Genomic DNA, 54,270 nt, shown 5'->3' with positions numbered 1-54,270 from the left:
GGCAACTATCGGTCTGTCCTCTTAGGCCTGCGAGCATCGATGAAGGGAGGTGAAATCTCGCTTTCACGCTCGGCGAGGAGGTTGGCATCGGCGATCGGCTGGCGCCCTAACGTCTTGTCCACCGCCTTGCGTCGCCATTCGTTCATGTCGAGAACATAGGTGGCCCACATGCCATAGCGGGCCGCCATTGCGTGCCGCTGATAGGCTAGGTACTGGCTGTTGTAGGAGTAAGGGGACGCGACACGCGCCCAGCCGACGCGAAGCATTTCCACCGCAATGTCGCGCCCGGCTGATGTGCAACGCGCCTGCGGGATTCCGTCATTGCCGTAGGCTACGACGCTGCATTCGACAGGCTTGTTACCTACCGTCCTTTTGAGCCAGGCTTTGGCGAGTGGGCCGCAAGGGACGGGGGAAGGTGCCCTCTGCCGTTGGCGGTTTCCCCATTTCGGATCAAGAGCCCATTGCGGGAGTTCGCACGCGTCGACGTCGACGAGGCGAACGCGCTGCCCATATTGAGGATACCATAGGGTTCGGCCATCCATGACCGCAACCCGCCCTTTGTAGATCGGATATACAGGAGCTCCGGACCAATCCTGCTGCTGCCCGATCGTCGCGGGCGTATTCTTGACCAGATCGGCGGCCGTAGCCGGTTGGACGATCGCAGCAAGAACCGCGGCTGCGGACAGGTATCGCTTCATTGGTTTGCCTTCTTGTTTCGTGCATTCACCTCGCGACTCAGGAGAATGGCCGGGTGCTGCACGTCTTCGAACTGCCAGAGGCCGGCCCGCTTATCGCGAGCAAGTTGTTCGGCCACGGCATAGGGGACGTGATATGGCATGCCCTCCCCGTTGAGGGCTGCGAAGGCGTATCCGCTGGTGATCAGGACGTTCGCCAGGTCCAGCCGTTGTTTTCCGATGGTGGCGTAGCAGACGACGTAGGCGGTATCATCCTTCTTCGCCACAGGCGCGCAAACGGGTTTGGTGTCCTTGATATAGGCCGCGAGCACGGCAAGGGACGCCTCGCCGCAATCGCGTTTCTGCCCGTGCTTGTCGGTATAAGAGGTGCCCCGCAAACACGACTGAACGCCGTAGAGCCGGAAGTGCTTGCCCTCCGAAATCCAAGTATCGCCGGTTTCCAGTGTGACGCCAGGCTGTAGATCGAAATATCCGGCTGGCGCGGCTGCTACGGCCGATGGCAGAAGAGCCGAAAGAAGGAGAAGAGCCTTTCTCATTGGCCCTTAACCCTCGGATCAGCCCACATTCCGAAAGAGCCCTTCTGGCCAATCTCCTCGGCCTTGGCGAGGTCCGGGCGGACAGGGGTGCCGTCTGGCTTCTTGGCAAGGCGGAGTGCGCCGAGCGATAGAAGCTGCTCTTCAAACATATCGACGGAATCGAGACTGCCGGGAAAATTGTAGTAGCCGTAACAAGTCGCGTTCTGAACCGGCGCACCCTGCTCGCTCACGAAGGCACGGCAAAAGACGACCTTCGGGTTCTGCAGCATGATTTGAAGCTGCTGCTGCGCAAAGTCGGTGCAGGTCCCGGCGAAGTCCTCGCTGCGATTGACCATCTCGCCTTTGCAAGGCTCGAGCCCGTAAAGGTGCAGCGTCGTTTTCTCGTCAACGCGGAAGTCGGTCGGCGACACGGCCTTGAAGCCGGCCGTTGTTGCATAGCCTTTGCGGTCGGCGACTTTTCCGCCCCCGTCATAATACTCGATCACCAGCACGGTCTTGCCCGGTGCTGCCAGGGATTTGATGAAGTCCTTGTTGATGTCCGTAGCGGACAAGGCGGGTGTTGCCATAACGCAACCTGTGAGTGCAGCAGTGATGATCCGTTTCATTTTCTAGCCCTTACCCATATTGCTTCCGTCGGCTCCCCCGCGAAAAGGGGTTTAAGTGTGCAGCAAAAAAGTGTATCGCTGAACCAAATCGATGTCACGCGTTCACCAACTTAATCAGTTTTCGTGTCAATCACAACACCGCAAGTTTGGCGGGGACCGATGGAAAAAAGGGCTAGAATTGCAGGCAGTTCGGGCAAGACCGCGTTGGCGGGGATGGCCCTTTTGACCGTGATCCTGGGCGGGATTTGCCGCGCCCAAGACGGTCATAAAGATGGAAATATCATAGACAATAAAAGCACTTGGCAGGCACGCGGCAATTCTGATCTTGCAACGAACTTTGAGGAACGGTGGCATGGCTCCGAAAAGGAGTTCGTCCTTGGCACCGATGGCGTCGTAAAGCCGACGGACAGCGCGGACGAAAACCTCCAAGAATTTGGGGGTTCGAATCAAATTGATGCGGATATTGGCTATTCCGCGGCTACCATTGATGCCGCGCACGGTACTGAAAAAGTGCAACTTCCGACGGGATCAATAACGCAAATTGGTGCAAATCGACAGGTTAAAAGCAGCACCAATGAAGTGCAGGAATGTGGTCCGTCTCCGCTCAACGCCGAAGAAATTAAGTCTATGGTTGTGCAGACGGCGCGGAAGCACAGCGTCGATGAAGTCTTCGCGACGGCCATCGCCTGGGCCGAAAGCGGCTTTGATCAAAGCCGCAACTCTCCCAAGGGTGCGCGCGGGCCGATGCAGCTCATGCCGGCTACGGCCGCACGTTTTGGCGTCAAGGATGTCTGTGATCCGTCGCAGAACATTGAGGGCGGCATGAAGTACCTGCGGGTGCTTCTGGACGAGTTTCAAAACCCCCTCCTTGTCGCGGCCGCCTACAACAGCGGCGAACAGCGGATCTACGAACACGGCGGCATCCCGCCTTTCCAGGAAACACTCGGATACGTCGCCAAGGTCGTGAACTATCAGCTCGGCCTGCCTATGCCGGCGGCACGAAGCAAATCGAGAAAGGCCGCTGACCAAGCGGTCTCGGATGCGAGTGACGGCGGGGACGCTGGTGTCATCGCTGTGAAAAAGACCGGCGCGTTTGTCGGCGGTGTGATGCACTTTTGAAGGAGAGAAGTATGCAGATTTCGATGCAAACGGGGAAGTCTCAGGCTGTAAAGCTTGCGGCCCTGTTCGGTCTCGTGGCCGCTATCCAGGTTGTTGGCGCGGACGTCGCCTTTGCGCAGGCTACCGGAGGAGGCGCCTTTGCGCCGCTTCAAACCGCCGTCCAAATGATCGTCGATTTCATCACCGGCCCCTTCGGCCGCCTGATGGCAATCATTGCCGTCATCGGCCTTGGCTTTCTCGCCTTCGCCGGCCGCCTTTCGTGGTTCACGGCGGGCGCGGTGGTGATCGGCATTGGCCTTGTCTTCGGTGCGCCGGCGATCGTTGACCAGATGATTTCGTCTGTCGGCGGCGGCAATTGATCATGAGCGAGTATCAGGACGAAAGACCGGCCCTAACGCCGTTGGTGATCGGGTTAACTCGGTCGCCGACGCTTTGGGGTGTGCCTTACATGGCGGTGGTGCTGATTGTCGGCATCACCATCATCGGCTGGCTGGCAACGAACCATCTTCTGGCGTTGCTCATCGCGCCGGTCGCCTACCTTGTCCTGTTCTCGCTCTGCGCCTGGGACAACAAGATCCTCGACGTGCTGCAGGTGACGTCTCGCAAGACGCCCCGCACGCCCAACAAGCGCTTTTGGGGCACCAACTCTTACGGACCATAACCATGCTGAAAGTCGTCAAAGAAGAGCTTGGATTTGGCCGGGTCGCTGGAAACGAGCGGCCCATGTCGACTCATATCCCGTATCTGCGCCATGTCTCTGATACGGTGATCGGGCTGGAAAACGGCTCACTCTTGAGCGTCATCAAACTGGATGGCCTGTTCTTCCAGACGGAAGATCAGGCTGAGCTCAACATGCGCTCGGTCGTGCAAAACACGATGATACGGGCCCTTGGGTCCAGCCGCTATTCACTTTGGTCGACGGTGATCCGCCGCGAGGTCGAGACGGAAATCGGCGGCGCGTATGATGAATCGTTCTGCGACATTTTGAACAAGCGCTACATGGAGCAACTGCGCCATAAGCGCATGTTCACGAACGAAATTTACCTGACTATCATGCGCTCCGGCATGCGGGGCGCACTTGGCGTCGGCGACACGCTGAAGAGGATCTTCGACAAGGCAAACAAGGACGCTCGGGTCCAGCAAACGCGCGAAGATGTCACGGAGCTCGAAGAGCTGATCGGCAACATAGTGCGTGATCTGCACAAGTATGGAGCCCGGGCGCTCGGCATTACCTATCGTCGCAGGAACGACGACGAGGCCAAGATTGAAGGGCAGGAGGAAAAGGAAAGGGGCGACCCCTATTCCGAGCCCTGCGAATTCTTCAATACGATTCTGACATGCGGCGTGCCGCGCAAAATGCGTCTGCCACGCATGGGAATCCGCAATTACGTCGGCACGTCGCGACTGCATTTCAGCAAGCGGACCATGCAGGCTCAAGCGGCGGTCGACGAAGACAGCCGTTTTGGGGCGCTGTTATCGATCAAGGAATATCCGCCCTTTACCGGCCCGGGCATGCTCGATGGCCTGTTGCAGGTGAACCACGAATTCATCCTGACGCAATCGTTCACGATCGCCGACAAGCCAATTGCGCAAGAGCGCATCAGCCGTCTCCAGCGACAAATCCGAGCATCGGACGAATCCGGCAGTTCGGTCGAGCAGGATATCGACTTTGCGCTCAATAGCCTGATGAACCAGGAAGCCGTGTTCGGCTTCCACCATCTTTCGATTTTGTGCCTCTCTCGCGATCTGCAGGGCACAAGCCGCACGGTTTCCGAACTCGGCGCCTGCCTCACCGACATGAACATCAACTGGCTTCGCGAGGATCTGAACCTCGAAGCCGCGTTTTGGGCGCAGCTCCCCGGCAACCACAGCTACATTGCTCGCAAGGCGATGCTTTCGAGCGCGAATTTCTCCGGCCTCTCCTCGATGCACAATTTCGCGACAGGACAGGCGGATCGCACCCATTGGGGACTTCCGATCACGATTCTAGAAACCACGTCGCAAACGCCGTACTGGTTTAACTTCCATCGCCGCGACATCGGCCACTTCCTCGTCACCGGCCCGACGGGTTCTGGTAAGACGGTCGCATTGACGTTCCTGCTGGCGCAGGCGATGCGTGTTTCACCCACGCCGAAGGCCGTATTCTTCGACAAGGATCGCGGCGCGGAGATCTTTGTAAGGGCGATCGGCGGCTCCTATGAGGTGCTGTCGCCGGGGACGCCAACCGGCTTCAACCCGCTTCAACTCGATAACACCGGACGAAATCGCGAGTTCCTGCTGCGCCTTCTGAAGGCAATGCTGCGATCCGGCGATCGCAGCGACTTCACCCAGGAAGACGAGGACACGCTCGAAAGGGCGATCGTCCGTCTGATGCAGGAACCTGCGGCGGAGCGCAATTTGCCAAATCTCGCCGGCCTGCTGGTGGGTCGGTCACGGGCAGACGCCAATGACCTTCACGCTCGCCTTCGCCCTTGGATTGATGGCGAAAAGGCGTGGCTTTTCAATGCACAGCATGACGTCCTCTCCTTCTCAGGCCGCAGCGTCTTCGGATTCGACATGACGAGCATTCTCGGTAACGAGGATCTTCGCACGCCGGCGCTGATGTACCTCTATCACCGCCTGGACGAGCTGCTGGACGGCAACCCGGTCATGTTCTTCATGGACGAGGGCTGGCAGCTCCTAATGGACGAGACCTTTTCGGCCTTCATCGTCGACAAAATGAAGACCATCCGTAAGCTCAACGGTATTGTCGGTTTCGGCACTCAGTCCGCCGCGGATATCGCCAAGGCAAAAGCCTCGCATACGCTCATCGAGCAATCGGCGACCAATATTCATTTCCCGAACCCTCGGGCCGACGAAGACAGCTACATCAAGCGTTTCGGCCTGACGGTGAAGGAGTTCAACTTCATCAAGAACACCCCGCCCGAAAAGCGAACTTTCCTGATCAAGCACGGAAATGACTCGGTCATCGCCCGGCTCGATCTCTCCACCATGCCCGATCTCGTGAAGGTGCTTTCCGGGCGCAAGGAGACAGTCGAGGAGTGCGCGGCGCTTCGGGAAAAATATGGCGACGAGCCCGAAAATTGGCTGGCTGAATTTTGCGGATGGGAGAAAGCCGAATGAGGAAAAGTCCTACTTTAGGGGTTATCTCTGCGCTGTGGCTCGGTGTTTCCGGACCGGCACTCTCTCAGGTGCCGGTGATCGACGGGAAGGTGCTCGAGACCGACACGAAACGCGACGCGACAACCACCGAAATCGAGAAGACGGATAGCGACCGTCATACGGTCAGCAAAAGCGTCACTTGCTCGATGTATCGTCCCGGGCGAGGCGGCGATCCAGCCTCAGCAGCGACGGCCAATCCGGAAATTGTCGGCCTGGTCAAGCGCGTAGCTCAGGAGGAAGGCGTCGATGAAAAACTCTTCATGGCGCTCGTCTACCAGGAAAGCCGCTTCAATCCGTGTGCGAAGTCGCCGGTCGGTGCGATCGGGCTCTCTCAGCTCATGCCGGGTACGGCAAAAGACCTCGGCGTCGATCCCCACAATGTCGAAGACAATCTTCGGGGCGGTGCGCGTTACCTGAAACAGCAACTTCGCCGCTTCAATGGCAACACCAATCTGGCCCTGGCCGCTTATAATGCGGGGCCGGGCAATGTTCAGAAGTACGGCGGCATTCCCCCATTTAAGGAGACACAAGGGTATGTGGCGAACATCACCCAAAAGTGGCTCCCGGCCTTCGGCGGTTCCGACGTTGCAAACATCCCGGTGAATTATGGCGGTGGATCGACGGCCTTTACCGGCATGCGGGATTCCACCATCAACTCCATGGCGACGTCTCAGGCGATTGGGGAAGGAAGCGGCAACGTGGCGTCCTGGATGCAGCAGTTGGCCGCAATGTCCAGCGGCACTATCCAGGATAGTTGGGATCACAATTCCGGTGCCCGCAATGCCAATCTCGAAATGATGAACCAGGTCATCCGCCTCGGCACGACGATGGCGGACCTTATGAACTCGCGTAACGCGGTTGATCTCAGCGGCCTGTCCGGATCGTCACGCACGAGCGATTTCAAGGATGACGACGACAAAGACGATCGCGAAACGACAGGCATTTGCGATGACCGCGCAGGCTTGGAATGGAGCCCGGCTGAGAAAGCTTGCGTCCAAAAGCGGGAACGCGAGGACAACGTAGAACTGATGTTGAACGCTCAATGAGGAGAACTGCCATGAAACGTTTGATTTTGACGGCGTATTCGGTGGCCGCCCTTGCGTCTTCGGCTTTGGCGCAGGTCCCGGTGATCGACGGTGCCAATCTTGAGATTGCACAGAGAACGTCGAAGACGACCGATGATATTCTCGGCACTAACAAGGAAGTCCTGAAAACGGTCCAAGAGACCCTTCAAGCGGTCACCGGTGATCGCGGTAGCGATGCCAACCAGATGCAGAATCTTGCCGTCGGCAACGGATTCAGCGTCTCCCAAATGCCGTCGTTTGATAGCCTTATGTCCGGCGGCGTTCCGAACTTCGGCAGTATGGGCGGTGATGTCTCCAAAATCGCAACGACCTTCATCAACGGCTTGCAACTGGTGAAAAATCTGTCCGGCCAAGCGGGCAGCTCCTTTTCGGGCGACAAGTCCTACGAGGAGATGGTGAACACCGTTCTTGGTGTTGCCGCCCTGGTGACGGGCTCTCAGCAGGCCGTCCAGACCCGCCGTACCTCTTTTGAGCAAGCAGGCGCAAATATCGGCCAGGCCAAGGACATCAAGGGCTCGATCGACCAGAACACACAGCTTCAGGTGCAAGCCGGGCTGACGATCAATGAACTGATCGGCGTGATGAATGGTGCCGTGTCGTCTCTCCAGGCCGACAACCAAAGGCGCTTGACCGACATCTCCAACTCCAAGAAGGCCCTCAGCTACAGTGACCAGTAAAATCACCATACCAGCGAAGGTGCTTTTTCCTCTGCTGATCGCGGCCGGCCTCGCCGGCTGCGGTACAGCTGCGAAGGAAAAGACCGCGCCTTGCAAGAGACCTGCGAACCTGACCTCCTACGCGCCGGATCCGCGTCCCGAATGTGGACCGATGATGAGCATCAACGGCGACGCAGCAGCCGCCTTTGCGGCGATCGACGCAATGACGGCTGAATAGGACGATTGCGACGATGCAGGATTTCCTTGGGGCGCTGCTCGACAGAATTGAAGAGACCGGTGCGAATTTCTCCTCGCGAGCTTACGGGATCGTTGGCGACGAGGTGGTGCCGCTGCTCACCATCATGTTCATTGCATATGTGGCCTATTACGGGCTGCAGCTCTTCATGGGAACCGCCCGCGTCAGCGTCGCCGAGATCATCGGCCGCGTGACCCGTATGCTAATCATCCTGGCGCTGGTCAGGGAGTGGGACTACTTCAATACGCTTTTCTACTCTTGGATGAACGACACGCCGGAAGATGTCGGCCGCGCGATCCTGACCGCCACGGGAACCGGTATCACGGAACCGACGAACGGCCTGTCGATTATCTGGAGAACGGCCAACGAGGCGGCTTCTGCATTCGCTGAGCAGTCCGGCTACTTCTCGGTGCTACCGTCTATGGTCGGGTTTCTGATCATGTTTGCGGTGGCGGTTTTCATTGCCGTGGCGCTGGCGATCCTGCTGCTTGCCAAGGTGATGATGTGGGTCCTGATCGGGACCGCGCCAATTTTCATCGGCTGCATGCTGTTCGAGCAGACGCGAGGCTTGGGCGTCGCATGGTTCCAGCAGGTATTGATGTATGCGCTGATTCCGCTGTTCGTTTATGTAGTGGCGGCATTCCTGATCGCAGCGATGGATCCGGAATTGACGAAGGTCAGCAACGCCGCAAACCAAAGACGCCTTCAGCTTAGCGACATTTCCGCCTTCCTGTTGCTCTGCGCCGCCGGCGCTTTTGTCCTCTTCAACATTCAGGTTCTCGCGCAAGGCATTACCGGTGGTGTTGCCGCCGGCATTGGCAACGCTGCGCGTGCTTTCGGTCGGTTGACGGGCGTCTCCGCGCCCATATCGGCCCTGTCTGGTGGGCAACGGCTGGCGGGAGCCGTTGGCAACGCGGGCATGCAGGCAAGGGCGCGAACGCAAGAAGGCATGAAAACCAATATTCGAAACGCCGCTGCTGAGGCGATGCAGAACCGCATCAGCAACAACAGCACGCCTCGCTGAGGCGCGAAAGTAAGGGCTAGGTTTAAGGGCTAGACGAATGGCAGATACGAATGAAGCAATTCTTCGGACCTATTTTCAGGACGGCGATCGCTGGGAGCAGGAAATCGTAAAGAAGGCCAAGCGATCGCGCGCGCTCGCATGGTTCGTCACGACGATTTTCGGTGCGATAACCTTGCTGGCATTGACGGCGCTGGTCATGCTCGTGCCGCTGAAAAGTTTCGAACCGTACATCGTCGAGGTCGACAAAAACACCGGCTATATGGAGGTCAAGACCGGGCTCACGAAGTCAGCAAACCTCACGGATCAACAGGCGGTCACTCAGGCCAACGTCGTACGCTACATTCGTTCGCGTGAAGGCTATGATCCCTTTGCCATTGAGCAGAATTTCGGCATTGCCGCACTGCTCTCGACGGGAGATGCGGCCCGGGAGCTTCAGGAGCTCTATAGCGCGGCAAATCCGAACAACCCGGCCAGGGCCTTGGGAAAGAACAAGAGTGTCACCGTCGATATCAAGTCCGTGACCTTCTCCAATGCGAGCACGGCCCTGGTGCGGTTTTCGACGACGGAGAAATCCGACACCGACTCCATCACCCGACATTTTATTTCGGTCGTCCGCTATCGCTATACGGACACCCCGGCGACCAATGAATGGCGCTTCGAAAACCCGTTGGGCTTCCAGGTCTATAACTACCGGCGCGACCAAGAGACGGTGACACCCGGAGGCGAAAAATGATCACACGCCTCTTGCTTTCTGCGGCCTTCGCGGCCGCTGTGTTGACTCACGTCCACGCTGCGCAGGCACCACGGCCGGGCTCGCTCGATTCGCGTGTCACCAGCGTCGTCTACCAGTCCAACAATGTGGTGAAGGTTTCTGCCACCTACGGCATCTCCACCATGATCATCTTTGATGAGGACGAAAAATTCGAAACGATCTCGCTCGGCGACACCGATAGTTGGCAAGTTGCCCCCTCCGAGAAGGGCAATATCCTGTTCGTCAAGCCGATCGCGAAGAACGTCGCCACCAACATGAACGTCGTGACCAGCAAGAGGATCTATTTCCTCGAGCTCAACGACCATGCGCCGACCGACGGCAAACAGGTCTTCGGCATCCGGTTCGTCTACCCAGAGAAGGACCTGAACGCCTCGCTCCGCAAGGAAGCGGAGTACCGGGCGGCGAACCCGAACATGGCGAATATCGACAAGGCAAACGTCAACATCGACTATTCCTTTTCCGGCGACCCATCGCTGAAGCCTACGACGATCTTCGACGACGGGAAAAAGACCTTCTTCAAGTTCGGCAGCCGCGTGCCGGCGATTTTTGCCGTGCAGTCGGATTTTTCCGAGACGCTGCGCAATTTCCGCAAGGAGGGCGAATACATCGTCGTCGATGGTGTCGCGACACAATATACGCTCCGCGACGGCAACCAGTGGACCTGCATCTTCAACCTTCGCAAGCCTGACTTCGGCGCTCCGGATCCGGACATTCTCGGTCCGGCTCATGACACCAAGGCGACGAAACGTAGGAGGAGCGGCAACTAATGAAGCGCAGCCCCGAACTTGAGGCCATGACGACGGCCGACGAAACGGCGGTCAGCAATCGGAATGCTGGACGAAATCAAACTCTCGGCATGGCCGCCCTTCTCCTGGGTGGCGCTGTGGCCGCCTATTTTGTCCTTGCGACGGCTGGCGAAAAGCCGCGTGATGTCGCCGACAGCGACGAGGAGTTTCAGACAACGACTTTTCGGCCACCGTCCTTTGTCCGCGACGAAGAGAAGCCAGAACCGGAGCCCGAACAAGAAGTCATCAACCTGCCAACGCCTCCTGAGGTGGTAGAGGAAACCGTCGATACGACCGAGTTCAAGGTTCCAGCGCCGCCAGAGGTCGTAGAACAAACGCTCGAAGCCGCGCCGGTCGAGGAGTTTCCCGAGCGGTATAAATCGGGCCTGATTTCGCTCGACCAGAAAGGAAACGGGAGCGGGAACGGCAGCCTGACAGGCGAAGACGATACCGGATTGACGGTTGCCGGCGAGGATCGCAATAGCAAGTACCTGGCTGCAGCTGCTGGCCTAGCGGACCGAACCGCCAAGGCCCGGCAGATCGAGCGCATCGACGCGATGATACCGGAGGGAACTTTGATCCCCGGAATCCTCGAGACGGCCATCAACAGCGATCTGCCCGGCCAGATCCGCGCCATCACCTCCCAGGATGTCTATTCCTTCGACGGCCGGCGTGTTTTGATCCCGACCGGAACGCGCCTCATTGGCGAATATCAGTCGGAGGTGACCCGCGGACAAAAACGCATCTTCGTCATCTGGACCAGGCTTATTCGCGATGATGGCGTTTCCGTGCGCCTCAACTCGATCGGCACGGACAGCTTGGGTCGGTCTGGCTTGACCGGTCATGTTGACAACAAGTTCCGCGAACGGTTCGGAGCGTCGATCATGCTCTCTATCGTCGGCGGCGCTGCCAGCTATCTGACCGGATATGGCAGTCAGGAAGCCTCCAACAACAGCGACGATGCCGCACGGGGCGAAGAGATCGCGCGGGAGACCATCGCGCAGACCTTCAGCGACATGGCGAATACGGTTCTCAGTGAAAACCTCCGTATTCCTCCCACCATCAGCGTCAGCCAAGGCGAGCGAATCTTTGTCTACGTGCGCCAGGACCTCGATTTCAGCGCCATGTACGACGATCCGGTCACCGAAGCGATGAAGGAGATCCGACGTGAACGTCGCGGCAGGTAGCACGATTAAACGCGATCCGCACTACTTCCTCAATCGCGCCCTCGAACCGATCAAGCAATTCCTGGATGACCCGAAGGTGGTCGAAATAGCCGTCAATAAGCCGGGCCACGTTTATGTGGAGCGGTTTGGGGCCGATCATATGGAGCAGCATTTGATCGACGCCCTGACGGCCGATGAAATCCAGAACATCGGCGAGCGTGTTGCAGCGGCGACCAACCAGTTTATCAGCCGTTCCAAGCCGATCCTCAGCGCGGCGCTTCCAACCGGCGAACGGATTCAGATCGTCCTGCCGCCGGCGGCGCCCGACGGAGGCTCGATCTCGATCCGCAAGCAGGTGGTGAATAACTTCACGCTCGAGGAGTATCGTGACAACGGCTCGCTCGACAAAGTATCGGTGGCCGTCGGCGGCCTCAGTGACATTGACCGGGAACTGATCGGGCAACTGCGCGCCAGCCGGATCTACGATTTCATCCATATCGCTATCACCAAGCGGGTCTCTATCCTGATCAGCGGCGGCACCTCATCGGGCAAGACGACCTTCCTCAACGCCTGCCTGAAAAGTGTGGATCCACATGAGCGGATCATCACGCTCGAGGACACACGCGAGTTATTCCCGCCCCAGGCGAACACTGTTCACATGATCGCCTCGAAGGGTGATCAGGGCACCGCGGACGTGACCATTCAAAACCTGCTCGAGTCGTCGTTGCGCATGCGTCCAGATCGTCTGTTCGTCGGCGAAATTCGGGGCGCGGAGGCGTTCTCCTTCCTGCGCGCGATCAACACCGGGCATCCGGGCAGTATGTCCACAGTTCACGCCGACACGCCGATGGGTGCCTATGAACAGCTCGCCATGATGATGCAACAAGCCGGCATGTCGGCGGGTTTTTCCAAGCAGGATCTCATGTCCTATATCCAGATGGTGATCCCGATCGTCATCCAGCTCCGCCGCGACGGCGGCAAGCGCGGCGTCTCCGAAATCTTCTTTGCTCGGGATGAAGCATGACCAAGGGGCTCCAGGCCTTCTACCTGCTCTTTTGCGTCGGGATAGCATTCGTTGTCTGGATGCTCGGGTACGGCCTGGGTCTTCAGGTCTTCTATAAAGACGGGCGGGTTCTCGAAGAGACGATCACGAGCAACCCCTTTGTTCCCATTCAGCAGTTCTGGATTTATCGCACTAGCCCTGCCCTGCAGAAGGTCGCGCTTGGCTCGATGGTGCCGGCGCTGATCGTCGCCGGCCTGGCCGCCTACATCGGCCTGAAACCGACGAGCAGCCCCTTGGGAGATGCGGCGTTTCAGGACATTGCCTCGCTTCGGCGCGGCAAGTGGTTCCGTAAACAGGGCCATATCTTCGGACGCATAGGGCGCAGCATTCTACGCACCAAGGACGATCGGCATCATCTGATCATCGGCCCTACCCGCTCCGGTAAGGGCGCGGGCTATGTCATCCCGAACGCGCTGATGCACGAAGGCTCGATGATCGTCACCGACCTCAAGGGCGAGGTTTTCAAGGCGACCTCGGGCTATCGACGCCACAATGGTAGCCAAGTCTTTTTGTTCGCGCCGGGTTCGGAAAAGACCAATCGCTATAACCCGCTCGATTTTGTACGGCCTGAGCGCGGCAATCGCACCACTGACATTCAAAACATTGCCAGCATTTTGGTACCTGAAAATACGGAATCGGAAAACTCCGTCTGGCAGGCGACGGCGCAGCAAGTCCTCGCCGGCGTGATCAGCTACATCACCGAAAGCCCCTTCTATAAGGATCGGCGCAACCTCGGCGAGGTCAATTCCTTCTTCAACAGCGGTGTCGATCTGCAGGCGCTGATGAAGTACATCAAGGAAAAAGAGCCCTACCTGTCGAAGTTCACCGTCGAGAGCTTCAATTCCTATATCGCTCTATCCGAACGCGCGGCCGCGTCGGCGCTTCTGGATATCCAGAAGGCCATGCGGCCTTTCAAAAATGAGCGGATCGTCGCGGCAACTAATGTCACCGACATGGATCTGCGCGCGATGAAGCGCCGGCCGATGTCAATCTATTTGGCGCCGAACATCACCGACATAACCCTGTTGCGCCCACTCCTCACTCTGTTCGTGCAGCAAGTGATGGACATCCTCACGCTCGAGCACGATCCCAGTTCCCTTCCCGTCTATTTCCTCCTCGACGAGTTCCGGCAGTTGAAGCGGATGGACGAAATTATGACAAAGCTGCCCTATGTGGCTGGCTATAACATCAAGCTCGCCCTCATCATCCAGGACCTGAAAAACCTCGACGAGATCTATGGCGAAACCTCCCGGCATTCGCTGCTCGGCAATTGCGGCTATCAACTCGTCCTCGGCGCCAACGACCAGGCCACGGCCGAATATGCGTCGCGGGCGCTCGGAAAGCGCACGATCCGCTACCAGTCGGAGTCGCGCACGATCGAATTGTTGGGTCTGCCCCGCCGCACGAAGGTAGAGCAGATTCGCGAACGGGATCTGATGATGCCGCAGGAAGTCCGGCAAATGCCGGAGAACAAGATGATCCTGCTCATCGAAGGGCAAAGGCCGATCTTCGGGGAAAAGCTCAGGTTCTTCCAAACGCAGCCGTTCAAGTCGGCGGAGGCATTTTCTCAGGCCAACATTCCGCAGGTGCCGGAGGTCGAATATCTGCCTCCAAAACCCGTTCCGGCCACGACCCCGGAATATGCCAAGGGTGGCGAACCTTCCGTCGAAATGCCCTCGCTGGTGCCCCTGAAAGAAGAGAAGACTGCGCCACCCGCCAAGCGAACCGTCAACAAAAAGGCGCTGCGACCAAAGCCAAAACCGTCGCATGCGAAGACGGAGATGGAAGCGTCCGCAAACCTTGTCGCCATGGAGGCTCGGATAAAGGCGATTGAGGACGGCCTGACACCAAGGGCTGCGCAGCTCAAGGCAACGGTTGAAACGAAGGTCGAAAAGCTCGGCGATAAATCACCGACTACGCGCCGCAATTACATGGACATCTTCAACACGACGATTCCTGATCCCGTCGAGGTTGGGGTGGCAGCCGAATAGTGATCAGGGATTAAAAATCGGGGAACCAATGGATGAGGAATGGTGGCGAAATGGATTCTATATCTCTTTGCTCTTGCGAACGAGAGCCGCGACAGCCTTGCGTGCCTACCGGGAGGTCGAGGCGCGCTTTCATGCGCTTCAAGAAACTAAGGATGCACTGGACGCCGAGGAGCGGGTCATTCTGCATATATGGGCAGTGAAGCTGTCAAAGGCTTCAGTCAGCCCGGAAGATTGCGAAGGGTTCCGAGCCGCATATCGGTCGCTCGGCGAGCGGCGTCTAAAGCTTTTCGAGCCTTGGCAAGCCGCTAACGCGGACTTGGTATCCGCTCATGAAGACGCGAAGCGCTTGTTGCAGGAAATCGGTTCAGGTCTCCGCGAGAGGCCCGATGTGTCACGTTGCGTACACCCGCGTGACATCGTAACAGAGAAAGGACAGTAGTTTACGTTCTCACGGCGTGGCGCATTCCATTGGCCGCGGATCCATTTGAGGTCATGATGCCCCAAAAACTGCAGACCAAGACGACAAATGCCATTGATGTTCATGTCGGCAGCCGTATCCGCCTGCAGCGCACGCTCAAGGGAATGAGCCAGACGACATTGGCCGAAGGGCTCCACATCACTTTCCAGCAGGTTCAGAAGCGCCCGTGCGCGTGAACGAGGCATCGTCAATGCGAATTGCCATATGCTGGCGGCGGCGAGTGGAAATGAGGAGAAACGGAAACCTCTCACAGTTCGCGCCCTGGGTAACGAGCTGTGGCTCGTCGGGGATGGGAATTCGACCTTACCTAACGCTCGTCATTCCGGTTGGAAGGCGATACCCTGCAGCACCGGATAAGGAGAGATATGTCCCTTGCCTGCAGTTGCCATCGCGGACGTCAGCGGTCGGATCGACTACGTTCAACCCGGCGGCTCCACGCTCTCAGATCGCGGCGTATACACCCAGGAAAGTCTGCGGGCTGAGTATTTGCAGCGCACCGATCCCGCTGCGTTCCAAGACGAACGCACAGCTGGCTAAATCAAGGGAATCCTTGAAGAAACTCCCTCGTGATTACGCTGAACATGAGGGCAGCCTCCACCTTGGTGAACGAGTTCATCGCTCGCGCCTACCCTTATCGCCAGGAGCCTAACCGAAACTACGTACGCATTGCATTCAGCCTCGCAGCTTGTGACGAGGACCATCACTAGGAGGACAGCTTCGAGGGGAAGGAAAATGCACTGCTTGGTCGAGGAGCTGCCGAACCATTGTTGGGCTGCCGCTGTTCCGGAAAGCGCGAAAGGATGCGGCATGAGGATCGCTCGTTCGTTTCGACGACTGTGGGGCAAGTATGGCCCAGCCCGTCATCTGCAGATCATCGAGGGCGACACGTTGCTGTCAGACTTGCCCACTCGCGACGTTGTGCTGACGCGAGATGATGGAGACGATTGGAGTGTCGGCATAAGATGCCCGCGCGGTTGTGGTGATACGATCGAACTCATGATCCTGAGGGAAGCTCGTTCACGCTGGGATATTAGCGTCGACAAAGCCGGGCATCCTTCGCTCCATCCGTCAGTCTGGCAGAAGTCGGGGTGCAGATCCCATTTCTGGGTTCGCAAAGGGCGAATTCTTTGGTGCTAATAGGCACGCTACGCGTCTGTCAGGAGCTGGGACAAGCCGTTCATCCGACAAACAAAGCGACGAAGATGCAGTACTAGCTGGCAACTGCCACCAACATTTTGCTACACAAAATCGGAAGATTGGCTACCGCCGCCCGCACCCCGACGGGATGGCTGGCTCTTGGAATGCAACGCCCTCGTGGCTTGGCCGAATGCGGAATTTCTCCGTATTCCTCTGCGTCTTCTAAAGTTTGGTGCGCCCAGACACAAGATTCAGCACTTCGTCCCGATGCTCATCCAGATGGGGCGGCGCCCTGTGATAGCGAACGGGGGTGGCCGACAGATTCAACGGATTGCCAAGGAGGCGGACCGAACCGCCGCCTCCGTCGACGGGTACTGAGACCACCATACCGCGCGCCAAAGTGTGCGGGTCCGTCAAGACTTGATCGATGGAGGCCACGCGGCCGGCCGGGACACCGGCCGCGGTGAAGCGCTCGACCCACGAGTTCGCCGTATCCCGACTCAGCGCTGGCGCTATGATGCGCTCAAGTTCGTCCCTGCGCTCCAGCCGATCGCGATTGCGTTTGAAACGTGCGTCGCTGGCAAGCTCTGAACGTCCAATGACCGAAGCGAAGCGCTCGAACTGAGTGTCATTTCCGACGGCAATCGCTATGTCGTCATCGCGCGTCGCAAACGTCTGATAGGGTGCGATGTTCGGATGCTTGTTGCCAAGCCGCGAGGGCGTCCGCCCCGACACCAGATGGTTCGTCGCCGCGTTGATCAGCCATGCGACCTGACTGTCGTAAAGCGAAAGATCGATGAACTGTCCTTCACCGGTGCGGTCCCGGTGACGCAAGGCCGCGAGAATTCCGACGGTGGCATACATGCCGCACATCACGTCGGCTATACCCACTCCAGCCTTCGTGGGCCTTCCGCCGTCCGCGTCAGGTTCGCCAGTCACGCTCATGATGCCCCCCATCGCCTGGATCAGGAAGTCGTAGCCGATGCGGCTGGCGTATGGACCGGTCTGTCCGAAGCCGGAAATCGAGCACCAGACGATGTCTGGTTTCAGGCCCCGGATATCCCCGTATCCGAGCCCCCGCCGATCGAGATCGCCGGGCTTGAAGTTCTCGACCACGATGTCCGACATGCTGGCAAGTTTCCGGACGAGAGACGCTCCATCCTCGGTAGCGATGTCGATTGCAATCGACTTCTTGTTCCGGTTCGCGCAGAGGAAGTACGCGCTGAGATCGCTATCGCCTCCATCCGCATCTGCGACGAATGGCGGCCCCCATGTGCGTGTGTCGTCGCCGCTGCCCGGCTTCTCCACCTTGATCACCTCCGCGCCCAGATCGCCAAGCAGCTGTGTCGCCGTGGGACCGGCAAGGATGCGCGAGAGATCCAGTACTCTGATCCCTTCGAGGCTCGCGGGCTTGTCACCTGTCATGCGGGCGCTCCTTTGCGTTCCATGGTGCGGTCTTGAACCAACCAACTACGTAGGCCGTGGCGACGAGCACGGCGAAGCCGGCGAGGTTGGCCATCGAAACGGCAAGCGTGCCACGTCCGATGTGGTCGAGCAGAAAGCCGACAATCTGGGCCATCACCATGCCCGCTGCGAAGACGGCAAGCGACTGCTGCCCTACTTTCATGAGCACGGCGGTGAAAGGGCGGACGACGGGGTGATTCAACCGGCCCCCCCGGGTTCCGACTGCCTGGACTGCCAAATAGGCTAGCGCCAGGAAATGGACCAACCGGAGCAATCCGAACGCGGTCTTGTCGGTAAGTGGCATGAGCGCCCGCGCGGCTTCACGGAAGAATGGCGACCCGGCGAGAACCACGTGCCAGGAAAAAGGCACCGCGATGGCGACGACCAAGGTCGCGACCGCGACCAGCGACCAGCGGAAGCCAGGCACGGGCAATGTCCCACGCATCAGGAAGAACCCGACGAAAAAGATCAGCTGCCAACCAAGGGGGTCGAAGAACCAACGTCTTTCCGACCACGGTTCTGCCGGAAAGTGCACAAGCGGGATCTGCGCCGAGAGCCATAATGCCGCCATCAGTGCCAACGGCATAAATCGATGCGCTCGCTCCGCGAAAAGCATGGCGGGCAGCATTGCAAGGGTGACCAGGTACATCGGCAGAATGTCGAAGTAGTTGGGCACATAGGTGAGCGTGACAAGGCCGATCAGCATTGTAGCCGGATCGTTGAAGAAGGGGACCAGGTTCAAGCTCTGGACATAAGACGCGCCGTCCGGCCTGTCGCCGGCAGCCACCAACAACGACGCGACTGCAAGAAAAAGACCGATATGCACCCAGTAGATCTGCCAGATGCGGTGCATGACCCTCGCGAGAAGCATCCGGCCGCCGCCCCTGTCGAAAACGCCGCCAAAGGCGATCGCCGACGCCATCCCCGAAAGAAAAACGAACATCTCGGTCGCATCCGAGAACCCGAAACGCGCGGGTATCCAAAGTGCCCAGTGGTCGTCCGGCACGTGCGCAACCAGAATGATCAACATCCCCACGCCGCGAAACACGTCGAGGCGGGGGTCGCGCGGCCGCTTCGACCGCGTCGCCTCGGCTTGAATCATGGATTCAGAAGGCGTTTTTGTAAGCATCGGCATCAAACCGGCAGACGATGAGTGTGAACCGGTCGCGCTGAGCGGCGGCTTGGAGTTCGAGCCGTAGCGCTTTTGCGTCATCGACGTTCACGCCATGCCCGCCGAACCCGCGCGCCACCGCTGCGAGGTCGGTTTCGCCGAGAGAAACCCCAACAGGCTCCAGTCCAACGGCGGCTTGCTTCAAGGCGATAAGGGCAAGGCTGCGATCCTGGAAAACCACGACGGTTATAGGCAGGCCGAGATCGCGCAGCGTCGCCAATTCTCCGATCCCCATCTCAAGGCCTCCGTCACCGACCACGGCAAAGACGTTGCGGGCTGGGTCGGCAATCTTTGCTCCAATCGCCAAAGGCAGGGCGGTAGCCATGGTGCAGAAGCCGGCGGATTGGAGCAGCGACAACGGGCGCGACGCCCTCCATTTCTGGGAAAGCAGTATGCGATGCGCCCCGCTGTCTACGGTTACGACCCCGTCATCGCCCGCCGCCTCGTTCAAGACGTCGACGATGACATGCGGACCGAACGTCGACGGCGACGCGAAGTACGCAGCCAGCCGTGACCTGGCGTTTGCCGCCTCTCCGTCCTTCCAGGACCTGCTCGGTTTTACGGCCTCGAGCAAAGCCCAGGTGACGGCCGCCGTGTTGGCTCTAATGCGGGCCGCGGCATGGTACATGCCTTGATCCGGTGCAGCCGCCGTTATCTCCACCAACGGCGCAGCGTCCCTGGCCAGGTCCAACCAACCGATACGCATTTCGATGGGATCGAAGCCGATCATGAGAACGAGATCGGATTGACGTATCAACTCAAGCAGAACGGTATCCGCAACGGGCGAAAGTCCCGCTCCTCCCAAGGCAAGCGCATGGTGTTCCGGCATCAGCCCCTTGCCCTTGTATGTCGTAACGACCGGCGCCCCGATCTTCTCGGCCAACTGCCTTATTGCATCGGCGGCTCCTGCTCTTGCGGCTTCAAAGCCCCCGAGAATGATCGGGCGCTCGGCCCTCTCGATGCGGTCTGCAAGGGACGCGATCGCGGGGTCGTAGGCTCGGACCACAGGTGCCGCGGTGATCGTCGGGTGAACTACCGGACGACCTACACCGGTCATTGCGGCGACAGCCGGCGAGAAATCGAGATGCACCGGTCCCATCGGCTCGGTCAGCGCCGTGTCGAGTGCGCGAGCTACGGTCGATGCGGCACTTTCCGGTTCGATCTCATAGCTCGCCTTCACCAAGGGTCTCAGAAGCTGCGCATGGTCGATTACCTGATGGGTGAACCGGGCCCGGGTCGGGCGATCGACGATCCCTGAAACCACGACCAGCGGGACATGCTCCTGGGCGGCATCAGCGATCCCATTGATTGCATTCGCCAAGCCGGGGCCGATTGTTGTCACTAAAAGCCCCGGAGTGTTCGTCATCACGCTGACACCCGCTGCCATTGAAGCCGCCGCCGTTTCGTGGCGCGCCAGGTGAAAGCGGATGCCGGACCTTTGAAGTCCGTCGATCAATGTGACAACCTCGCCACCCGGCATGCCAAAGGCATGGCGGATTCCGTAGGCATGAAGAGTTGCCGCGACCGTGTCCGCTACCCTGGGGGAGTTGGAGGTTTCTGAATTACCCATGGAGGAGTGACCTTTTTGCAGAAGCCGAGACCTGCGCAAATTGGCGGGACCCCGGCAAGGCGTTAGATGTGAAAGTGGTTGGAGACAGGAGAGAGCGGAAATGCGTGTTATGCACCTCATCATCGGCATCGCCGCCCTCACGTTCGTCCAGGACGTCAGAGGGACCGATACCGATCGTGGCACAAGACACGAAGTCGGCAGTGGGTCCTATCTCATCGAGTTGCCAGAGCAGAGAGCGGCCATGGGCGCTTTCATCTTCTTTCACGGATACAAGGGGTCTGCCGACCGGCAGATCCGCGACAGAAGACTGGTCGAAACCGTTCACAAGCATGGCCTGGCATTTGTCGCGCCGGACGGTCTCCAGGGAACTTGGTCGCACCCCAACGCACCAGGTCGATATCGGGACGAGAAGCAGTACGTCGCGAGAGTCCTCGACGACCTCCGCACCCGGTTCGGCTTCAATGCGGACAACGTGCTTATCGGTGGCTTTTCGCAGGGCGCCTCGATGGCGTGGTACACGCTCTGCCAGCAAGGGCATCGTGCCGCTGGCGCGGTGACTTTTTCCGGAGTCTTCTGGGCTCCGCTGCCAGATCCCGAATCCTGCGTGAGAGACCTGCCGCCGATCGTGCATTTTCACGGCGCTGCAGACCGCACCTTCCCGCTCGCGGGTCGTGTCGTTGGCCGCTCTTTTCGCCAGGGTGATACCTTCAAGAGCGCTGAGATCCTCAGCAGGCGGGCGGGCTGCGGCTTGCAAGAGGACGTCGCGACCCAGATCGGTGGGGTCGGCTGCAAGGTTTTCCGCGGCTGCACGCGCGGTGACGTCGCCATCTGTGTTCACGACGGAGGGCACGACATTCGCTCGGAGCACCTCGACGCTGCTCTGACCGAACTCGGATTTTAAACGGGATACTTCCGCGCACGTCTTGGTCGCGCCCGATGTCGGCAGATCACCCGAGATCTTGCTGGCCTGTTCTCCTCTCATTCGCGGTACCGAATGACAAACGCGACGACGATGCCGAACAGCATGTGTCCCGCGAGCGACGCCCATGTGAGCGGGATGAAGTTCAGGAATGCGGGCAATCCGGCGACCAGGTGGGCCATCACATAGAGTGCGAACACCCAAAGCCCGATGCCGAACCCGATACCGGTCAGCAGTAAAGGCAGCTTCGGGATGAGGCGACGCTGAAGCGGCCGCGCGATGAAAAGATATCCAAGCGGATAGAACACGATGCCGACTATCGCGTGGATTACTTCGGCCAAGCCGCGATTCTGAAAGCCGAAGACGCTCTGGATAAGCCCGGCCGGCTCCAATGGCCCTCCGACGAGCGCCGGCGTGATCAAGCGCGCCCAGACTTCCCAGGTAAGATCTGCCCCTGCGCCGGCCACGACTGCGTTCAAGAGCAGGACTCCTGCAGTACTGGCGAATGTCGGCGTTCGGCGCGTGATTATCGTTGTCATAGACGGGACTCTCTAAACCTTGTTTGACGGTGCCGCCCATTCAGGCCACGGCTCTCATCTCGATGGAGGACAACAGCCGGTCTTCAGCCTTGAGGATCTGGCGCGTGCTGCGGATGCGAGAGAAGCCATCCCGATCGCCGCTGATTTCTGCCGCCTTGGCTAGGGCGAGCACGAAGAAGTCGCGCTGGGCGTTGCTGCCGCCGACCTTGGGGAGGTTGCCGACAATTCCTTCCAGCAGTCCCTTGGCAGGGCGCGGATCCAGGCCCGCAATCACCCGCGCCAGCGGCAAGCCCACGGCGGCCGCGACTTCAGCCTGTTCCCCTTGGGCGGAAGCTTTGCGCTCGAGTGCTCGCAGCAGATCGTCGACGGCTTCCCGGTCGCCGATCGCCACGAGTGCAGCAAGCGTATGAAGAGAGGCGAATACGAGCGTCGTGTCGCGCCTGCGCCGGACAGCCGTCTCGGCCAGATCCGTCCAGCGTCCGCCCACGTCGACACCCGTCTGATCGAGCCGCCACAGCAACGAAACTGCGTTGGCGACATCCCGAAAGTCATCGGTCTGTTGGGGCCGAACCTCGTCGTCGTATAGCTGCAGCACCCTGTCGTGCTCGCCACGCTCGAGGTGCAGCAGAGCGAGGTGCCAGGCCATGTGGAAGGAAAAGTTGTTGCAGCGGGACCAAGACGCGCGGCCGCTCTCCAACCAGTCAATTCCAAGGCTCGTAGCCCCGCGCATCTCATATACATGAGAGACCGCGTGCAAGCCCCAAGAGTCATCCGGCTGCAATGCCACCGCACGCCGGCCGGCGGCTTCCGCAGCATCATAGAATCCATGCTCCTCCAACGCGAACGCATGACACCCGAGTATGAAGCCGGCAGCCGGAATTTCATCGCTCCAATGCTCCATCGCGCGCCTGCTCATGGCGAGCATTCCGGCGGAATCGCCAATCATGAAGCGCAATGCATGGGCGATCTTGAAAGGCAGAAAGGTGACGGGGCGATCCGAAAATCCTGCATCCAATCGGCGGGCCGCTCCGGCGAACGAGCCTGAGCAGGCATCTTCCAGCGCGTTGACGAGAACTCGCTCGTCTTGAGTTCCGTCCTCTCGCCTTTCCAGCGCCCGTCGGGCGCGCGTCAAGGATTCGTCGGCAACGGAGACAAGTTCGGAGCGGGCTAGTATAAGATTGGCGAACCCTTTCAACGCGTGAGCTGCAACATGATCCGGATCGGAGCGGAGCGTCTCCTCCAATGCGGCTCCGGTATTGGGACGGTGGGCAGCCAACCCGTAGACCGCCGTCTCGAAGGCCGCCTGGGCGTCGCTGCTGACACTGCTGAGCGAGAGATCGTTTGCATCGCACGTCATTGTCCCGTCTCCTCTGAAGATCCTGTGAGCGTGGCGGTGGCCGGGCCGACCTCACGCAACAGGGTGAACGGGACCGAGCCACGCAGGCTCTCGCTCGTGAGACTTCTGGAGATCTTCAGGCTGCGGACATACGCTCGGCAGTCACGGCAGAGCGCAAGGTGTAGTGTTACCGAAACCCGGGTCCCTATGGGATCGTCGGCGCTGATGTGGTCGCTGGCGGCTTCCGAGACTTCTCTGCAAGTCAACATGCCCTGTGTCCTTTCGTTAAGATGTCTATGGCAATGAGACTCGGCACACGGGCCTCCGTTACACCGCATCGCCGATCACGCCTGCGTGATCGGCGATGGTTCCTCCAGGAGGGATTCGATATCGTTCCGGATGCGTGCGCGCGCGCGGTGCAGGAGCACGCGTTGATTGTCCTGGCTTAGTTCGAGCAAGCGGCAGGTTTCGGCCGAACTTCTGTCTTCGACGTCCCGCATGATCAGCACTGCCCTTTGTGCGGGCGGCAGCCGGTCGATCATCTCGCGCACATGCGTCCAGAGTTGACGACCCGCGATGATGCGCTCGGGGCTCAGCCCGTCGAATGGGATCGGCCTTTTGATCCAGTGTCCATCCGCACTGAACCTGTCTGCCCCGGAACCGCCGATGTCGCTGCCTTCTTCCCACTCGACGGCGAGTGGGGTGTAACGTCCTTCACGTTTGGCGGCGGTCTTCGCCTTGTTGATCAAAATGGCGATGATCCAGGTGGAAAGCGCTGCTTTTCTCTCGAATTTCCCGATGTTCGCGAACACGGCGAGCCACGTTTCCTGAACCACGTCTTCCGCGGCCGAACGGTTTTTGACGATCGTGTCTGCAAGCCTCACGAGAGCGCCGTGATGCTTCAGGACAAGCGCTCGGAAAGCCTCCTGATCCCCGGACTTCAGACTGTCGACAGACTGCTCGTCCGCGGTGAATCGTAGAAACAGAGCAGCGGCTGCAAACCAAAGCGAGAATGTCATGTCGGCGTTCCGATCCGAGGCTCGCGCATGCGCAGCGGCGAATGTGCGGCGTTGTTCGCTCCTATGGATTCGCGGGAACAGATCAGCATCCCATCGGCGCACCGGTCGTGTCGCACAGGAAGCAGCTGTCCCCCCTCACCGATCAGAAGCGGGTCGTCAGTTGCGTAAGCCATGCAGGCGATACCTCGACCAGCAGGGTCTCGACTTGCTTGTCGAGACCGGATGTCACGAGAAACCCGACGACCATGAGGGTGAGGCCCAGCGCGATCTTCCCCCCCTTACCGAAGCGCATCATTCGATCGCGCCAGCGGACCATCAGGTCCCGTGACAAAAGTCCGAGCAGAAGCAGGGGAAGTGCGGCGCCGATCCCAAAGGCCATCATTGTGGCCGACACCTGGACGAGGTTTTCCCCTCTGGCTGCCATCAGCGACGCCGCTCCTAGTGTCGGGCCAACGCAGGGGCTCCAGACCGCCCCCAGCAGCATTCCCATCGAGAACTGCCCCTTGAGCCCGTCGCCGCTGAACCCGCCGAAACGCTGCTCGGTCCAATTGCCGATGGGACCTGCCATCACAGCTACTCGGGCTTGCGCCACGGGTAGTGCGAGCACGATGCCCAGCGTCAGCATCAGCAGGCCGCCGATGGTGCGGAAGAAGCTCAGATCAAGTCCGATCCCGAATCCAATCAGCGCCACGAACATCCCGATGGTGACGAACGAGACTGTCAGCCCCGCAGCCAAGGCGACGGGACCGAAACGGTGCTTGCCCACCGCAGTCCCGAGAACGACCGGAACCAACGGTAGGACGCACGGCGACAATATCGAAAGCACCCCGGCAATCGCAGCCAGCGAGGTCGTGGTAAGCATTGGTCACTCTCCGATTGCGGATCGGAACAGATCGGATATGGAGTTCGGGTCCGTGTCACCCACCGACCGCGCGGTCTCGCGGTCGCCCCTGAATGCTATGAGCGTGGACTGCATGTTCGCGCCCAAGGACCGTACGACATCTCTCTGGCTGTCGAAGTCGACGTGGAACACGGTCACCTGGTCGAATTCCGGCGCCGCGGCGAGTCCCACTATGATCGGTTTTTGGGTAGCGCAGGTCGGGCACCAGTCCGCAGCTATATCGACAACAATCGGCTGCCCTGCGGACCGGGCCGCATTGAAGGTGGCCGCATCGAAGGGGAGAATTTCTCCTGCGTAGACGGGGCCGATCGTCAAGCATGCCAGCGCACCCGCGAATACGAGTGCCAGAAGTTTAAAAACGAGTTTCATTGCTTCTTCTCCAATGTCTTCACGAACAGCCGACACCGGCTGGACCGGCGTCGGAAAATCCAAGTCTCACTGGGCTATGACCACGAGATCCATCGGGCGGGACACGCCCGCAATGCGCCTCCCGATGCGAATTCCGCGTCGCAGACGCGGTCGGTAACCCTGTTTCAGTGCGAGTTTGAAAGTAGTGACGTCTGTCAGAGCTGTGACTTCCTCGACCCTTGTGTGCTTCTCGAGCTTGGCCGCGACGTTCACCGAGTCCCCGATTATCGTGTACTCGAGCCGCGACTCGTCACCGACGACGCCAAAGAGTACCTCTCCGCTCGTGACCGCGGCGCTTACCTCCGGTGCGGCGAGCCCACGGCTTCGGCGCTCCTGCGCCCACTGAGAGAGTTCCAGAACGATCTCGTCCACCGCCGCAAGTGCATCGGCGGCGAAGCTCGTCGTTGCTCGGACAGCGCCAAAGCTTGCGAAGATTCCATCTCCCAGAAACTTGTCGATCTGCCCTCGATGCCGCTGTATCAGCGGGATGACGCGCTTTTGGTATTCACCAAGAAGGTCCATCAGTTCGGCCGGACGCAGTTCATGGGCCAGGGCCGTGAACCCTCTCAGATCGAGGAACAGGGCCGCGGCGACGCGTGTCTCGGCCTGGCCAGGTTGGATCGCGCTTTCCGCCGTACTGATCGTTTCAGCGACGCCGGATGCGACAAATCGCGAGAGTTCGGCAGCGGCCGCATGGTCGATGGCCGCGCGTTCCATCAACCGCCTCGCGCGCTGCAACGCCACTGCGAGGACGACCGAGACGATCAGGATAGAGATGATCTTGTCGACTTCCGCTCCGAGCAGGACGGAGGGCGAAGTCATGTATTCAACGTAGTCGCGGGTTATGTGCCCCCCGCCTTCGGGTTCTGCTATCGCGAAGAGGAGCAGGGTCAGCCAGCCGATAGCGCCGGCAGCCCCGGCGATCAGGATCCATCGCGCCTCGAAACGCAGCGTGCGCAGCGTGATGAAGATGAACACGTACAGCAACGTAGGGGCTTTGAGATAGAACGAGGGAGGCTGCGCGTATTGGATATGGAAGCTCCAAATAAGCAGCATCAGTGTCGCGATATCCATCACGATGGAGACCGCCACAATCCAGTTCGACAGCTTCCCGCTGTGGGCGAGCCAGATTCTCAGTGTCAGGAACGCAGCGTAGACGGCCAGCGTCCAGGGCACGGGCTGGAAGCTCGCATCTTCGGGGAAGGTCTTTGGAGAGACAACGTATAGCGTTCCCCAGATCAGCAGGATGGCTGCCTGCACCCAGCCAATGAGAATTTCGCCCTTGCGCTGCTCCTGCGCCAGAGCAACCTGCACGCGATGGGGGACTGCGCCCGGCGGCGCTGCGCCGACGAGAGTTTCCCAAACCTTCGACGACAATTGTCTCGCAGCGCAGCCGAGAAAGAGCCAGACCGTCGCCGCAAGGCTCTCCAGTGTCATCGGGCCAGCGACCGGGGCGCGTGCGCCATCGTCAGGATGCACGTCCGTTTTTCGCCCGGAACACCGGGGTTCATCTCTATTGGCTCTTATTGAACCGGTCACAACGGATCCCGCTCTCATGTCCGGATAATGGGTACCCCCTGCGCAGAACCAACACTGGTAGCGTCATGCCTATTGGCCCGGCAGCGCGACAAGGCGCTGCAGTCTCTAAAGACCCGCAGGGGGAAAGCTAGAAGTTGGAGAATTTCGGCCGCCTATGATCGAGCGGCGTTCTCGTCAGAGCTCCTTCGGGGCCCTGTCCTTGATTTCAGGCCAGGTGGAAGTGGCCTGCTTGATGTTTCCGGGTACGTCTTGGAGCCAACGTGTCTGCGCCGGAGCGCCGACGTTGAGATAGAGCTTGCCGTCCACGATTCGCCAGATCATCGGATCGCCGTCCAGTTTCTTGTTGAGGGCGACGCCCATGGCGCAGAACCCACCGAATGCCGGGGCATATCGAGCGGGGTCGCTTGCGAATGCTGCCTTGTGCTCCTCGCTGGCAAAGTAGTACGTCGCCCCCTCGTAAGTGGCAGAAAACGCCTTCTGCCCCTCCTTCGGCTGGCCGCCGTCGAAGTAGGAGACCGGATCGTAGCCGCGCATGGCGACGCCGCTTCCATCGATATTGACCGAGGCTTTCGAACTCTCGTCGTATGCGTAAGCTGACTGAACGCTTAGGGGGAATGCGGCTGGCAGCGCTATCGCGAGCGCTGAAAGTCCTAGGCGCAGCGATCTGCTGAAAGTGAGTGACATTTCGGATCTCCATATGTCGGATGAACGGTACAAGGGAGAATTCGCCGCCAGCCCAAAAAACGTTACCCGATCACAGTCATGTGACCGCCACCACCCGAGCAAGCATGCAATCTGGATCGGAAGCCAGGACGTCCCGGCGGCGCATTCTCGCCCCATGTCCGGCTGCGATGGCATCCAAGCGACATCGACGCCGCCTTTCCCGTTGTGCCATGCGGTCCTCGCATCCACAGAACGGTTGCACGCGAGTCCCCTACGCGCCTCATGCGGCCGAAAGGATGCTCTCGATCCGTTTCGCCTTTTCGAAGTTTTCACGGGAGCCCGTTATTGCTGACTGGGTATCCTCCCGCACCTTGTCGAGGCGGGACGCGAGATCGCTGAACGACATGAGATTGGAGATCGCGCGGGCCGACGCCTGTTCGGCTTCGGCGACGCTCGAGCTGAGGGCAACGCAGATGTCCTGCATGTTCGACAGGCTGCTTGCGCTGCTCTGGGCGTCATGGCCGAGGCTTGCTCCAAGCTCAGTAAAATCGTCTGTCATCACAACGAGAGCCTCGTTCAGGTCTGCATGCCTGGTGGTAATCTCCCTCGCAAACGTTCCCGACGACCCCGCCAACTCCTTGAACTCCATCGCAACAGCTGAGAACGCTCGATCCTTGCCACCCGATCTCGAAGCTTCGATGAGCGCGTTCAATGAGAGCATCTGTGTCTGGCGCGCAATGTTCGTGATGTTCTCGGCCAAATCACTCGTCTGACGATATTGGTCACGGAAGCTCTCCAGCACCGCACTGAGGCGGGCGACTTCGCGGACCGCGTTGCGCAATGAAACGACCGTGTGCTCGATTTCGCGCACTATGCCCTGCGTCCCGACGACGGTGCTGTTGAGCTTTTCCGCGTTGCTATCCGAAGTTTTCTTCAGTGTAAGAAGATCGCTTTGCACGCTGGCGGACGACGATATCAGATCTTCCATGAACTTTAATCTATCCCGCGACGCTTTGTTCACTCTTTCTGCGTTTGCAGCGATCTGACGAGCAATGGAGATTACCTCTTCGTCCCTATCGACAGGTTTGACCATGGCAAGTTGTTCGATCATTTCAGCTTAACCCCATCCCCGAGTCTCACATTGAAATCAGCATTACCTATCCCAACGAAACCGACGTTGTAGACATTCGTTCAAATACTTTAACGCGATCGCATTCGCGGGCGCTAAATTTGGCTATGCGGGGACGACCACAGTCTAGCTCGTCCCGAGACAGGTTGGCCTGAACACGGCCCCGACATCCGTAACAAATCCTGTCGATCAGCCGAATTCTACCTACGCGTGGCACCACACTTAATCAGCGTGCCAGCGACCACGAGAAGCGGCGCGTTGAAGGACTGGGAGCGTGTGCCATACGCCGTTCCTAGCCTCGAGCACTCCGCATCTCAGATCCGGCACCCAGGGAGAGACGAATGGGCACCATCGCGCAAATCAGTAATCTTGTCCGAAGAGTAATAGCGGTTGCGGAAACGCACGCAGACAGGTGGCTCCTCGGTCTCCTCGCACGGCTCGTCTTCCTCGCCGTGCTCTACCTGTACTACCTGAGTTCAGCACTGACGAAGGTAGGCGAAGGGGTACTCGGATTCTTCAGCATCCAGGCGGGTGCCTACTATCAGATCGCCATGCCTGCTGTGGAAGCCGCGGGCGGCGACCCGGATGCAGTGTCCTTCCTCCCATGGGGTCTGATCGTCACGCTCGGGACCTACAGCGAGTTCTTGCTGCCTCTGCTCGTTGTGGCAGGACTTTTCACCCGAGTCGCGGCTGCCGGCATGATCGGCTTCGTGCTCGTGCAAAGCCTCGTCGACGTCACCGTGCATAATGTCGACGCCGCAACGATCGGAGCCCTCTTCGACCGCTTTCCCGACAGCGTGATCCTTGATCAACGACTGCTGTGGGTTTTCCTTCTGTCCTATCTTGCCCTGAAAGGCGGTGGGGCGTTCTCTCTCGATTACGTCCTGAGCGGACTTCGCGGGCAGGCGGCCCGCGAAGTCGGGAACGCGGTCGGCAACCGCTAGGCGCTTGCTCGTGCGCCGAGGGAAGAATGTCCTTCTGTACGTCCTTTCTGCGGGGGCTGTTGCCTTGACGGGGCTCGCTGCAGCAGCCTCCGACGACCCGCGGGTGCCTGTTCTAGCGCTTGTCGGGGTCGGGCTGGGCTTCGTGCTTTTTCGCTCGAATTTCGGCTTTGCGGGAAGCTTTCGTGCGGTCCTCGAAAGGCGGGACGCGAGCGGCTTCAAGGCCCAGGCAGTAGCGCTCGCCACAGCAAGCGTGATCTTCTTCCCTCTTCTCGCCTCAGGCAGCTTTCTGGGGCAGACGATCTCTGGCTTCGGCTCACCGATCGGAGCGGCATTACTTCTGGGCGGGGTTTTGTTCGGCGTGGGCATGCAGATTGGTGGAGGTTGCGCCTCTGGCACGCTCTTCATGCTCGGCGGTGGCGATCTTCGACTAGCGGCAACGCTTGCGTCCTTTGTGGCGGGCTCGGCCATCGGCGCGGCCCACTCCCACCTATGGTCTACACTGCCCTCATTGCCTGCGACAACCTCCCAGGACCTTCTGGGATGGCCAGCGGCTCTGTCGCTTCATCTGTTGATTTTCCTTGCCATATATCGGCTGGCACCGGGCGAGAGTCCGTCCTTCGCCCGACCCCGAACGCACAACCTCTCGTGCGGAGCGCTGGACCATTGGCCGCTTGCAAAGGGCGCGATCTGGCTGGCCGTACTGAACTCCCTGACCCTGGTTCTCGCAGGGCGGCCCTGGGGCGAGACGGCGGGGTTCACCCTCTGGGGTTCGAAAATCGCCATTCTACTCGGCTTCGATGCCGCACGATGGAGCTATTGGGCGGCCAACCCCTCGGCGTTGACGCATAGTGTGTTCTCCGACATCACGTCGGTGATGGATTTCGGCATTGTCTTGGGAGCCGCAGTTGCAGCAGCGACGAGCGGCGGTTTTTCCCTGCGATATCGAGCGCCTCCCGCAACATGGCTTGGCTCGGTCTTGGGAGGACTGCTGATGGGCTACGGAGCGCGGCTTTCCGGAGGCTGCAACATCGGGGCTTATTTTTCAGCGCTGGCGTCGGGGAGCATCTCTGCCTGGATCTGGGTCGCCGCGGCATTCGCGGGCAGCGCCGTCGGCATCAGGTTGCGGCCGATGTTTAAGCAGAGCTGACGTGGTCGCCAAATCACCATCGCAGCACGCGCTTGCCGACAAGATACCCCAGTGCTGAGACCACCAGTACGGAAGCGGTGTACCAAACGGCGAGAAACAGTGGGCTGTCGTCCGGGCAGCGCCAGGCATATAGAGAAGCCGCCGCGCAACTCGCTGCCATTCCAGCGACGGCACCCGCCATGCCTGGGTCACCCGGCGCGGCCTTCCGCAGCACAAAAACGATGCCAAGCAGTGGGGCGAACGAAAGCCCAGGAATGAAGACCAGGCAAACCAAGGCGTTTTGGCCCAACAAGCTGCCCATCCACAAAGCCGGGGGGATCGACATGAGCTCGGCTACGACAGCCGCGATCACGAGAGCGGGCGGAACAAGCAGCAACAGTTTCGACCAGTTGAGGTCTGCTCCGGGACGGCCAATTCGGAAGACCAGATTCGCTGCAAGAGCCGCGGAAAGCAGCGTAATTCCGAGCTTGAAGACCACCCGCAGCGAATTGATGGCTTCGCCAATATCGGGGCGTACTCCGATCGTCAGCAGAAGGAGTGCGGCCGAGACGCAGGCACCGCCCAGGAGCGCCATGGCCATGTAGGGGGCGAGCCGGAATGACGAGGCCGCGTCCGATGCCATAAGTTTGATCAGTTCGTCGGTTTTCATCTCACTTACTTCCATAACGAGTCGAAAGGAACTTCAAGGCGCGGTGTAGCGCCACGCGCACAGCCCCCTCGCTCATTCCAAGCTGCTCTGCAGTTTCGCGGACACCCGATCCGTCGATTGAAATCGACTGAACGATCGCGCGCTGCTGGGGTTTCAGCGAAGCCAGCGCGCGTTCGGTGTCCAGCCGATCCATTGCCGCCTCCTGTCGATCCTCCTCCGCCACCAGCGTCGTCATGAAGTCTTCGATCGGAAGCCATGCATGTCGATTTCGCCGACGCAGACTATCGATAAGCTTGTTGCGGACGATGGCCGAGAGCCAGGGGCCGATTGGACGCGTTCTGTCCCAGGTTCCCCGCTTCATATGTACGGCTAGCAGCACCTCCTGCACGATGTCTTCAACCTCAACTGCCTGCGCTCCGAACTGGTCGCAACGATGCTTCGTCATTGCACGCAGATAGGGAGCGACGGCGACGAGAAATTGATGGTAGGCCTCGCTGTCGCCGTCCAATGCGGCACGCATCCACGACGCCCACTGCTTCTCACGCGCCTCTACTCCGTCTGACATAACCTTCTACGCCCCAGCACACGATTTTGTTACCGCCTGGGCTTCTCTTTCTGAAAACCCAACAGTTCCACGGTTTCGGGAATGTACCGGGACTGGACCATCGACCTGCGGCAGAGCCATAGCCGTGTTGAAACCGGCGGTCGACTGTAACACTCCTGGCAGCGCCCTCGTAAACATGCTTGCAAGCCCGATTCCTGGCGCTTCCAACTATGGAGATATCCTATGAAGACTACTGTTGTCACGATGGCTCTCGCGACTTCCCTGGCGGCTGCATTGGCGGGCGCGAGCGTCCCGGCCCAAGCCGCGGACGCCAAGGAGAAGTGCTACGGCGTCGCGCTGAAGGGCCAAAACGACTGTGCTGCCGGACCCGGTACAACTTGCGCCGGAACATCGAAGGTGGACTATCAGCAGAACGCCTGGAAACTCGTCCCCGCAGGCACCTGCGTGACTCTCGAGACCCCGAATGGCCATGGAACTCTTGAAGCGGGGCCAGCACCCGTCTGATTGCCCGCACGCCGGAACTGGCGGCTCTGATGGCCGCCAGTGCATGTAACTGGATGTACCCCCATGAAGATGTCGCAACTTCCCCGTCGCGCGGGCGTAGGATTCAAACCCGGACACTTTCCCGCGATCAATGCCCATGATCAGCCCGTCGGCTTTTTCGAGGTGCACGCCGAAAACTACATGGGGCAGGGTGGACCGCCCCATGCTCAACTTCGCAGGCTTCGCGAGAGCTATGCGCTTTCCGTCCATGGTGTCGGTCTGTCGATCGGTTCGATGCAACCTCTGGACTCTGTTCATCTCGCCCGGGTGAAGGACGTCTGTGACCGCTACGAGCCGGAAAGCTTCTCTGAGCATCTTGCCTGGTCGACGCACGACTCGGTTTTCCTGAACGATTTGCTGCCCCTGCCTTACACGGACGCGACCCTGAAGCAGGTGGTGGAGCATGTGCATCAAGTTCAGGACGTGCTACGACGGCAGATGTTGCTCGAGAACCCGGCGACCTACCTTGCATTCGAGGAGACCAGCTGGACGGAGTCCGACTTTCTGACCGAGATAGCGAGACGTACCGGCTGCGGCTTACTACTGGACGTCAACAACGTGTATGTTGCATCAGCCAACCACAACCTGGATCCTCGCCAGTACCTCGCTGACTTCCCGGCTGAGCACGTAAAAGAGGTGCATCTGAGCGGCCACTCGCAAGCGGTCGATGATAGAGGGGCGAGGCTGCTGATCGATTCCCACGATACGGCAGTAATGAACGAGGTCTGGGTCCTTTACGAGGAACTTGTCGATCGCATCGGCCCGGTCGCGACCCTGATCGAATGGGATAATGATGTTCCCGATTGGCCGACATTGTGCGCAGAGGCGAAAGCCGCTGACGCGGTCCTCGCCCGCGCCGCTGCGGGCGCTTCCGAAAAGGCATAATGATGTCCCGCAACCTACAGGAAAATTTCGCGGCCGCACTTTTGGATCCGAAGCAATCGGTACCGGAAGGAACCGTGGCCTGGAACGGCCCACGGCCCCTGCGGCGGTTCGACGTGTACAGAAACAACGTAATCTCGGGGCTCGTCCGCGCTCTGGCTTCGCGGTTCCCCGCTACCGAACGGCTGGTCGGACAGGAGTTCTTCGGGGCGATGGCGCAAGAGTTTGTGCGCCTTCATCCCCCCTGCACACCCGTTCTTTTCTCATACGGCGATGACTTCCCGACGTTCGTGGAGAGCTTCGAGCCGGCGAAGGAGGTGAGCTATCTGCCAGATGTCGGTCGACTTGAGGCTGCGCGCGGGCGTGCATACCACGCCGCGGACGCACCACCTCTCGATCCGTCGCGGCTTGGTGCGGTGACCCCCGACAACGTGATGGCGCTTTGTTTCGTACCGCACCCTTCGCTGTCGATACTGCGGTCCAGATATCCCGTGGCGACGATATGGGCTATGAATTCTGATGAAGCGGAACCTGAACCAATCCGCGACTGGCGGGGCGAAGACGTGTTGGTGGTGCGACCTGACATGGTCGTTAGCGTCCATCGGCTGAGTCCCGGCGGTGCGGTCTTCTTGTCCAACCTTGCCGCAGGTGTTCCCCTCGGTAGGGCCGCCGCCGACGCGATGCAGGACGCGCCCGATTTCGAGCCTGCCGCGATGCTTTCCTTTGCACTTATGGCCGGAGTCTTCACCGAAGTCTTTGATCGGGTGACCGATCTTATGAACCGGGGCTACCCGGTTTCGTGCGCAACGGCGCCTGCCTGTTGATGACGAATGCTGTCGGACGTCTCTAGGCAGTCAACGCGTTCAACCAGGAAATGAGGCAGCGGGGAAGATCCCCGGATCTAGTCAGTTTCGCGGCGTTTATCTGTTTGTTGCAGGTCACCAGTCTTTCCCGCGTCGCGCATCATCGCCATCCGGGCGGTCGCCGCCCCGTGCGAGCTTACGACATACGGGACGATAAACGTAAGAACTAGCTTGAACAGGTTCACTGGCTTTGGCCCAAACAGAGCGTCGCCTTGGTTGATGAGGTTCAATACGGTCCCCACGATCAGCGCGACAAAAAGGGCCCGGCGAGGGATTCCGTCCGAGAGTGCATAGTGAAGCAAGCGTCTCAGGTCCCTCATTCAGCCTCCTGCATACCGGCGTCGTCCCGGCGTATCCGTAGTCGTATGCACTTCGTCGGCCACCTCTATCAAGCCGCGGCGCATCGCGACGACGACCGCCTGGGTCCGGTTCACCGTGTCAAGTTTGCGGATCGCCTTGAAAAGGTGATGGTTCACCGTGTTCTCTGACAGCCTCAGGATCTGGGCAATTTCAGCGCTTGTTTTCCCCGCGGCCGTCCAAGCCAGACATTCCCCCTCCCGAGCAGTGAGCACACCCGATTGGGGCCTCCGCGTGGCCCCAATCGCTGCCAATCTGCTAAAGAGCAGCATAGACGCCATTTGGAGCGCACCCCTGCTCCTTATGCAGATCGTCTCCTTAGCTCCGCTGAGCACAACCGCGCCCATGTTCCCCTGTGTGTCGTGCACAGGAAAAAAGTGTCCGTAGAGCAGACCCGTCTGACATAGGATTTCCTTCAGCTCCCGACGGTCGCGCCTTGACGACCAAGCCGTCAGCGTGTGTGAGAACGGTCTGGTCGTCCTTTTCAGCAAACAAAAGCAGGTCCAATCGTGAATCGCTGAACTGGCGTCGAGCCTTTGGACAAGATCGCTTGGCCAATTTCCGGTGATCGAGTGCGAGGCGAGCCTGTCTCCATCGAACAGAGGTAGCCGTACGATGAGGAAGTATGGTAGTCCGTGCTCCCGGCACCAGTGGCCGGCAAACGCGCGCACATCCTTGACTGTCAGCAGATCTGTGATCTCTTTCTTGAAGTCACAAGACGGCGAAGCGCCGTCGCCGTTCTGTAGTCCCGCCATCCCAGCAATGTCGTCAGCCGCACCGATCGGCAACAACGACGTCATCCAAGGACGACCCACGCACAGCCGATTGCGAGCAGCACGAACAACATCATCGATGGCAGTCCACGTTTCTGCTTGGGAAGGAAGGCGAATACACCGGAGAGCATCATCAGAATCCCAAGCGGCGGGGCCACCTTCCAGGTGTCTATCGTGGCACCCCTGCCCGCAGCAGATAGTACCGGTTTCATGTATCCGATCATCTGAGTCATTGCGTGGAACGTTCGGGTGACGGCGCGTTGCGGCGGCGTCCTGCCGTTCGCGATCGCGGCAAGCGCCTCGCCGATGGCGCCTGCCTCGTTCGCCCATTGCGCGCGAAAGAGAATCTTGCCGCGGTGGTCGACGATGTAGGCGCTGTTTGGCCGAGCGCCGAAGGCGCGGTGGAATGTTCCGTCGATGTCGTCCACTGCGACTTCGAACGGCAGATCATGGCGCCTTTTCAGCTCTCTGGCGCGCTGCCATTTCTGTTCTGCGGTCTTTGGTTGCGGCAGCGCCGCACCGGGATGAGCTTCGCGCACATTGATCATGACGAACCGGATCCTGGTTCCGTAGATCATGTGCAGTCTCTTCAGACCGGGCACAGCGCTTTCGGTCACCGGACATGTGAGCGACCCGAAGACGAATAGAATGGGCTGGGCGTCGCGAAAGGCGTCCGCACTCCGCAGAGGCGCGCCATCGGTCGTCAGAAGCGAGAATGGGTCGATCGCATCGCCCGGCCCGAGGTCGGTCGACTTAATGTACATGTCGTTCAAAATGTCGGGATAGACACGCGGATGATCGTAGCGGTACCTACGTGCGGCGGCCTCAGTCTTTTTTGCATTCGTCACTACAAGCAGCTCCTTGATCTTGATTGCGACCCACGCCGGGCCCGGACGCATGGCCAAACGCGACCTGACGGGCTCGACGTGGGCGTTTGCAGCGCCTGGCTACCGGTCCTCGCACCTTCACCGCATACAGACGCTGACACTGGGCGCCTGCAGCGCAGGCCGATGGAACTGGCGGGACACTCCAGCTCCACACTCTTTGCTGCAGGCCATCGCGCGCAGGCCGTCATCAGGAACGGGACTTCTCCAAGCCCGAGACGGGCTGGAATCTTGGATCGTGACCAAGCGGCGATCAGTATCCTGAGAACGAATGGATCGCGTCAGGCAGGCTTGGTCCAGGCGACGGGGCTGAACGCGGAATCAAGCGGGGTTCCGGCGATGTGGGTCGTGTAGTTCGAGATCGTCTTGATGCCGACACCGAGCACCACTTCCATCACCTGCTGTCTGTCGTAGCCTGCTGCGGTGAATGCTGCGACGTCCTGTTCAGACGCCCAGCCGCGCTGCGCGGTCACGATCTGCGTGAATTTCCGCAGCGCTTCCAGCTTTGCATCGGCGATCGGCGTTCCTGCGCGAACTGCATCGACCACGTCCTGGGGGACTTTCTGCATGGATGCCAGGGCACTGTGTGCAGCGACGCAGTACCCGCAGTTGTTCTCGTAGCTCACCGCCATAAGAACGACCTGTCGCTCCGCAGCGGTGAACGACGATTGCTCGAACAGCTTCGCCAGCGTCGTGTAGGCCGCGACGAGTGTCGGAGCGTTCGCCATGACACCCAGAAGGTTCGGAATGAAGCCGTAACCCTTCAGTGCTGCCGCCAGAGTGTCTTTGGAACCCTCTGGTGCGGTCTCTACGTTGTGTACTGGGAATTTCATATGCTCTTCTCCTAGTTTTGCGTGACTGTCACGCATATTTTGGAATGACCGTTCCAAAATCATTGCGATCCTGATCGGAAACTGCCTCAGTCGGGCTGCGCCCGACAACGCCCGCAGATTTCAGCCCAGATGGGCCCTGAGGTCGTCGTAGCCGCCGATGTGCTGTCCATCGATGAAGATCTGGGGGATGGTCCTCGCGCGCGGCAGACGCTCGCGCATTTCGTTCAGAACTTCAGGATCCGCGACGTCGCGTTCAACGAACCCCATTTTTCTCGTTGTGAGCAACTGTTTCGCGGCGGTGCAGTAGCCGCAGCTCTTGCCCGTGAAAATCTCGACCTTTTTCATGCGCATTTCCTCCTTCGGTTCAGTGTGAGACCTCTAGGATCGGCTTTATGCCGTCGAACATGGGTTCCAACCCGACCCCCAATGCATCGCCGAATTTCGAGATGCCGATATAGGTGGTGATGACGTATGCGGCGTCGACGATCTGGCTTTCCGACCAGTGCTGCTTCAGCCTGTCCCACAGGTTCTTCGAGACCCGGTTGGCGTCCTCGGTGATCTGAACTGCAAAATCCAGCAGCGCGCGCTCGCCATCACTGAAGTGCTCGCTTGTCCGATAAGCCTCCCCTTCGAGATCGGCGATCTTCGCCTCGGAGATTCCGAGCATGCTGGACACGCGTTCGTGCTGGACGACGCAGTACTTGCACGAGTTGGCCTGCGTCGCCTTGAGGATGAGCAGCTCCTTGGTGCTCCAGTCCAGGGGACCGTCCTTGAGGATCGCCAGGACGGTATCAGTGAAGGTTGCGCCGTATTCCGGCTGATGGCCGAACACCTTGAAGATGTTCAGCAGGGCGCTGAACCGCTCCTCCGCTTTGTCATAGAAAGAGACGGTTGTCGCATCCGCATTTTCGCGTTCGACATAGCTGACTGTCATTGGCTTCCTCCTTGTTGCAAACCATCTTGGAACGACCGTTCAAGAGACTTTAAAAATTTTTTACCCCAGCATGGCTTCAACCTGCCCGACGATGGCCTTCCTTGTCGCCACCTCGGCACCCGACCGCGTCAGAACCCGAAGACCTAGAAAAAGCCCCAGCAGAGTCTTGGCTGCGCCTTCAGGGCTGTCGTGCGCCGCCACGGAGCGGTTCAGCGCCCTCAACTCCAAGAGGAAAAATTCCTCCAGAGCATCAAAGCTTCCCTTCACGAGATCGGATATTTCCATGTCGTGTGGCGCCAGTTCGATAGCTGTATTCACAAGCAGGCAGCCCTTCGGTCCATCCAACTTTCCGTCGGTATCTGCAGCGGCCGCGAACGCCGCTACAATGGCTTCCTTCGGCGAGTATTTCGTTCCAATTGCCGAGAGGAACCTCGAGCGGTATATTTCGTCGTACTGCTTCAGAGCGGCGAGGAAAATGTCGCGCTTTCCGCTGAAATCAGAATAAATGCTTCCTCTGCCTACTCCGGTTGCCGTGACGAGGTCATTCATCGATGTCCCCTCATAGCCACGCGCCCAGAACGCCTGCACGGCACCACCAACAAACTCCGATGTGCTGAACTGTTTCTGTCCGGACAAATTGGTCTCTTTCTGTCTGCGCTCGCCCTGCCGTAGGCCGCACTTTGGTAGCTTGTTCTCCTGCGGCAAAAGGAAAACATCCGACCGTCGCCTTACCCTACACCATTTGGAACGATCGTTCAACACGGATTCCCTGGGCTTGCGCAGACAGAAAGAGTAGGAGGACCGGTCACGAGGGGTTTGTGTCCGGCCCCCAATGGCGCCCTAGTTAGGCCGCCTTCAGGATGCGCTTGACGGCGTCTTTCGTCGTCCAAAGTGCATTGGCGACGTAACGGAAGTTCGTCAACGCGGCCAGGTATCCGTCTCCCTCCGGAAGTTTGGCCGCGGCTGTCGCATCCCTCACTACTGCAACCTCGTAGCCGCGTTCCAGAAGGTCATAGAGGTGGGCCTGAACACAAAGGTTGGCGGACATGCCCGAGAGGATAACCTTCCTCACTCCGTTCTTGCGCAACTGCAGATCGAGATCGTTCGTCTCGGGTCCGTAAACTTTGTGCGGGCTCGCGATGATGGTCTTGCCGTCGAGGATCTGGTCCTTGAACTCAGGCATGAAGTCGGCGCCGGAGCCGTCGAAACCGTCCAGGTTCAATGGGCCCTTCCGATCGAACATCCCGATCGCATGCATGAGCTTTTCGAGCGGCCCCTCGAACTTCCAGCCGTGATCGGTCGGATAGTAGTAGTGAGGCGATACCGCTACGGTCAGCCCAACCTTTTTGGCAGCGCTCAGGAGGCGTCCGATATTCTTGACGGTGTCCTGCTCCTGGACGCTTTCTCCGACGACCTTCCAGGCAACGCCCTTGGGGCTCAGGAAGTCGATCAGCGGATCGACGATTACAAGCGCCGTATCCGCCAGTCCCACTTTTACGTCTGTCTGCGGCAGCACGGGTTCAGCGGGGTCGGCATAGGGTCCGGTTCCCGCGGCCTCAGCCGCTCCGGTTGCTCCCGCAATTGCAACACCCGCAATCGAGGCTGCAAGGCCGGCTGTCAGCAGGGCGCGTCGGTTCACGCCGCCGTGGGCGCATTCACCGCCGTGGGTGCATTTGTCGTGGTCGCTCATCGTCTACTCCTCTCGTGGCTGGCACGATGAGAGACTGCACCAGGTGCGGTGCCTTATCGTCTCCGAGATGTCTTGGTCACGGATTTCGCTTTTTGCGGCGCGACAGCCCTCGCTATCATCACGCCATGATGTTCGAAGACGTACTTGACGCACTCGATGTCCAGCTCGACCCTTTCGCCCTCTGCGAGGTCAGGGGGGGAGCCTCACTTGGATTGGGAAGGCGTCCGCACGCCGTGCTCCACTATGTCCTTGCGGGAGAAGGGACGATCAAGGTGGAGGGCTATCCGACCATATCGGCCGCCGCCGGCTCGGTCATTCTGATACCTGCCTTCTCTCCGCACAGCCTACGCGTTTCTGGACCGGGTGTCGGAGTGTTTCCGGAGTGCAGGCCGCTGGACCTGTCGCTTGAGCACCTCCGCTCGGGTGCGGGCGCTGGAGTGCTTGCGGCGATCTGCGGGCGTGTCTCCGTCGTCTATCGTGGACTGAGTGGGACGTTGGACTTCTTGAAGACGCCGATCATCGAGCACCTGGATGCGACCAACAGGGTGCGGGTCGCCCTTGAGGATCTTATAAGCGAACTGGCTCAGCCCACCATTGGAACGCGCGCCCTGGCGCGCACCCTTCTCCTTCAGTGCATCATACTGCTGTTCCGGTGGCGCATGACCGCCCGGGACCCCTCGACTACGTGGCTGCATGGCCTCACCGACGAAGTCCTGTGGAGCGCGCTTCGCGAATTGCTGGACCGGCCGGATCTTGCTCACACGATGGACACGCTTGCGGCAAACGTCGGAATGAGCCGTGGCAACTTTGCCAGTCGATTCAGGTCCGCCTACGGCGTCGGCCCGATCGACTTCCTTCGCGCAGTACGGCTACGCCGCGCGGCCGAACTGCTGGTGACATCGGACCTGCCCGTTAAGCGGATCGGCCGCTTGGTGGGCTACGAGAGCAGGCCCCATTTCTCAAGGGCGTTCAAGAACGCGCACGGAGCTGCGCCCGGTGCCTTCAGGCGGACCCTCGCGGCGGAGAAAATGCGTCCCTGACAAGTCGAGTCGGACAACGGCCGCTTGGCAATGCCCGTCGCAGGAGGCAGCACAACTTGAACAGGAGGTTCACAATGAAACGCCGGAGCGGTGTTCGGTCGGCGGAACCCGTCCTGTAGAGGCGGGCTGAGCAGCCCCAGTCCGACTGCAGTCCGAACGTCGACGCTCTAGGTGGAGGGGGGATCATGTTCCCAAAATGTCGGGACTTGCGCCAGGAGCGTCCGACGATCCAGCCGCCGTCGCGTCTTGCGGGTTCGTCCACGCCAACTGATCGAGAGCCGTCCTCAGCCGGGGAGCTGCAAAGTCTATGAACGCGCGGATCTTTGGCGCGATGAGCCGTGCTTGCGGGTAGACCAGGTGCACGGGCTGGGGCGGTAGTGCGAAAGCACTCATCATCGGTGCCAGCCTCCCATCGCGGATCTGGTCGCTCACCATGTAGGACAGTGCGACAGTAATGCCGTGTCCCATCTCGGCGGCCTTGATGGAGGCGGCTGCGTCATTGATTTCGAGCGCCGGGTGCAAGCCCACGCTGCCCGGTTTCTGCCCATGCAGGAAGCGCAATTCACGATTTGGCATGAGCCCTGTGAACGCGATCACGGAATGAAGCCGCAGGTCTCCCGGTGCAGCGGGCACCCCGCGCCTGGCCAGGTAGTCCGGGCTTGCGACCAGGATTCGTTGGACTGAACCGATCCGTTTGGCGACCAGGTTCGAATCCGGCAGGTGCCCGATGCGCACGGCGACATCAATACCTTCTTCAACGAGGTTGACGATCCGATCGAGCAGGAGAACAGATGCCGTTACGCGTGGGTGCTGACCGAGGAAGCCGCAGACTACCGGCGTCAGCGCGGATCGCCCGAACGTCGCCGAGGCAGTGACGGTGAGATGACCTTGCGGTGTTGCGGCCTCTCCAACCGCCTCCCTCTCGGCCGTGTCGAGATCAGCGAGGACGCGCCGCGCGCGCTCAAGGAAGCGTCGCCCGACGTCCGTGATCGTCAGACTTCGGGTCGTGCGGTTGAAGACCCGCGCGCCGAGCCGATCCTCGAGGGCCGAGATGGCGCGCGTCACGGCCGGGGGCGAAAGACGCATTCGCGCGCCTGCCTTAGCGAAGCTTCCGGCATCCGCCACGGCAATAAAAACCTCGATTTCGTGCAGTCGGTCCATCTATTTATTCCTTCTGACGGAATAAAGTGTTCCACATATCGGATATTCTTTCAATCTGCATAACGAACGACATTACGGAGGAGCGGAGCCGAGGAGCTTCGCACCACCAAAATGGAAGGATTGAATCTCATGGCTCGTGTCGCCGTTATCGACCCAACGACCGCCACCGGCGAGACCAAGCAACTTCTGGATGCCGTCCAGAGTGGTCTCGGCATGGTCCCGAACTTCATCCGCGTCTTGGCGAATTCGCCGGCCGCGCTGGGCGCTTTTCTGGGACTCCATGGAATCGCGGGGGCGGGCTCGCTCGACGCGAAGACGCGCGAGCGGATCGCCCTCGCCGTCGCCGAGCAAAACGCCTGCCAATACTGCGTATCCGCACATACGGCCATCGGCCGCAAGGTCGGCTTGGAAAATCACGAGATGCTCGCCAACCGCCTGGGCCAGTCTTCGGACGCCAAAGCGGCGGCCGCGCTGTCCTTCGCCCGAGCGCTGGTCGAGCATACCGGTCAGGTGAGCAAGGCCGAGTTCGACGCGGTCCGCGCCGCGGGTCACACCGACGCCGACATCATCGAGATCATCACACATGTCGCGATGAACATCTTTACCAACCTGCTCGGCAAGGCGACCCAGGTCGAGATCGACTTCCCCAAGATGGAACTGAACAAGGCCGCCTGACAACACAAGCGACCCGGCGCGGCTTCGGCCGCGCCTTCGCCTACTGCATGTCTCCTTAAATCGACCTCGATTTGAGGACGAAGACATGCGGCAAATCAAAGCGCTACAGCGACCTTTGCGCGTCAGATAAGACGCGCGGCGCTTTAGACAGCGGAAGGAAACACAATGAGCCAGACGCCTCAAACCAGCGCGCGTCCACCCCTCCCCCCGTTTACGCAGGAAACCGCAATCCAGAAAGTGCGGATGGCGGAAGATGCCTGGAACACCCGCGATCCAGAGCGAGTGTCGCTCGCGTATACGGAAGTCTGCCGCTGGCGCAACCGCGCCGAGTTCCCGGTCGGCCGGGTCGAGATCGTCGCCTTCCTGCAACGTAAATGGGCTCGGGAGCTGGAGTATCGCCTGATCAAGGAGCTCTGGGCCGTGGCCGAGAACCGCATTGCGGTGCGCTTTGCCTATGAATGGCGCGACGACGCCGGCAACTGGTTCCGCAGCCATGGAAATGAGAATTGGGAATTCGACGAACACGGCCTGATGCGGCTGCGCGTCGCGAGCATCAACGACCAGCAGATCCGCGAAAGCGACCGTAAGTTCCACTGGCCGCAAGGCCCCCGCCCTGCGGATCACTTGGGCCTCTCGGATCTGGGCCTGTAGCGCGCGGGCGCCGACCCGCGGGAGGATGTCATGCCGCATCATTTCGCCAAGATCGCTTTCACGCCGAGTGTGAAGAAAGTGCAGGAGGAATTGGGAAGCAGGTCCTCGTACGCTCGGATGGAGAGCGTGCCGGATCCCGCGAATTATCGGCTTACCAAAGCCGAGGCCGAGTTCATCACTGCGAGGAACTCGTTCTACATGGCCAGTGTTAACGAGACGGGATGGCCATACATCCAGCATCGCGGCGGTCCGACCGGCTTCGTGCGTGTACTCGACGAAAGCACGATCGGCTTCGCAGATTTCCGCGGCAACCGTCAGTATATCAGCGTCGGCAACCTGATCACGGACGATCGGGTGGCGCTATTCTTCATGGACTACCCAAATAAGACCCGTCTCAAACTGTTCGGCCGTGCCCGGGTCATTGGACTTGACGACTTGCTGCTGCCGCGCCTCGAGATGCCGGACTACCGGGCACGGATCGAGCGAGGCTTCGTCATCACGGTCGAGGGCTTCGACTGGAATTGTCCGCAGCATATCACTGAACGCTATACGCTCGAGGAAGTGCGGGCGATGACGGGATCTGGCCTCGTTCCCCTTGGGTGAAGCCGCCATCACCCGTCCACGCGGAGGGATGCGCGATTCAGATCGGCATCCGCCCGTCTCTGGAGTCGTTACCTTAGTCCGCTCGCAATTGCGGGTTTCTGCTGATCGCCCTGTCCTTCCCAGCCATCGTACCGTTAAGGCGACTTCGATCCGTCCCTGTGCGATGACGCCGCCGCTCATTTGCGGGCCCGAGCGCCATGGCGTTGGCTAGGTCGGACACGGTGGAAAAGTGTATCGGCATCAGTGCCTTATTGTCCACGAGGTGTATTCAAGGTCGAATCCATTTCACCCAGTCCGACTCTTGGATATGATCCGCATATGATGTTCGACGACATTCTTGACGCGCTCGATGTTCGGCTTGATCCTTTCGCTCTTTGCGAGATCAGGGGCGAAGCATCGCTGGGGCTAGGGCGCAGATCGCACGCGGTCCTTCACTACGTGCTCGCTGGGCAGGGGACGATCACGGTCGACGGCCACCCGGCCATACCTGCATCGGTGGGCTCGATGATCTTGATTCCCGCCTTCGCGGCGCACAGTCTGCATGCCTCCGGCACGGGCGTGGACACCTTCCCGGACTGCCGGCCATTGGATGTATCCATGGCACATCTGCAGGCGGGAGCAGGATCCGGCGTCTTCGCAGCAATCTGCGGGCGCGTATCCGTCGTCTATCGTGGCCTCAGCGGGACGATGGATCTGTTGAGGGCACCCATAATCGAAAACCTGGATCCGTCCGACCGGGTGAACGCCGCCCTGCAAGAACTCGTCACCGAGCTTGCGAATCCTACCGTTGGCACTCGCGCACTCGCACGCACCCTTTTGCTCCAATGCATTATCCTGCTCTACCGCCGCCGGATGGCCTCAGGGGATCCTTCGATGGCCTGGCTTCAAGGTCTCTCCGACGAAGCCTTGTGGGGTGCCTTGCGCGAACTTCTGGACCGGCCGGATCTCGATCACACGGTGGACTCGCTGGCCGAAAAAGTCGGCATGAGCCGCGCAAACTTCGCCAGCCGATTCAGCTCTGCGTACGGGGTTGGTCCGATTGATTTCCTGCGCTCGGTCCGGCTGCGTCGCGCCGCAGAACTCCTCGCCATGTCGGACTTGCCCGTCAAGCGGATCGCCAGGATGGTCGGATACGAAAGCCGAACCTACTTTTCACGGGCGTTCAAAGACGAGCACGGAGTCTCCCCGGACGCCTTCCGGAGAACCGTCGCTATCGATTTGATCCGCCCCTGATCGGACTTCCACCGCTTTGCCCTCCCGGAGTTCCACGACAGGCCCATTGGCGGCCGCTGCGTCTGCGCGATCGTGCGTGACCAGGAGTACAGGCAGCCCTTCGACGGCGACTCGGTCGAAAAGGAACTGCCGGAAGTCGCGCCTGAGTTCCGCGTCCAGCTTTGAAAACGGTTCATCCAGCAGCAAGGCCTCCGGAGCCGACAGCAGAGTCCGCATCAGCACCACGCGGGCGCGCTGCCCCCCCGAGAGCGTCGCAGGATATCGATCCTCGAACCCTGCAAGCCCGGCGCTGACAAGCGCCTTCGTGACCTGCGCGGTTCGCTCACGACCTCTGATGGCCCGGGAGAGCCCGAAAGCCAGGTTAGCGCCCACCGTCAGGTGTGGGAAGAGCACATCGTCCTGGAACAGGACACCGATCCGTCGGCGTTCGGGTGCTTCCTCACTGACATCCCGTCCACCCAAGATTATCTGTCCCATCGCGTGGAAGCCCGCATCGAGGTGCCCCCCGATGAAGGATAACAGCGAGGACTTCCCCGCGCCGCTCGGTCCCATGACCGTCGTAACGGTGCCCGGCTCGATGACGAGATCGAGCCCTGAGATGAGTTCTCGGCCCGCCACCGAAATACTGACTGATATCAAGTGCAAATCGCGCGTCATGGGCGTTGGGCCGTGTGAGAGTGGCGGCCAGGCGTCATGGGGTTTGGGACTATCAGCGCGGCCGAGTACACGATGAAAGGTAGGATTGCTTGAAGGACGGTCAGGACACCGACTACCCGCCTGTCGCCTCCGCTCGCCATCGCGATGGACTCCGTCGAAAGAGTCGCCAGACGCCCGCCGCCTACAAACAGCGTTGAGAGATATTGCGCCGCGCTCACGGCGAATCCAATTGCTGCCGCCACGAGGATTGGCCGGAGAAGGAGTGGCAGCTTGACAACAAAAAGGATTCGGAGGGGCGACACACCGAGGCTTGCGGCAGACCTGACGTAACGCGGATCGAGCGATTTCCAAGGATCTTCGAGCGATAGCAGCAGGTACGGGAATACAAAGATCAGATGAGACCAGGCCACGCCGATAAAGGTACCATCGGCGGATAAGATCACGGCCAGAACCTGAACGCCGAACAGGAAGGCAATCTGCGGCACGACTAAGGACAGGTAGAGCAGATTGGCTACGGGAGCGTGTCTCCTCGTTCCGGCGCGATCGTCCAGTTCCAGCCAAACCACGGCAAGGATGAGAGCCACGGCGCTCGTGCTTGCACCGAGGGTGAGAGTGTTCATCGTGGGCCAGATGACGGCGTGAAATTGGCGCCGCCAGACCTCGAGGCTCCATGTGGCTGGCACCGCATCCGGGAATGGCCACCGCCAGGCGACGGACCATACCGCAAGTGCCAGCAGCGCCCCTAGTCCAAGTATGATCACGGATGCGGCGACGACGGCAGAGATATGCAGTATCGGGGCTCTCGCGGAGCCCCGCGCTCCCGAGGTGATCCATCGGCGGCCGACTCGTATGGCAACTCGTTCGCCGATACGCCACATGCCGATGGAAACGATCACGAGGAGCAGCTGCAGCATCGCTGCGGCGGCTCCGCGTGGATACTGTGCCAGGTCCGGCGATGCCAGCAGACGAACCGCAACAACCGCAAGGGTCGGAGGATTCGATGGCGCGAGTACGAGCGCCATGTCGACCACGGAAATTGCGAACGCCAGCACTGCGTAAATCGGCAGGCGTATCTGGCTGTACACCTGCGGTGCAATGATCTTCGCCCAGATCATACCCCTGCCATAGCCGAGCGATCGAGCGGATCTGACTAGGTGATCCACTGGTAACTGGTTGAGAGCTGCAAGGACCATCACCAGGAAGAAGGGCAGTTCCTTCACTACCAACCCGACCACCAGTGCGCACCCCCAGGGATCCTGGACGGTCGCTATATCTGGTGGGGAATGGAATCCGGTCAGCCACGGGCTGGCGAGCCGCATCAGCCAGCCGCTCGGGGCAAGTAAAAATGCGAGACCGATCGCCATCGCGCCATGGGGCGCAGCGAGAACCGGAAGGGCGAGGCCAGTGACGGCGCGGCTGTATCGGCGACCATGAAGAGACGCGCAGAGACCGAAGGCAAGGACCAGTGCGATCGACGTGGCGACAATCCCCGTCGACAAGCTGAGCCGCAGGCTGGAGGCCACCCCGGGAGTGGCCAAAAGTCTACGCCACGGCTCCAGCCTCGGCTCGTCCCATCCGATGGACGGTAGATAACCGAAGGCGGGGAGGCTCGTGAAGGCCAGCCCCGCCAGGACAGGCCCCCCGACCAAAGAGAGAATCACGAGGTGTGTGACCTGGCGCGCGAACTTCGTCGTGCTCCGCTGTCTTGGTCGGTCCGAGACGAACCCTATCTGGCGTAGCGCCGCATCCATTCGTCAGTGATCCTGGTCATCCACGAGGGGTGCGGTTCGAGTAGCACTGTCCCCAGATCGTCGTTGTCGGGGAGCGCTGGATTCGTCGGCAGTTCCGCAAAGAGTCGGCGTTCGTCGGCGGCGAGCTTGTCGAGTGCGAGAACCGTGAAGCTTCCCAGAACGGCGATATTTTGCGCCTTTGCCTGCGTCGCCGGATCCAGGAGAAAATCCGCCACGACCATCGCGCCCTCCTTATGCGGGGAGTTATAGGGGATTGCGACGAAGCTGGAGTTGCCTATCGTGCCGCCAGAAAGGGTATACGTCCTCACGGTGTCGGGCAGCAGACCGGACTCGACCGAAGCCGCCGCCTCTGCCGGATCGAACGCCATGTAAAGGTCGATCTCTCCGTCGCCCAGAAGTTGCCGTGTCGCGGGGCCATTTGCGGGGAATTGCGCGCCTTGTCTCCAGAGGAACGGCTTCAGCCGCTCATACCATGTCCAGAGCGGCGCGGTTGTCGTCGCGAAATCGGCTTCCGAGACCGGACGCTGCAGTCTTTCTCGGTCTGGAGCAAGCTCGACGAGAGCCTGCTTCAGAAATGTGACGCCCATGAAGTCCCGTATGTCGGCATGTGTAAAGCGTCCAGGGTGAGCCTCGGCCCATGGCAAAAAGCCGGCGATCGTCAGCGGTATGTCGGGAATCCGAGCAGTATCATAGTTGAAGACCACCTGCGCCATCCGCCATGGGGACTCCATGCCGTCGACCGGAATTGTGAAGTCTGTGATGTTGGACGGCTTATCCTCGACATCGACATACCGGAAGTTCGGCAGATGCTGAGTGAAGGGTCCGAACAGAAGTTCCTTCTCCTTCATCGACAGGAAGTTTGGACCGTTGATCCAGATCAGGTCCAAAGATCCGCCTGTATCGCGGCCAGCGGTCTTCTCCGCCACCACCCGGGACACCGCTTCGGCGGTGTCCGCGAGCTTGACGTGACGGACGCTGACTCCATATCGCTCCCGGACTTGTTGTCCGACCCAATCAATGAATGAATTCGTCCTCTCGTCGCCGCCCCACGCATTCCAGTACACCGTCTGGCCGCGTGCCTTCGACACGATGTCACTCCAGTCATCCGACGCCTGGACCGGGCTCTGACCGATTGTCGTGACCACGGCTGCCGCGACCAGCGCAGAGCTAGCGAGCTTCTTGATTGCCGAAATCATCAATTGTTTCCTTTCTGTCGTCTGCATGTGTCATTCCCTCCGGCGGTCCCGAAGCTTTTCCATCCCCACCACCAACGCATGCACGTCGTCACGGCGCAGAGAGACGCGAAGGCGTAGGCGATCGCTGGAAATGCATGCGGCCAGAGGCACATCGCCAAGAATGCGGCGATCGTCTCGGCACCCTCCGTCAGCCCACCGAGGTAGTAGATCCCCTTGGCCGGATATTGTGCGGAAGACATGCGCGAACGGGCAGCCACCGCTGCAAAGGCAAGGAAGCTGCTCCCCGTTCCGACAAAACCCAGCAGAAGGGCGCTCGCCGCCATGGCGTTGTTGCCTGGGTCGGCAAGGGCAAACCCGAACGGCACGAGTGCGTAGAACGCGAAATCGAGTGCGATGTCGAGGAAAGCCCCTCGGTCGGTGGGGCCGCGCCGCCGCGCCAGCACTCCATCCAAACCGTCCAGGGTCCGATTAAAGAGGATCACGACCGACGCTGCGGCGAAGCAGCCATGAGCAAGCAGCGGCACCACGGTCAGACCTGCGGCAAATCCCAGGAGGGTGACCGTATCGGCTCGCACGCCCTTTCCTTCTAGCCATCCGGCCGTTGGGTCGAGCAGGCGGCTCTGGAATGGAAGCAGGTGTCGGTCGATCACGTTCCTACCCCCTCGACCAGGAAAGTATTCGGGCAGAGACGCCCGGCAGCCACGCCGGGACGTGCTGCTTGCGCCACACACCAGCCGTCGCCTTTGCGGCGTCGGTCCATCCGGGGTACGGATGGATGGTGCGGAGAACCGCGTTAAGGCCAAGGTCATGCTGCATGGCCAAGGTGAACTCGCCAAGCATTTCGCCTGCGCGGGTCCCCACGATGGTCGCCCCGAGGATTCGGTCCCTGCCCGGCACTGTCAGCACCTTGACGAATCCTTCAGTCGCCCCCTCCGTCACCGCGCGATCATGTCTTGCAAGATCGTATCTGGTCACTTCATAGGCGATGCCAAGGCTGCGGGCCTCCTTCTCGCTGAGGCCAACACGGGCCGCTTCCGGATCGGTGTAGGTAACCGCGGGGAATGCTTTTGTCCGTGCGCTCCAAGCTTTGAGGCGACCGAACAGAGCGTTCATGGTTGCAAACCACGCGTAGTGGCTGGCTGCGTGAGTGAACTGCAGCTTCCCAATCACGTCACCCGCGGCATAAATGGTTGGGATGAGAGTCTGCAGCCGCTCGTCCACAAGCAGGTGGCCGTCCTCCAGGAGCCCGAGACCTTCGAGCCCCAAGCCCCCTGTTCGGGGTCGACGCCCCACCGCCACGAGGACACGGTCGAAGTCAAGGCTACGGCCGTCCGAGAGGCTTGCGACCGTAGCGTCCCCGTTTTTTTCAAACGAAGTCACAGCGACGCCTACGATTACTGTCACCCCGTCCTCGCACAGAAGCCGATGCAGCAGAGCACCGACATCGTCATCCTCGCGCGACAGGATTGACGGTAGAGCCTCGATCAGCGTCGTCTCGGTTCCGAGCCGCGCGAAACTCTGGGCGAGCTCACACCCGATCGGTCCGCCGCCTAACACGAGCAGACGCTGAGGTTGCGCCGACAGATCCCAAATGGTGTCAGAGGTGAGCGGATCCACCTCCGAGAGGCCCGGTATCGGCGGGATATAGGGCTCTGCGCCCGTAGCGATCAAGACGCGGCGGGCCGTGAGGCGTCGCCCGCCTGCATCGACCGTCCAAGGATCAACGACCGTCGCGTGCGCTTTCACCACGTCCACGCCGAGCGCCTGGTATCGCTCGGCGGAATCATGCGGCGCGATGGTCGCTATCACAGTCCTGATCCGTTGCATGATGGCATCGAAGTCGGGCTCGAGATGCCCTCTTAAGCCGAATGCCTCTGCGTGCACACCCTCCTTCGCGAGCTTCGCGGAGCGGATCAATGCCTTGGACGGAATGCACCCAGTGTTCAGGCAGTCGCCACCCATCTCTTCCTGCTCGACAAGAGCGACGCGCGCACGGGCAGCGGCAGCCAAGTAGGCCGACACAAGACCAGCTGAACCGCCCCCGATCACAATCAGGTCGTAGTCGAGACGGCGGGGACGCTGCCAACGGCGCAGGCGCAGGCGTCGGCTCCACCAGGCGTTTCCGGCTTTGGCCGCGAATGGCAAAGCCGCCAAAGCCGTGAAGGCAAGGACGAGCCGTGCGCTGAGGATATCGCTGGTGCTCTCTATCGTGGCGAGTTGCTGACCGGCGTTGACGTAGACAAGTGTTCCCGGCAGCGAACCGAGCTGACTGACCCAGGCGAATGTGAGGACGGGCATCCTTGTCAGACCCATCGCAAGGTTGACGAGGAAGAAGGGGACGATCGGTATAAGCCGCAGTGCGAACAAATACCTTGCGCCGTCCGCCGCAACACCGCGATTGATCTTCGCCACGGCTAGTGGGAAGCGTGTCTCCACCGCATCACGCAGAAGGTAGCGAGCGATCACGAACGAGATCGTCGCCCCCGCCACGCTGGAGAATGAGACCAGCACGGCCCCAAGCCAGAAGCCGAACAGGCTGCCCACAAGAATAGTGAACGCCATAGCGCCCGGCAGCGACAGGGCAGTCATGGCCACGTATGCGGCCGCAAACCAAGCTGCTGCGACGCCTGGGTTCAGTTGGATCCACTCCCTCGCAGCCGAGAGCTGTGCGAGTATATCGGATTCATTGGCATAGCCCTTGACGTACAGCGCCGATGCTAGAGTGACAGTCGCGAGCAGCACCGCGCCGATTAGCTTTGCGGCACGGCGTCTTGTTTTGGCAATTTCCATGTTCAAGTGGCCTATGCCCTGTCGACGGCCGCCATCGGTGACGGCCTGTTGCGGTTCTGGACTTATTTCGCTGCAACGGGACTGAACGTTACATCGGCCTCGCCGCGGGCCGGGTAGTCGTTCTTCACGACGAAGTCGATTGCTCCGATGATCTCCGCAAAATTCGGCCGCGCGAATGGCATTGTCTGCACGCTGCCGAAGTAGAGCGTACCGTCAGGGCGAACGAGATAGATCGCGGGCTCGCTAAAGAGCTCAGGCTCGACGACACCGGTGGACGTCTTTCCGCGACCACGCGAAAAGTAGAGACCCCAGTCGCGGGCAACAGATAGTGGCAGGTCGTGGGCGAGGCGAAGGTTGGACAATCTCCACTCGAAGCTCGTCCGCATCGCCCGCTCTTCACCGTCCATCGAAACCGCGATGACAGAAACGCCCCGGCGGGTGAATTCATCCAGCTTGGCTTCAAGATCCCTCAGCTGCGACTTGCAGATGGGGCAGTGAATACCTCGGTAGAAGACCAGAAGGGAGAATGCCCTCGGCCGATCGCCGTTGAGCTCATAGACGCTCCCCCCGGCAACCGGAAGCCGGAGGCCGGGAACGGGTTTTCCTGGAAGAAGTCGGGCGGTTGTATTCACTTCAGCTGTCCTCTCTTTTGTTTTAGATCGATTGCTCTAAAACTTGCAAAGTCTGGACGGATGCGCAAGCGAAGATGCTGAAGATCGCAGTGTTGTGAATTGGGTACCGGGCAAGGCCGATCGGACTGGCTGTAGCTCGACCCCGGGAAACCTCGAATTCGACGCCCCAACGCTTGCGTGTCGGCAATTGATTCATCGCAGGACGTCCGTGCGAGATCGAAGCGGCGAAGATTGGCTACCGCCCACCCCGGCGGCCGCTCAGCGCCAGGCTTCCCGATCCACCACGGGACGGGAATGTTCCGCGGGTAAACCTTGGCAGGCGGCGCTGTCCTGCAGACCCGTTTCTACACTGAGCTCCAATTATCCGATCACACTGGGACTTGGGTTTCCAGCCAATCATGGAACGAGGAGACCTCATACCTGCGCAATGCCTTGGGGGCGGCTACGGCATAGTACGCCCATTTCACGGGCCAGCTCACCTCGGGCATGAGATGGACAAGGCGGCCGCTTTCCACCTCTTGGGCCACAAGCGCTTTTCTGACGAGCGCGACCCCCTTTGCCGTGACGGCCGCGTGAATGACGGCCGCCGTAGAGTTGATCTTGAGACCGCCGTCCGGGGGCAACTGGTTCGCACCCGCCCGCGCGAGCCACTGCCCCCAGGAAGGAAAGCCGCCGCCAGCATGAGGTGTGCCGTCATGAATGAGCGTCTGCCGCATGATCCAGCCTGGTGTGACCGCGTGATCGCCGGGAAGAAGCGTGCGATTGCATACAGCGATGATCTCTTCTCCCATCAGGAACGTGGACCTCACACCTTTCCAGTTTCCAAGTCCGCACCGGATACCGATGTCCGCCTCTCCCTGGGCGAGATCGATGACGCGGTCGGAGACGTCCAGCCTGACATCGATGTTCGGGTGTCGGGTCGTAAAATCGTCGAGCCGCCCCAACAGCCAGTTCGCGACGAGCGCCTGAGAGGCCGTCACGACCACAACCGTACGGGCCTTCCGCCCGCGAAGCTTCCGAAGTCCCGACTCGAGAAGGTCTAGGCCTTGGGAGATATCTTCGAGAGCCTCCTTTGCCTCATCCACTGATGTCAGGCGCTCCGTCCCCGACCGGGTCCGCCGAAAGAGCGGATAGCCGACCCAGTCCTCGAGCGAGCGCACTAGCTGGCCCACGGCGGGCGGGGTGACGTCGAGCTCCGCGGCAGCGCCGACGAAACTGCCGTGCCTCGCGGATGCCTCCAGCGCCTGGAGGGATTTGAGCCGTGTGAGATTCCTCATTGCGATTCGTTCCAACCGACAAAGTTTTTCTTTGTTTCCGGTATCAATTGTTTGCCTCGTCAAGGCAATCAGAAAAGTCCAATGCTGAAGTCCAGACAAGGATTCAAGCATGATACTTCACGGCAGGACAGCGCTCGTGACGGGCGGAGCCAGCGGAATCGGGTTTTCGGCCGCGAAGATGCTGCGGGACAACGGAGCTCGAGTTGCGATCACTGGCAGGTCGATGGACAAGCTCGCGAAGGCCAGGGCGAAGCTTGGCGTCGACGTCATCACTATCCCTGCGGACGTCTCCTCGCTCGACGATCTCAGCATGATGAGGGTTTCTCTGGAACACGAGTTCTCGTCGCTCGAC

General features: G+C 60.1%; 60 protein-coding genes and 1 pseudogene (2 of these 61 cut by a window edge). 28 read left to right on the top strand and 33 right to left on the bottom strand.

All coding sequences use genetic code 11. The features are described 5' to 3' along the window. The 4 genes in view from AC07UR_RS32055 to AC07UR_RS32040 are tightly spaced (each overlapping or abutting the next) and all read right to left on the bottom strand, a layout consistent with a single transcriptional unit that may run on beyond the window. Positions 1 to 5: the 5' portion of a hypothetical protein gene (locus AC07UR_RS32055; protein ID WP_494700417.1), read on the bottom strand. 406 nt of this gene lie to the left of the window's left edge; the window shows 5 of its 411 coding nt (coding positions 1-5); its start codon is at positions 3 to 5; its stop codon lies beyond the left edge, outside the window. After that, on the bottom strand, positions 6 to 698 hold the full coding sequence (locus AC07UR_RS32050) for a thermonuclease family protein (protein ID WP_494700416.1): 693 nt from the start codon (positions 696 to 698) through the stop codon (positions 6 to 8). Continuing rightward, on the bottom strand, positions 695 to 1,231 hold the full coding sequence (locus AC07UR_RS32045; protein WP_494700415.1) for a thermonuclease family protein: 537 nt from the start codon (positions 1,229 to 1,231) through the stop codon (positions 695 to 697). Before AC07UR_RS32045 ends, AC07UR_RS32050 begins: the two co-directional genes overlap by 4 nt. Continuing rightward, entirely contained in the window at positions 1,228 to 1,836 is a 609-nt protein-coding gene (locus AC07UR_RS32040) for a hypothetical protein (RefSeq protein ID WP_494700414.1), read from the bottom strand. Before AC07UR_RS32040 ends, AC07UR_RS32045 begins: the two co-directional genes overlap by 4 nt. Before the next feature lie 213 nt (positions 1,837 to 2,049). Here AC07UR_RS32040 and AC07UR_RS32035 point away from each other — a divergent pair, with 213 nt between their 5' ends. The 16 genes and pseudogenes from AC07UR_RS32035 (at position 2,050) to AC07UR_RS31960 (ending at position 16,530) form a co-directional block, all read left to right on the top strand. After that, entirely contained in the window at positions 2,050 to 2,955 is a 906-nt protein-coding gene (locus tag AC07UR_RS32035) for a lytic transglycosylase domain-containing protein (RefSeq protein WP_494700478.1), read from the top strand. Between the two features lie 11 nt (positions 2,956 to 2,966). Then, the gene (locus AC07UR_RS32030; RefSeq protein WP_192494310.1) at positions 2,967 to 3,314 is read left to right on the top strand and encodes a TrbC/VirB2 family type IV secretion system protein; all 348 of its coding nucleotides are present in this window, start codon (positions 2,967 to 2,969) and stop codon (positions 3,312 to 3,314) included. Between the two features lie 2 nt (positions 3,315 to 3,316). After that, complete coding sequence (locus AC07UR_RS32025) at positions 3,317 to 3,616, top strand: VirB3 family type IV secretion system protein (protein WP_494700413.1); 300 nt, start codon at positions 3,317 to 3,319, stop codon at positions 3,614 to 3,616. Positions 3,617 to 3,618: 2 nt separating this feature from the next. Continuing rightward, complete coding sequence (locus AC07UR_RS32020; RefSeq protein WP_494700477.1) at positions 3,619 to 6,078, top strand: VirB4 family type IV secretion/conjugal transfer ATPase; 2,460 nt, start codon at positions 3,619 to 3,621, stop codon at positions 6,076 to 6,078. Beyond that, positions 6,075 to 7,163: a lytic transglycosylase domain-containing protein gene (locus AC07UR_RS32015; RefSeq protein WP_494700412.1), complete on the top strand. Its 1,089-nt coding sequence runs from the start codon at positions 6,075 to 6,077 to the stop codon at positions 7,161 to 7,163. The genes AC07UR_RS32020 and AC07UR_RS32015 overlap by 4 nt, the downstream gene beginning before the upstream one ends. Before the next feature lie 11 nt (positions 7,164 to 7,174). After that, the gene (locus tag AC07UR_RS32010) at positions 7,175 to 7,879 is read left to right on the top strand and encodes a type IV secretion system protein (RefSeq protein WP_494700411.1); all 705 of its coding nucleotides are present in this window, start codon (positions 7,175 to 7,177) and stop codon (positions 7,877 to 7,879) included. Beyond that, positions 7,869 to 8,096, top strand: a complete 228-nt coding sequence (locus AC07UR_RS32005) for a hypothetical protein (protein WP_494700410.1) — start codon at positions 7,869 to 7,871, stop codon at positions 8,094 to 8,096. The genes AC07UR_RS32010 and AC07UR_RS32005 overlap by 11 nt, the downstream gene beginning before the upstream one ends. 13 nt (positions 8,097 to 8,109) lie before the next feature. Then, a complete protein-coding gene (locus AC07UR_RS32000; RefSeq protein ID WP_494700409.1) occupies positions 8,110 to 9,138 on the top strand; it encodes a TrbL/VirB6 family protein in 1,029 nt (342 codons plus the stop codon). A 37-nt stretch (positions 9,139 to 9,175) separates the two neighbouring features. After that, positions 9,176 to 9,871 (top strand): VirB8 family type IV secretion system protein, encoded by a 696-nt coding sequence (locus AC07UR_RS31995; protein WP_494700408.1) that lies wholly within the window; start codon positions 9,176 to 9,178, stop codon positions 9,869 to 9,871. Next, entirely contained in the window at positions 9,868 to 10,677 is an 810-nt protein-coding gene (gene virB9, locus AC07UR_RS31990; protein WP_494700407.1) for a P-type conjugative transfer protein VirB9, read from the top strand. Before AC07UR_RS31995 ends, virB9 begins: the two co-directional genes overlap by 4 nt. Then, entirely contained in the window at positions 10,677 to 11,882 is a 1,206-nt protein-coding gene (gene virB10 / locus AC07UR_RS31985; RefSeq protein WP_494700406.1) for a type IV secretion system protein VirB10, read from the top strand. Before virB9 ends, virB10 begins: the two co-directional genes overlap by 1 nt. Next, positions 11,863 to 12,885 (top strand): P-type DNA transfer ATPase VirB11, encoded by a 1,023-nt coding sequence (gene virB11 / locus AC07UR_RS31980; RefSeq protein WP_494700405.1) that lies wholly within the window; start codon positions 11,863 to 11,865, stop codon positions 12,883 to 12,885. Before virB10 ends, virB11 begins: the two co-directional genes overlap by 20 nt. Continuing rightward, a complete protein-coding gene (locus tag AC07UR_RS31975) occupies positions 12,882 to 14,915 on the top strand; it encodes a type IV secretory system conjugative DNA transfer family protein (protein WP_494700404.1) in 2,034 nt (677 codons plus the stop codon). Before virB11 ends, AC07UR_RS31975 begins: the two co-directional genes overlap by 4 nt. A gap of 28 nt (positions 14,916 to 14,943) precedes the next feature. Then, positions 14,944 to 15,354 (top strand): hypothetical protein, encoded by a 411-nt coding sequence (locus AC07UR_RS31970; RefSeq protein ID WP_494700403.1) that lies wholly within the window; start codon positions 14,944 to 14,946, stop codon positions 15,352 to 15,354. Between the two features lie 56 nt (positions 15,355 to 15,410). Next, positions 15,411 to 15,554, top strand: a pseudogene (locus AC07UR_RS31965) (helix-turn-helix domain-containing protein); the annotation flags it as partial. A gap of 571 nt (positions 15,555 to 16,125) precedes the next feature. Beyond that, positions 16,126 to 16,530: a ubiquitination-like system serine protease family protein gene (locus AC07UR_RS31960; RefSeq protein ID WP_494700402.1), complete on the top strand. Its 405-nt coding sequence runs from the start codon at positions 16,126 to 16,128 to the stop codon at positions 16,528 to 16,530. 222 nt (positions 16,531 to 16,752) lie between these two features. Here AC07UR_RS31960 and AC07UR_RS31955 read toward each other — a convergent pair whose 3' ends face one another. Genes AC07UR_RS31955 through AC07UR_RS31945 form a run of 3 tightly spaced genes read right to left on the bottom strand, consistent with a single transcriptional unit; the run spans position 16,753 to position 20,735 of the window. Then, positions 16,753 to 17,955 (bottom strand): CaiB/BaiF CoA transferase family protein, encoded by a 1,203-nt coding sequence (locus AC07UR_RS31955; protein WP_494700401.1) that lies wholly within the window; start codon positions 17,953 to 17,955, stop codon positions 16,753 to 16,755. Then, positions 17,945 to 19,123 (bottom strand): OpgC family protein, encoded by a 1,179-nt coding sequence (locus AC07UR_RS31950; protein ID WP_494700400.1) that lies wholly within the window; start codon positions 19,121 to 19,123, stop codon positions 17,945 to 17,947. The genes AC07UR_RS31955 and AC07UR_RS31950 overlap by 11 nt, the downstream gene beginning before the upstream one ends. Next, positions 19,101 to 20,735 carry a thiamine pyrophosphate-binding protein gene (locus AC07UR_RS31945; RefSeq protein WP_494700399.1) on the bottom strand — a complete coding sequence of 545 codons (1,635 nt, stop codon included), beginning with the start codon at positions 20,733 to 20,735 and terminating at the stop codon, positions 19,101 to 19,103. Before AC07UR_RS31945 ends, AC07UR_RS31950 begins: the two co-directional genes overlap by 23 nt. A gap of 109 nt (positions 20,736 to 20,844) precedes the next feature. Between AC07UR_RS31945 and AC07UR_RS31940 the strand changes: the two genes are divergently transcribed. Next, complete coding sequence (locus tag AC07UR_RS31940) at positions 20,845 to 21,636, top strand: CE1 family esterase (RefSeq protein WP_494700398.1); 792 nt, start codon at positions 20,845 to 20,847, stop codon at positions 21,634 to 21,636. A gap of 77 nt (positions 21,637 to 21,713) precedes the next feature. Here the strand turns inward: AC07UR_RS31940 and AC07UR_RS31935 are convergent, their stop codons facing one another. The 8 genes from AC07UR_RS31935 to AC07UR_RS31900 form a co-directional block, all read right to left on the bottom strand. Then, positions 21,714 to 22,193: a hypothetical protein gene (locus AC07UR_RS31935; RefSeq protein WP_494700397.1), complete on the bottom strand. Its 480-nt coding sequence runs from the start codon at positions 22,191 to 22,193 to the stop codon at positions 21,714 to 21,716. Positions 22,194 to 22,233: 40 nt separating this feature from the next. Next, positions 22,234 to 23,550 (bottom strand): tetratricopeptide repeat protein, encoded by a 1,317-nt coding sequence (locus AC07UR_RS31930; protein ID WP_494700396.1) that lies wholly within the window; start codon positions 23,548 to 23,550, stop codon positions 22,234 to 22,236. A 323-nt stretch (positions 23,551 to 23,873) separates the two neighbouring features. Next, positions 23,874 to 24,548: an RNA polymerase sigma factor gene (locus tag AC07UR_RS31925; protein WP_494700395.1), complete on the bottom strand. Its 675-nt coding sequence runs from the start codon at positions 24,546 to 24,548 to the stop codon at positions 23,874 to 23,876. A gap of 142 nt (positions 24,549 to 24,690) precedes the next feature. Beyond that, the gene (locus tag AC07UR_RS31920) at positions 24,691 to 25,410 is read right to left on the bottom strand and encodes a cytochrome c biogenesis CcdA family protein (RefSeq protein ID WP_494700394.1); all 720 of its coding nucleotides are present in this window, start codon (positions 25,408 to 25,410) and stop codon (positions 24,691 to 24,693) included. 3 nt (positions 25,411 to 25,413) lie between these two features. Beyond that, positions 25,414 to 25,818, bottom strand: a complete 405-nt coding sequence (locus tag AC07UR_RS31915; protein ID WP_494700393.1) for a thioredoxin family protein — start codon at positions 25,816 to 25,818, stop codon at positions 25,414 to 25,416. Positions 25,819 to 25,884: 66 nt separating this feature from the next. After that, entirely contained in the window at positions 25,885 to 27,294 is a 1,410-nt protein-coding gene (locus tag AC07UR_RS31910; protein WP_494700392.1) for an adenylate/guanylate cyclase domain-containing protein, read from the bottom strand. Positions 27,295 to 27,570: 276 nt separating this feature from the next. Next, a complete protein-coding gene (locus AC07UR_RS31905) occupies positions 27,571 to 28,080 on the bottom strand; it encodes a YHS domain-containing (seleno)protein (protein WP_494700391.1) in 510 nt (169 codons plus the stop codon). A gap of 259 nt (positions 28,081 to 28,339) precedes the next feature. Next, positions 28,340 to 29,170, bottom strand: coding sequence for a methyl-accepting chemotaxis protein (locus tag AC07UR_RS31900; protein ID WP_494700390.1), 831 nt, complete (start codon positions 29,168 to 29,170; stop codon positions 28,340 to 28,342). A gap of 359 nt (positions 29,171 to 29,529) precedes the next feature. Between AC07UR_RS31900 and AC07UR_RS31895 the strand changes: the two genes are divergently transcribed. Beyond that, a complete protein-coding gene (locus tag AC07UR_RS31895; protein ID WP_494700389.1) occupies positions 29,530 to 30,132 on the top strand; it encodes a DoxX family protein in 603 nt (200 codons plus the stop codon). A gap of 64 nt (positions 30,133 to 30,196) precedes the next feature. Beyond that, complete coding sequence (locus AC07UR_RS31890; RefSeq protein ID WP_494700388.1) at positions 30,197 to 31,279, top strand: YeeE/YedE family protein; 1,083 nt, start codon at positions 30,197 to 30,199, stop codon at positions 31,277 to 31,279. A gap of 13 nt (positions 31,280 to 31,292) precedes the next feature. On the opposite strand, the gene AC07UR_RS31885 is transcribed toward AC07UR_RS31890, so the two are convergent. Both AC07UR_RS31885 and AC07UR_RS31880 read right to left on the bottom strand, forming a co-directional pair. Further along, entirely contained in the window at positions 31,293 to 31,928 is a 636-nt protein-coding gene (locus tag AC07UR_RS31885; protein ID WP_494700387.1) for an NrsF family protein, read from the bottom strand. Between the two features lies 1 nt (position 31,929). Continuing rightward, on the bottom strand, positions 31,930 to 32,493 hold the full coding sequence (locus AC07UR_RS31880) for a sigma-70 family RNA polymerase sigma factor (RefSeq protein ID WP_494700386.1): 564 nt from the start codon (positions 32,491 to 32,493) through the stop codon (positions 31,930 to 31,932). 222 nt (positions 32,494 to 32,715) lie between these two features. Between AC07UR_RS31880 and AC07UR_RS31875 the strand changes: the two genes are divergently transcribed. The 3 genes from AC07UR_RS31875 (at position 32,716) to AC07UR_RS31865 (ending at position 34,742) form a co-directional block, all read left to right on the top strand. Beyond that, on the top strand, positions 32,716 to 32,997 hold the full coding sequence (locus tag AC07UR_RS31875) for a BufA1 family periplasmic bufferin-type metallophore (RefSeq protein WP_494700385.1): 282 nt from the start codon (positions 32,716 to 32,718) through the stop codon (positions 32,995 to 32,997). Between the two features lie 63 nt (positions 32,998 to 33,060). Continuing rightward, complete coding sequence (bufB, locus tag AC07UR_RS31870) at positions 33,061 to 33,921, top strand: MNIO family bufferin maturase (protein ID WP_494700384.1); 861 nt, start codon at positions 33,061 to 33,063, stop codon at positions 33,919 to 33,921. Then, on the top strand, positions 33,921 to 34,742 hold the full coding sequence (locus AC07UR_RS31865) for an HvfC/BufC N-terminal domain-containing protein (protein WP_494700383.1): 822 nt from the start codon (positions 33,921 to 33,923) through the stop codon (positions 34,740 to 34,742). Before bufB ends, AC07UR_RS31865 begins: the two co-directional genes overlap by 1 nt. Before the next feature lie 77 nt (positions 34,743 to 34,819). Here the strand turns inward: AC07UR_RS31865 and nrtS are convergent, their stop codons facing one another. From nrtS to AC07UR_RS31825, 8 genes are all read right to left on the bottom strand, one after another. Then, positions 34,820 to 35,101 (bottom strand): nitrate/nitrite transporter NrtS, encoded by a 282-nt coding sequence (gene nrtS / locus AC07UR_RS31860; protein ID WP_494700382.1) that lies wholly within the window; start codon positions 35,099 to 35,101, stop codon positions 34,820 to 34,822. Next, positions 35,102 to 35,938 carry a helix-turn-helix transcriptional regulator gene (locus AC07UR_RS31855; protein ID WP_494700381.1) on the bottom strand — a complete coding sequence of 279 codons (837 nt, stop codon included), beginning with the start codon at positions 35,936 to 35,938 and terminating at the stop codon, positions 35,102 to 35,104. Next, positions 35,935 to 36,675, bottom strand: a complete 741-nt coding sequence (locus AC07UR_RS31850) for a deiodinase-like protein (protein WP_494724412.1) — start codon at positions 36,673 to 36,675, stop codon at positions 35,935 to 35,937. Before AC07UR_RS31850 ends, AC07UR_RS31855 begins: the two co-directional genes overlap by 4 nt. A gap of 401 nt (positions 36,676 to 37,076) precedes the next feature. Beyond that, complete coding sequence (locus tag AC07UR_RS31845) at positions 37,077 to 37,628, bottom strand: carboxymuconolactone decarboxylase family protein (RefSeq protein WP_494700379.1); 552 nt, start codon at positions 37,626 to 37,628, stop codon at positions 37,077 to 37,079. A 120-nt stretch (positions 37,629 to 37,748) separates the two neighbouring features. After that, the gene (locus AC07UR_RS31840) at positions 37,749 to 37,973 is read right to left on the bottom strand and encodes a glutaredoxin (protein ID WP_494700378.1); all 225 of its coding nucleotides are present in this window, start codon (positions 37,971 to 37,973) and stop codon (positions 37,749 to 37,751) included. Between the two features lie 19 nt (positions 37,974 to 37,992). Continuing rightward, positions 37,993 to 38,562 (bottom strand): carboxymuconolactone decarboxylase family protein, encoded by a 570-nt coding sequence (locus tag AC07UR_RS31835; RefSeq protein ID WP_494700377.1) that lies wholly within the window; start codon positions 38,560 to 38,562, stop codon positions 37,993 to 37,995. Positions 38,563 to 38,622: 60 nt separating this feature from the next. Further along, entirely contained in the window at positions 38,623 to 39,150 is a 528-nt protein-coding gene (locus AC07UR_RS31830) for a TetR/AcrR family transcriptional regulator (RefSeq protein ID WP_494700476.1), read from the bottom strand. A gap of 256 nt (positions 39,151 to 39,406) precedes the next feature. After that, positions 39,407 to 40,252, bottom strand: a complete 846-nt coding sequence (locus tag AC07UR_RS31825; RefSeq protein ID WP_494700376.1) for a cysteine hydrolase family protein — start codon at positions 40,250 to 40,252, stop codon at positions 39,407 to 39,409. A gap of 503 nt (positions 40,253 to 40,755) precedes the next feature. On the opposite strand from AC07UR_RS31825, the gene AC07UR_RS31820 reads away from it, so the two are divergent. Next, positions 40,756 to 41,292, top strand: coding sequence for a helix-turn-helix transcriptional regulator (locus tag AC07UR_RS31820; RefSeq protein WP_494700375.1), 537 nt, complete (start codon positions 40,756 to 40,758; stop codon positions 41,290 to 41,292). Positions 41,293 to 41,475: 183 nt separating this feature from the next. On the opposite strand, the gene AC07UR_RS31815 is transcribed toward AC07UR_RS31820, so the two are convergent. Beyond that, the gene (locus tag AC07UR_RS31815) at positions 41,476 to 42,453 is read right to left on the bottom strand and encodes a LysR family transcriptional regulator (RefSeq protein ID WP_494700374.1); all 978 of its coding nucleotides are present in this window, start codon (positions 42,451 to 42,453) and stop codon (positions 41,476 to 41,478) included. A gap of 129 nt (positions 42,454 to 42,582) precedes the next feature. Between AC07UR_RS31815 and AC07UR_RS31810 the strand changes: the two genes are divergently transcribed. From AC07UR_RS31810 to AC07UR_RS31795, 4 genes are all read left to right on the top strand, one after another. Continuing rightward, complete coding sequence (locus AC07UR_RS31810) at positions 42,583 to 43,128, top strand: carboxymuconolactone decarboxylase family protein (RefSeq protein WP_494700373.1); 546 nt, start codon at positions 42,583 to 42,585, stop codon at positions 43,126 to 43,128. Between the two features lie 165 nt (positions 43,129 to 43,293). Continuing rightward, entirely contained in the window at positions 43,294 to 43,779 is a 486-nt protein-coding gene (locus AC07UR_RS31805; protein ID WP_494700372.1) for a nuclear transport factor 2 family protein, read from the top strand. A gap of 30 nt (positions 43,780 to 43,809) precedes the next feature. After that, a complete protein-coding gene (locus AC07UR_RS31800) occupies positions 43,810 to 44,382 on the top strand; it encodes a pyridoxamine 5'-phosphate oxidase family protein (RefSeq protein WP_494700371.1) in 573 nt (190 codons plus the stop codon). Positions 44,383 to 44,700: 318 nt separating this feature from the next. Further along, positions 44,701 to 45,615 carry a helix-turn-helix transcriptional regulator gene (locus AC07UR_RS31795; protein WP_494700370.1) on the top strand — a complete coding sequence of 305 codons (915 nt, stop codon included), beginning with the start codon at positions 44,701 to 44,703 and terminating at the stop codon, positions 45,613 to 45,615. On the opposite strand, the gene AC07UR_RS31790 is transcribed toward AC07UR_RS31795, so the two are convergent. The 7 genes from AC07UR_RS31790 to AC07UR_RS31760 all read right to left on the bottom strand — a co-directional run bounded on the left by AC07UR_RS31790 (position 45,535) and on the right by AC07UR_RS31760 (position 53,918). Beyond that, the gene (locus tag AC07UR_RS31790) at positions 45,535 to 46,272 is read right to left on the bottom strand and encodes an ATP-binding cassette domain-containing protein (protein WP_494700369.1); all 738 of its coding nucleotides are present in this window, start codon (positions 46,270 to 46,272) and stop codon (positions 45,535 to 45,537) included. The two genes, AC07UR_RS31795 and AC07UR_RS31790, sit on opposite strands and share 81 nt — an antisense overlap. After that, entirely contained in the window at positions 46,269 to 48,023 is a 1,755-nt protein-coding gene (locus AC07UR_RS31785; protein WP_494700368.1) for an ABC transporter permease, read from the bottom strand. The genes AC07UR_RS31790 and AC07UR_RS31785 overlap by 4 nt, the downstream gene beginning before the upstream one ends. Further along, the gene (locus AC07UR_RS31780) at positions 47,999 to 49,246 is read right to left on the bottom strand and encodes an ABC transporter substrate-binding protein (RefSeq protein WP_494700367.1); all 1,248 of its coding nucleotides are present in this window, start codon (positions 49,244 to 49,246) and stop codon (positions 47,999 to 48,001) included. Before AC07UR_RS31780 ends, AC07UR_RS31785 begins: the two co-directional genes overlap by 25 nt. After that, positions 49,219 to 49,869 (bottom strand): CDP-alcohol phosphatidyltransferase family protein, encoded by a 651-nt coding sequence (locus AC07UR_RS31775; RefSeq protein WP_494700366.1) that lies wholly within the window; start codon positions 49,867 to 49,869, stop codon positions 49,219 to 49,221. The genes AC07UR_RS31780 and AC07UR_RS31775 overlap by 28 nt, the downstream gene beginning before the upstream one ends. Before the next feature lie 4 nt (positions 49,870 to 49,873). Beyond that, on the bottom strand, positions 49,874 to 52,009 hold the full coding sequence (locus tag AC07UR_RS31770; protein ID WP_494700365.1) for a dihydrolipoyl dehydrogenase family protein: 2,136 nt from the start codon (positions 52,007 to 52,009) through the stop codon (positions 49,874 to 49,876). Positions 52,010 to 52,071: 62 nt separating this feature from the next. Beyond that, complete coding sequence (locus tag AC07UR_RS31765; protein ID WP_494700364.1) at positions 52,072 to 52,641, bottom strand: peroxiredoxin-like family protein; 570 nt, start codon at positions 52,639 to 52,641, stop codon at positions 52,072 to 52,074. A gap of 368 nt (positions 52,642 to 53,009) precedes the next feature. Continuing rightward, on the bottom strand, positions 53,010 to 53,918 hold the full coding sequence (locus tag AC07UR_RS31760; protein WP_494700363.1) for a LysR substrate-binding domain-containing protein: 909 nt from the start codon (positions 53,916 to 53,918) through the stop codon (positions 53,010 to 53,012). Positions 53,919 to 54,030: 112 nt separating this feature from the next. On the opposite strand from AC07UR_RS31760, the gene AC07UR_RS31755 reads away from it, so the two are divergent. Next, on the top strand, positions 54,031 to 54,270 hold the 5' portion of the coding sequence (locus tag AC07UR_RS31755; protein WP_494700475.1) for an SDR family oxidoreductase. It continues 504 nt past the right edge of the window; the window shows 240 of its 744 coding nt (coding positions 1-240); it begins with the start codon at positions 54,031 to 54,033; the stop codon falls past the right edge of the window.

The organism is Ensifer sp. GW821-FHT05G01, from assembly GCF_059419585.1.
Note: the sequence above shows the minus strand (reverse complement) of the source record. Positions and strands in the feature narration are given on the sequence as shown.

Excerpts from the sequence above, each read along its gene's own strand:
- AC07UR_RS31805 (WP_494700372.1), top strand. The coding sequence starts at position 43,294 with ATGAGCCAGACGCCTCAAACCAGCGCGCGTCCACCCCTCCCCCCGTTT.
- AC07UR_RS31795 (WP_494700370.1), top strand. The coding sequence starts at position 44,701 with ATGATGTTCGACGACATTCTTGACGCGCTCGATGTTCGGCTTGATCCT.
- AC07UR_RS31800 (WP_494700371.1), top strand. The coding sequence starts at position 43,810 with ATGCCGCATCATTTCGCCAAGATCGCTTTCACGCCGAGTGTGAAGAAA.
- bufB (WP_494700384.1), top strand. The coding sequence starts at position 33,061 with ATGAAGATGTCGCAACTTCCCCGTCGCGCGGGCGTAGGATTCAAACCC.
- AC07UR_RS31825 (WP_494700376.1), bottom strand. The coding sequence starts at position 40,252 with ATGAGCGACCACGACAAATGCACCCACGGCGGTGAATGCGCCCACGGC.
- AC07UR_RS31895 (WP_494700389.1), top strand. The coding sequence starts at position 29,530 with ATGGGCACCATCGCGCAAATCAGTAATCTTGTCCGAAGAGTAATAGCG.
- AC07UR_RS31940 (WP_494700398.1), top strand. The coding sequence starts at position 20,845 with ATGCACCTCATCATCGGCATCGCCGCCCTCACGTTCGTCCAGGACGTC.
- AC07UR_RS31955 (WP_494700401.1), bottom strand. The coding sequence starts at position 17,955 with ATGACAGGTGACAAGCCCGCGAGCCTCGAAGGGATCAGAGTACTGGAT.
- AC07UR_RS32035 (WP_494700478.1), top strand. The coding sequence starts at position 2,050 with ATGGCCCTTTTGACCGTGATCCTGGGCGGGATTTGCCGCGCCCAAGAC.
- AC07UR_RS31810 (WP_494700373.1), top strand. The coding sequence starts at position 42,583 with ATGGCTCGTGTCGCCGTTATCGACCCAACGACCGCCACCGGCGAGACC.
- AC07UR_RS31880 (WP_494700386.1), bottom strand. The coding sequence starts at position 32,493 with ATGTCAGACGGAGTAGAGGCGCGTGAGAAGCAGTGGGCGTCGTGGATG.
- AC07UR_RS31960 (WP_494700402.1), top strand. The coding sequence starts at position 16,126 with ATGCACTGCTTGGTCGAGGAGCTGCCGAACCATTGTTGGGCTGCCGCT.
- AC07UR_RS31840 (WP_494700378.1), bottom strand. The coding sequence starts at position 37,973 with ATGAAAAAGGTCGAGATTTTCACGGGCAAGAGCTGCGGCTACTGCACC.
- virB10 (WP_494700406.1), top strand. The coding sequence starts at position 10,677 with ATGAAGCGCAGCCCCGAACTTGAGGCCATGACGACGGCCGACGAAACG.
- AC07UR_RS31760 (WP_494700363.1), bottom strand. The coding sequence starts at position 53,918 with ATGAGGAATCTCACACGGCTCAAATCCCTCCAGGCGCTGGAGGCATCC.
- AC07UR_RS31900 (WP_494700390.1), bottom strand. The coding sequence starts at position 29,170 with ATGATCGAACAACTTGCCATGGTCAAACCTGTCGATAGGGACGAAGAG.
- AC07UR_RS31945 (WP_494700399.1), bottom strand. The coding sequence starts at position 20,735 with ATGGGTAATTCAGAAACCTCCAACTCCCCCAGGGTAGCGGACACGGTC.
- AC07UR_RS31920 (WP_494700394.1), bottom strand. The coding sequence starts at position 25,410 with ATGCTTACCACGACCTCGCTGGCTGCGATTGCCGGGGTGCTTTCGATA.
- nrtS (WP_494700382.1), bottom strand. The coding sequence starts at position 35,101 with ATGAGGGACCTGAGACGCTTGCTTCACTATGCACTCTCGGACGGAATC.
- AC07UR_RS31910 (WP_494700392.1), bottom strand. The coding sequence starts at position 27,294 with ATGACACTGGAGAGCCTTGCGGCGACGGTCTGGCTCTTTCTCGGCTGC.
- AC07UR_RS32000 (WP_494700409.1), top strand. The coding sequence starts at position 8,110 with ATGCAGGATTTCCTTGGGGCGCTGCTCGACAGAATTGAAGAGACCGGT.
- AC07UR_RS31925 (WP_494700395.1), bottom strand. The coding sequence starts at position 24,548 with ATGACATTCTCGCTTTGGTTTGCAGCCGCTGCTCTGTTTCTACGATTC.
- AC07UR_RS31885 (WP_494700387.1), bottom strand. The coding sequence starts at position 31,928 with ATGAAAACCGACGAACTGATCAAACTTATGGCATCGGACGCGGCCTCG.
- AC07UR_RS31905 (WP_494700391.1), bottom strand. The coding sequence starts at position 28,080 with ATGTCACTCACTTTCAGCAGATCGCTGCGCCTAGGACTTTCAGCGCTC.
- AC07UR_RS31780 (WP_494700367.1), bottom strand. The coding sequence starts at position 49,246 with ATGCAGACGACAGAAAGGAAACAATTGATGATTTCGGCAATCAAGAAG.
- AC07UR_RS32020 (WP_494700477.1), top strand. The coding sequence starts at position 3,619 with ATGCTGAAAGTCGTCAAAGAAGAGCTTGGATTTGGCCGGGTCGCTGGA.
- AC07UR_RS31930 (WP_494700396.1), bottom strand. The coding sequence starts at position 23,550 with ATGACGTGCGATGCAAACGATCTCTCGCTCAGCAGTGTCAGCAGCGAC.
- AC07UR_RS32050 (WP_494700416.1), bottom strand. The coding sequence starts at position 698 with ATGAAGCGATACCTGTCCGCAGCCGCGGTTCTTGCTGCGATCGTCCAA.
- AC07UR_RS31865 (WP_494700383.1), top strand. The coding sequence starts at position 33,921 with ATGATGTCCCGCAACCTACAGGAAAATTTCGCGGCCGCACTTTTGGAT.
- AC07UR_RS31845 (WP_494700379.1), bottom strand. The coding sequence starts at position 37,628 with ATGAAATTCCCAGTACACAACGTAGAGACCGCACCAGAGGGTTCCAAA.
- AC07UR_RS31855 (WP_494700381.1), bottom strand. The coding sequence starts at position 35,938 with ATGACGTCGTTGTTGCCGATCGGTGCGGCTGACGACATTGCTGGGATG.
- AC07UR_RS31970 (WP_494700403.1), top strand. The coding sequence starts at position 14,944 with ATGGATGAGGAATGGTGGCGAAATGGATTCTATATCTCTTTGCTCTTG.
- AC07UR_RS32045 (WP_494700415.1), bottom strand. The coding sequence starts at position 1,231 with ATGAGAAAGGCTCTTCTCCTTCTTTCGGCTCTTCTGCCATCGGCCGTA.
- AC07UR_RS32010 (WP_494700411.1), top strand. The coding sequence starts at position 7,175 with ATGAAACGTTTGATTTTGACGGCGTATTCGGTGGCCGCCCTTGCGTCT.
- AC07UR_RS31875 (WP_494700385.1), top strand. The coding sequence starts at position 32,716 with ATGAAGACTACTGTTGTCACGATGGCTCTCGCGACTTCCCTGGCGGCT.
- AC07UR_RS32025 (WP_494700413.1), top strand. The coding sequence starts at position 3,317 with ATGAGCGAGTATCAGGACGAAAGACCGGCCCTAACGCCGTTGGTGATC.
- AC07UR_RS31850 (WP_494724412.1), bottom strand. The coding sequence starts at position 36,675 with ATGTACATTAAGTCGACCGACCTCGGGCCGGGCGATGCGATCGACCCA.
- AC07UR_RS32030 (WP_192494310.1), top strand. The coding sequence starts at position 2,967 with ATGCAGATTTCGATGCAAACGGGGAAGTCTCAGGCTGTAAAGCTTGCG.
- AC07UR_RS31815 (WP_494700374.1), bottom strand. The coding sequence starts at position 42,453 with ATGGACCGACTGCACGAAATCGAGGTTTTTATTGCCGTGGCGGATGCC.
- AC07UR_RS31835 (WP_494700377.1), bottom strand. The coding sequence starts at position 38,562 with ATGACAGTCAGCTATGTCGAACGCGAAAATGCGGATGCGACAACCGTC.
- AC07UR_RS31975 (WP_494700404.1), top strand. The coding sequence starts at position 12,882 with ATGACCAAGGGGCTCCAGGCCTTCTACCTGCTCTTTTGCGTCGGGATA.
- AC07UR_RS31995 (WP_494700408.1), top strand. The coding sequence starts at position 9,176 with ATGGCAGATACGAATGAAGCAATTCTTCGGACCTATTTTCAGGACGGC.
- AC07UR_RS32040 (WP_494700414.1), bottom strand. The coding sequence starts at position 1,836 with ATGAAACGGATCATCACTGCTGCACTCACAGGTTGCGTTATGGCAACA.
- AC07UR_RS31770 (WP_494700365.1), bottom strand. The coding sequence starts at position 52,009 with ATGGAAATTGCCAAAACAAGACGCCGTGCCGCAAAGCTAATCGGCGCG.
- AC07UR_RS31785 (WP_494700368.1), bottom strand. The coding sequence starts at position 48,023 with ATGGATGCGGCGCTACGCCAGATAGGGTTCGTCTCGGACCGACCAAGA.
- AC07UR_RS31790 (WP_494700369.1), bottom strand. The coding sequence starts at position 46,272 with ATGACGCGCGATTTGCACTTGATATCAGTCAGTATTTCGGTGGCGGGC.
- AC07UR_RS31935 (WP_494700397.1), bottom strand. The coding sequence starts at position 22,193 with ATGACAACGATAATCACGCGCCGAACGCCGACATTCGCCAGTACTGCA.
- AC07UR_RS32015 (WP_494700412.1), top strand. The coding sequence starts at position 6,075 with ATGAGGAAAAGTCCTACTTTAGGGGTTATCTCTGCGCTGTGGCTCGGT.
- virB9 (WP_494700407.1), top strand. The coding sequence starts at position 9,868 with ATGATCACACGCCTCTTGCTTTCTGCGGCCTTCGCGGCCGCTGTGTTG.
- AC07UR_RS31915 (WP_494700393.1), bottom strand. The coding sequence starts at position 25,818 with ATGAAACTCGTTTTTAAACTTCTGGCACTCGTATTCGCGGGTGCGCTG.
- AC07UR_RS31950 (WP_494700400.1), bottom strand. The coding sequence starts at position 19,123 with ATGCTTACAAAAACGCCTTCTGAATCCATGATTCAAGCCGAGGCGACG.